The 45,298-nt window shown below is 63.4% G+C and carries 52 protein-coding genes and 1 pseudogene; 37 read left to right on the forward strand and 16 right to left on the reverse strand.

The annotated features are described in order from the left end of the window. The first annotated feature begins 166 nt into the window (after nucleotides 1-166). From JS541_RS12915 to JS541_RS12925, 3 genes are all read left to right on the forward strand, one after another. Nucleotides 167-862, forward strand: coding sequence for a hypothetical protein (locus JS541_RS12915; RefSeq protein WP_214374896.1), 696 nt, complete (start codon nucleotides 167-169; stop codon nucleotides 860-862). A gap of 93 nt (nucleotides 863-955) precedes the next feature. Further along, nucleotides 956-1,678 (forward strand): hypothetical protein, encoded by a 723-nt coding sequence (locus tag JS541_RS14920; RefSeq protein WP_240539368.1) that lies wholly within the window; start codon nucleotides 956-958, stop codon nucleotides 1,676-1,678. A gap of 115 nt (nucleotides 1,679-1,793) precedes the next feature. After that, nucleotides 1,794-3,059 carry a Fic family protein gene (locus JS541_RS12925; RefSeq protein ID WP_214374897.1) on the forward strand — a complete coding sequence of 422 codons (1,266 nt, stop codon included), beginning with the start codon at nucleotides 1,794-1,796 and terminating at the stop codon, nucleotides 3,057-3,059. Here JS541_RS12925 and JS541_RS12930 read toward each other — a convergent pair. Further along, a complete protein-coding gene (locus JS541_RS12930) occupies nucleotides 3,038-3,379 on the reverse strand; it encodes a hypothetical protein (protein ID WP_214374898.1) in 342 nt (113 codons plus the stop codon). The genes JS541_RS12925 and JS541_RS12930 overlap by 22 nt on opposite strands. Nucleotides 3,380-3,500: 121 nt before the next feature. Between JS541_RS12930 and JS541_RS12935 the strand changes: the two genes are divergently transcribed. Beyond that, nucleotides 3,501-4,652 carry a DUF4236 domain-containing protein gene (locus tag JS541_RS12935; RefSeq protein ID WP_214374899.1) on the forward strand — a complete coding sequence of 384 codons (1,152 nt, stop codon included), beginning with the start codon at nucleotides 3,501-3,503 and terminating at the stop codon, nucleotides 4,650-4,652. A 207-nt stretch (nucleotides 4,653-4,859) separates the two neighbouring features. On the opposite strand, the gene JS541_RS14925 is transcribed toward JS541_RS12935, so the two are convergent. Further along, entirely contained in the window at nucleotides 4,860-5,264 is a 405-nt protein-coding gene (locus JS541_RS14925) for an N-acetyltransferase (protein WP_338023646.1), read from the reverse strand. On the opposite strand from JS541_RS14925, the pseudogene JS541_RS14930 reads away from it, so the two are divergent. Then, nucleotides 5,224-5,405, forward strand: a pseudogene (locus JS541_RS14930) (tyrosine-type recombinase/integrase); the annotation flags it as partial. The gene JS541_RS14925 and the pseudogene JS541_RS14930 sit on opposite strands and share 41 nt — an antisense overlap. Nucleotides 5,406-5,581: 176 nt before the next feature. Here the strand turns inward: JS541_RS14930 and JS541_RS12945 are convergent. Beyond that, nucleotides 5,582-6,541, reverse strand: coding sequence for an aldo/keto reductase (locus JS541_RS12945; protein WP_214374901.1), 960 nt, complete (start codon nucleotides 6,539-6,541; stop codon nucleotides 5,582-5,584). Nucleotides 6,542-6,778: 237 nt separating this feature from the next. Between JS541_RS12945 and JS541_RS12950 the strand changes: the two genes are divergently transcribed. Next, nucleotides 6,779-7,078: a DUF2316 family protein gene (locus JS541_RS12950; protein WP_214374902.1), complete on the forward strand. Its 300-nt coding sequence runs from the start codon at nucleotides 6,779-6,781 to the stop codon at nucleotides 7,076-7,078. A gap of 63 nt (nucleotides 7,079-7,141) precedes the next feature. Further along, nucleotides 7,142-7,843: an SOS response-associated peptidase gene (locus JS541_RS12955; RefSeq protein ID WP_214374903.1), complete on the forward strand. Its 702-nt coding sequence runs from the start codon at nucleotides 7,142-7,144 to the stop codon at nucleotides 7,841-7,843. Between the two features lie 31 nt (nucleotides 7,844-7,874). Here JS541_RS12955 and JS541_RS12960 read toward each other — a convergent pair whose 3' ends face one another. Genes JS541_RS12960 through JS541_RS12970 form a run of 3 tightly spaced genes read right to left on the reverse strand, consistent with a single transcriptional unit; the run spans nucleotide 7,875 to nucleotide 10,941 of the window. After that, the gene (locus tag JS541_RS12960; RefSeq protein WP_214374904.1) at nucleotides 7,875-8,249 is read right to left on the reverse strand and encodes a hypothetical protein; all 375 of its coding nucleotides are present in this window, start codon (nucleotides 8,247-8,249) and stop codon (nucleotides 7,875-7,877) included. A 55-nt stretch (nucleotides 8,250-8,304) separates the two neighbouring features. After that, on the reverse strand, nucleotides 8,305-8,958 hold the full coding sequence (locus tag JS541_RS12965; protein WP_214374905.1) for an ATP-binding cassette domain-containing protein: 654 nt from the start codon (nucleotides 8,956-8,958) through the stop codon (nucleotides 8,305-8,307). Between the two features lie 21 nt (nucleotides 8,959-8,979). Next, entirely contained in the window at nucleotides 8,980-10,941 is a 1,962-nt protein-coding gene (locus JS541_RS12970) for a hypothetical protein (RefSeq protein WP_214374906.1), read from the reverse strand. Between the two features lie 129 nt (nucleotides 10,942-11,070). Between JS541_RS12970 and JS541_RS12975 the strand changes: the two genes are divergently transcribed. After that, nucleotides 11,071-11,838, forward strand: a complete 768-nt coding sequence (locus tag JS541_RS12975; RefSeq protein WP_214374907.1) for a response regulator transcription factor — start codon at nucleotides 11,071-11,073, stop codon at nucleotides 11,836-11,838. Next, nucleotides 11,835-13,100 carry a hypothetical protein gene (locus tag JS541_RS12980; RefSeq protein ID WP_214374908.1) on the forward strand — a complete coding sequence of 422 codons (1,266 nt, stop codon included), beginning with the start codon at nucleotides 11,835-11,837 and terminating at the stop codon, nucleotides 13,098-13,100. The genes JS541_RS12975 and JS541_RS12980 overlap by 4 nt, the downstream gene beginning before the upstream one ends. Before the next feature lie 9 nt (nucleotides 13,101-13,109). Here JS541_RS12980 and JS541_RS12985 read toward each other — a convergent pair whose 3' ends face one another. The 4 genes from JS541_RS12985 to JS541_RS12995 all read right to left on the reverse strand — a co-directional run bounded on the left by JS541_RS12985 (nucleotide 13,110) and on the right by JS541_RS12995 (nucleotide 15,403). Continuing rightward, on the reverse strand, nucleotides 13,110-13,934 hold the full coding sequence (locus JS541_RS12985; protein WP_236036951.1) for a HipA domain-containing protein: 825 nt from the start codon (nucleotides 13,932-13,934) through the stop codon (nucleotides 13,110-13,112). Continuing rightward, nucleotides 13,931-14,332 carry a HipA N-terminal domain-containing protein gene (locus tag JS541_RS14935; protein ID WP_236036952.1) on the reverse strand — a complete coding sequence of 134 codons (402 nt, stop codon included), beginning with the start codon at nucleotides 14,330-14,332 and terminating at the stop codon, nucleotides 13,931-13,933. Before JS541_RS14935 ends, JS541_RS12985 begins: the two co-directional genes overlap by 4 nt. A gap of 6 nt (nucleotides 14,333-14,338) precedes the next feature. Continuing rightward, nucleotides 14,339-14,635: a helix-turn-helix transcriptional regulator gene (locus tag JS541_RS12990; RefSeq protein WP_236036953.1), complete on the reverse strand. Its 297-nt coding sequence runs from the start codon at nucleotides 14,633-14,635 to the stop codon at nucleotides 14,339-14,341. Between the two features lie 153 nt (nucleotides 14,636-14,788). Beyond that, complete coding sequence (locus tag JS541_RS12995) at nucleotides 14,789-15,403, reverse strand: isochorismatase family protein (protein ID WP_214374910.1); 615 nt, start codon at nucleotides 15,401-15,403, stop codon at nucleotides 14,789-14,791. Between the two features lie 238 nt (nucleotides 15,404-15,641). On the opposite strand from JS541_RS12995, the gene JS541_RS13000 reads away from it, so the two are divergent. The 7 genes from JS541_RS13000 (at nucleotide 15,642) to JS541_RS13030 (ending at nucleotide 21,966) form a co-directional block, all read left to right on the forward strand. Further along, on the forward strand, nucleotides 15,642-16,730 hold the full coding sequence (locus JS541_RS13000; RefSeq protein WP_214374912.1) for an ABC transporter ATP-binding protein: 1,089 nt from the start codon (nucleotides 15,642-15,644) through the stop codon (nucleotides 16,728-16,730). Further along, entirely contained in the window at nucleotides 16,727-17,566 is an 840-nt protein-coding gene (locus JS541_RS13005) for an ABC transporter permease (protein WP_214374914.1), read from the forward strand. The genes JS541_RS13000 and JS541_RS13005 overlap by 4 nt, the downstream gene beginning before the upstream one ends. Next, nucleotides 17,563-18,375 (forward strand): ABC transporter permease, encoded by an 813-nt coding sequence (locus tag JS541_RS13010; protein ID WP_236036954.1) that lies wholly within the window; start codon nucleotides 17,563-17,565, stop codon nucleotides 18,373-18,375. The genes JS541_RS13005 and JS541_RS13010 overlap by 4 nt, the downstream gene beginning before the upstream one ends. 120 nt (nucleotides 18,376-18,495) lie before the next feature. Further along, entirely contained in the window at nucleotides 18,496-19,848 is a 1,353-nt protein-coding gene (locus JS541_RS13015) for a histidine kinase (protein ID WP_214374916.1), read from the forward strand. Then, entirely contained in the window at nucleotides 19,845-20,528 is a 684-nt protein-coding gene (locus JS541_RS13020) for a response regulator transcription factor (protein ID WP_214374917.1), read from the forward strand. The genes JS541_RS13015 and JS541_RS13020 overlap by 4 nt, the downstream gene beginning before the upstream one ends. A 59-nt stretch (nucleotides 20,529-20,587) precedes the next feature. Then, the gene (locus JS541_RS13025) at nucleotides 20,588-21,088 is read left to right on the forward strand and encodes a VOC family protein (RefSeq protein ID WP_214374919.1); all 501 of its coding nucleotides are present in this window, start codon (nucleotides 20,588-20,590) and stop codon (nucleotides 21,086-21,088) included. Beyond that, nucleotides 21,085-21,966 carry a deoxyribonuclease IV gene (locus JS541_RS13030; RefSeq protein WP_214374920.1) on the forward strand — a complete coding sequence of 294 codons (882 nt, stop codon included), beginning with the start codon at nucleotides 21,085-21,087 and terminating at the stop codon, nucleotides 21,964-21,966. The genes JS541_RS13025 and JS541_RS13030 overlap by 4 nt, the downstream gene beginning before the upstream one ends. A gap of 22 nt (nucleotides 21,967-21,988) precedes the next feature. Here JS541_RS13030 and JS541_RS13035 read toward each other — a convergent pair whose 3' ends face one another. Beyond that, nucleotides 21,989-22,168, reverse strand: coding sequence for a hypothetical protein (locus JS541_RS13035; protein ID WP_214374921.1), 180 nt, complete (start codon nucleotides 22,166-22,168; stop codon nucleotides 21,989-21,991). A gap of 178 nt (nucleotides 22,169-22,346) precedes the next feature. Between JS541_RS13035 and JS541_RS13040 the strand changes: the two genes are divergently transcribed. From JS541_RS13040 to JS541_RS13110, 15 genes are all read left to right on the forward strand, one after another. Next, a complete protein-coding gene (locus JS541_RS13040) occupies nucleotides 22,347-23,111 on the forward strand; it encodes an SDR family oxidoreductase (protein WP_214374922.1) in 765 nt (254 codons plus the stop codon). A 129-nt stretch (nucleotides 23,112-23,240) separates the two neighbouring features. Then, a complete protein-coding gene (locus tag JS541_RS13045) occupies nucleotides 23,241-25,328 on the forward strand; it encodes a bifunctional indole-3-glycerol phosphate synthase/tryptophan synthase subunit beta (RefSeq protein ID WP_214374923.1) in 2,088 nt (695 codons plus the stop codon). A 21-nt stretch (nucleotides 25,329-25,349) separates the two neighbouring features. Continuing rightward, nucleotides 25,350-26,219: a tryptophan synthase subunit alpha gene (trpA, locus tag JS541_RS13050; protein ID WP_214374924.1), complete on the forward strand. Its 870-nt coding sequence runs from the start codon at nucleotides 25,350-25,352 to the stop codon at nucleotides 26,217-26,219. A gap of 113 nt (nucleotides 26,220-26,332) precedes the next feature. Beyond that, entirely contained in the window at nucleotides 26,333-27,262 is a 930-nt protein-coding gene (lgt, locus tag JS541_RS13055; protein ID WP_214374925.1) for a prolipoprotein diacylglyceryl transferase, read from the forward strand. A gap of 64 nt (nucleotides 27,263-27,326) precedes the next feature. Further along, nucleotides 27,327-27,995, forward strand: coding sequence for a ribulose-phosphate 3-epimerase (gene rpe, locus JS541_RS13060; protein ID WP_214374926.1), 669 nt, complete (start codon nucleotides 27,327-27,329; stop codon nucleotides 27,993-27,995). A 45-nt stretch (nucleotides 27,996-28,040) separates the two neighbouring features. Further along, nucleotides 28,041-28,304: a phosphoribosyl-ATP diphosphatase gene (locus tag JS541_RS13065; RefSeq protein WP_214374928.1), complete on the forward strand. Its 264-nt coding sequence runs from the start codon at nucleotides 28,041-28,043 to the stop codon at nucleotides 28,302-28,304. A gap of 72 nt (nucleotides 28,305-28,376) precedes the next feature. Further along, nucleotides 28,377-29,228, forward strand: a complete 852-nt coding sequence (hisG, locus tag JS541_RS13070) for an ATP phosphoribosyltransferase (RefSeq protein ID WP_214374929.1) — start codon at nucleotides 28,377-28,379, stop codon at nucleotides 29,226-29,228. A gap of 12 nt (nucleotides 29,229-29,240) precedes the next feature. Beyond that, nucleotides 29,241-29,885: a CDP-alcohol phosphatidyltransferase family protein gene (locus JS541_RS13075; RefSeq protein ID WP_214374931.1), complete on the forward strand. Its 645-nt coding sequence runs from the start codon at nucleotides 29,241-29,243 to the stop codon at nucleotides 29,883-29,885. A gap of 114 nt (nucleotides 29,886-29,999) precedes the next feature. Continuing rightward, entirely contained in the window at nucleotides 30,000-30,926 is a 927-nt protein-coding gene (locus tag JS541_RS13080; protein WP_236036872.1) for a DUF881 domain-containing protein, read from the forward strand. A 2-nt stretch (nucleotides 30,927-30,928) separates the two neighbouring features. After that, complete coding sequence (locus JS541_RS13085; protein WP_152357535.1) at nucleotides 30,929-31,261, forward strand: small basic family protein; 333 nt, start codon at nucleotides 30,929-30,931, stop codon at nucleotides 31,259-31,261. Between the two features lie 3 nt (nucleotides 31,262-31,264). Continuing rightward, the gene (locus JS541_RS13090; protein ID WP_214374932.1) at nucleotides 31,265-32,098 is read left to right on the forward strand and encodes a DUF881 domain-containing protein; all 834 of its coding nucleotides are present in this window, start codon (nucleotides 31,265-31,267) and stop codon (nucleotides 32,096-32,098) included. Nucleotides 32,099-32,113: 15 nt separating this feature from the next. Beyond that, nucleotides 32,114-32,551: an FHA domain-containing protein gene (locus JS541_RS13095; protein ID WP_214374933.1), complete on the forward strand. Its 438-nt coding sequence runs from the start codon at nucleotides 32,114-32,116 to the stop codon at nucleotides 32,549-32,551. 66 nt (nucleotides 32,552-32,617) lie between these two features. Next, nucleotides 32,618-33,205 carry a MerR family transcriptional regulator gene (locus JS541_RS13100; RefSeq protein WP_214374935.1) on the forward strand — a complete coding sequence of 196 codons (588 nt, stop codon included), beginning with the start codon at nucleotides 32,618-32,620 and terminating at the stop codon, nucleotides 33,203-33,205. A gap of 81 nt (nucleotides 33,206-33,286) precedes the next feature. Further along, entirely contained in the window at nucleotides 33,287-33,649 is a 363-nt protein-coding gene (locus JS541_RS13105) for a C4-dicarboxylate ABC transporter (protein ID WP_214374936.1), read from the forward strand. Between the two features lie 314 nt (nucleotides 33,650-33,963). Then, nucleotides 33,964-35,340: an SNF2-related protein gene (locus JS541_RS13110; RefSeq protein WP_214374937.1), complete on the forward strand. Its 1,377-nt coding sequence runs from the start codon at nucleotides 33,964-33,966 to the stop codon at nucleotides 35,338-35,340. Here JS541_RS13110 and JS541_RS13115 read toward each other — a convergent pair. Then, complete coding sequence (locus tag JS541_RS13115; RefSeq protein ID WP_214374938.1) at nucleotides 35,337-36,548, reverse strand: hypothetical protein; 1,212 nt, start codon at nucleotides 36,546-36,548, stop codon at nucleotides 35,337-35,339. The two genes, JS541_RS13110 and JS541_RS13115, sit on opposite strands and share 4 nt — an antisense overlap. Before the next feature lie 109 nt (nucleotides 36,549-36,657). On the opposite strand from JS541_RS13115, the gene JS541_RS13120 reads away from it, so the two are divergent. The 5 genes from JS541_RS13120 to JS541_RS13140 are packed head-to-tail and all read left to right on the forward strand — an operon-like array spanning nucleotide 36,658 to nucleotide 39,002. Further along, complete coding sequence (locus tag JS541_RS13120) at nucleotides 36,658-37,656, forward strand: hypothetical protein (RefSeq protein ID WP_214374939.1); 999 nt, start codon at nucleotides 36,658-36,660, stop codon at nucleotides 37,654-37,656. Between the two features lie 39 nt (nucleotides 37,657-37,695). After that, nucleotides 37,696-37,968, forward strand: coding sequence for a hypothetical protein (locus JS541_RS13125; protein ID WP_240539369.1), 273 nt, complete (start codon nucleotides 37,696-37,698; stop codon nucleotides 37,966-37,968). After that, nucleotides 37,965-38,372 (forward strand): DUF2336 domain-containing protein, encoded by a 408-nt coding sequence (locus JS541_RS13130; RefSeq protein WP_214374941.1) that lies wholly within the window; start codon nucleotides 37,965-37,967, stop codon nucleotides 38,370-38,372. The genes JS541_RS13125 and JS541_RS13130 overlap by 4 nt, the downstream gene beginning before the upstream one ends. After that, on the forward strand, nucleotides 38,366-38,647 hold the full coding sequence (locus JS541_RS13135; protein ID WP_346428316.1) for a VRR-NUC domain-containing protein: 282 nt from the start codon (nucleotides 38,366-38,368) through the stop codon (nucleotides 38,645-38,647). The genes JS541_RS13130 and JS541_RS13135 overlap by 7 nt, the downstream gene beginning before the upstream one ends. Nucleotides 38,648-38,684: 37 nt before the next feature. Then, nucleotides 38,685-39,002, forward strand: coding sequence for a hypothetical protein (locus tag JS541_RS13140; RefSeq protein WP_214374942.1), 318 nt, complete (start codon nucleotides 38,685-38,687; stop codon nucleotides 39,000-39,002). On the opposite strand, the gene JS541_RS13145 is transcribed toward JS541_RS13140, so the two are convergent. Next, nucleotides 38,999-39,358 (reverse strand): hypothetical protein, encoded by a 360-nt coding sequence (locus tag JS541_RS13145; RefSeq protein ID WP_214374943.1) that lies wholly within the window; start codon nucleotides 39,356-39,358, stop codon nucleotides 38,999-39,001. The genes JS541_RS13140 and JS541_RS13145 overlap by 4 nt on opposite strands. Before the next feature lie 104 nt (nucleotides 39,359-39,462). Here JS541_RS13145 and JS541_RS13150 point away from each other — a divergent pair, with 104 nt between their 5' ends. Then, nucleotides 39,463-40,047, forward strand: coding sequence for a hypothetical protein (locus tag JS541_RS13150; RefSeq protein WP_214374944.1), 585 nt, complete (start codon nucleotides 39,463-39,465; stop codon nucleotides 40,045-40,047). Nucleotides 40,048-40,080: 33 nt separating this feature from the next. Here JS541_RS13150 and JS541_RS13155 read toward each other — a convergent pair whose 3' ends face one another. From JS541_RS13155 to JS541_RS13165, 3 genes are all read right to left on the reverse strand, one after another. Next, nucleotides 40,081-40,953, reverse strand: a complete 873-nt coding sequence (locus tag JS541_RS13155) for a hypothetical protein (protein ID WP_214374945.1) — start codon at nucleotides 40,951-40,953, stop codon at nucleotides 40,081-40,083. 147 nt (nucleotides 40,954-41,100) lie between these two features. Then, nucleotides 41,101-43,620, reverse strand: coding sequence for a hypothetical protein (locus tag JS541_RS13160; RefSeq protein WP_214374946.1), 2,520 nt, complete (start codon nucleotides 43,618-43,620; stop codon nucleotides 41,101-41,103). A gap of 40 nt (nucleotides 43,621-43,660) precedes the next feature. Then, nucleotides 43,661-45,211, reverse strand: a complete 1,551-nt coding sequence (locus JS541_RS13165) for an InlB B-repeat-containing protein (protein ID WP_214374948.1) — start codon at nucleotides 45,209-45,211, stop codon at nucleotides 43,661-43,663. Nucleotides 45,212-45,298: the final 87 nt, after the last annotated feature.

The raw sequence follows: 45,298 nt of genomic DNA on the forward strand, positions 1-45,298 counted from the left end.
CGTGGACGAGATCAACAACCGTCCCATGCGGGTACTCGGCTACCGCACGCCGGCCGAGGCATTCACCGACGAACTGCTAGAATTAGCCGACAAACAAGGGCGTTGCACTTCTAAATAGACAACGGGCGCTCATCGCGTGCCTCCGCCGTGCTGTATGGTGTGGTTCATGGCTTGGCTTCTTTCGTTTCTTGCCGGCATGTGGAACGTCGTCGCCGGGATCGGCGTGGTCGCGGGCATCCTCGCATTCGGATTCCAAGTGCAGTCGTGGATCGTGGACCGGCGGCGTATGTCCTCGGGACGGCTTGACCTCGTGTTCGCGCCGGGAGGCATGATCGAACATGACGGCGAACGCAAACCGTTCGCGGTCCTGCGGGTTATGAACGTCGGTGCAAGCCCGATCCGCATTCTCCGGATCGGGATCTCCGGTTTCACGGTTCCCGCGGAGCAGTCGAACGACCCGTTCGGCGGGAACGAACTATTGTCGCCCGGCGACGTATACCGCGTCGGCTGCATGGATTGCGGGCCGGACGCGTGCATGTACGTCGAATACGTCGACCACGCCGACCGACGGTTCATGTTCGTCCAGTACATCGAGGTCACCTCCTCCGCATATGCGTTCACCGGGGTTAGCTGGCGAAAAATACGGAAAGCGTACAAGCCGTTGACAGTGCGCCCAGGATCCGCGGAAGACGTTCCCCTGGGTCCTGCTCATCCGGGAATGCTGCGAATACGATTAGGAAGACGGCGTTCGAGAGAATGGCTGCGAGTCGTAGAGGAGGCGTTGGCCCGAGCGTCAACGCGAGGATGTTTAGACATGTCCCCGCGCCTGCCGCAAGGAGTCCGATCCAATCGGTCTCGCTAGTCATCGTGTGCTTCTGTCAGCGAGCGCCGGAGACATAGACTTGACCGAAGACTCAGTCCTCGCGATGATCTTGGAAAGCGGCATTTTGACTACGTGGGCGATTCTGGTCAACTCGTCGAAGCTGAATACGCCGCCATTGATCTTGCGGTTGAGGGAATTGCGGGGGATGCCGCAGTATGTGCCGATATCATCCTGAGTCATTCCCATCTCGGACAGAATCTCTTTCAACGCGGCACCAAACTGTGCGGATGTGGGCTCAATGTGTCCCGTATGGCACATATTGCGTCCGAGGCGCGCGAGAAGCAACTTCGGATTGTCCCATTTGGGACATATCGTGTGTTGTTTGGTTGTAATATGTCCCATATGGCAACTGGAAAGAAAAAGCCGACGGTTGAATCGAAGGCACTCTCGATTGCGATTCGCCGTGCGATGGCTACACGAGAAATGAAGACACCGGGCTTGGCCGAAGCGTCATCCATCCCGTATGGCACCATGCGCAAAATTCTTGAATTGAATACGGTTGCCGACTACGAACAGCTGAGACGTATTGCCATCGCTCTGAATATTCCTTTGAGTGAGATCGTCGCAGATGCAGAACGTCTTGCGGGAGATCCGGAGATTCGCGAAGATTATGACCGTTCTGATCCTGTTTCGTCTGTCCGGGACGACACCGACAACGAGCGCCCGCCGGAATCCGATGAGGAGGTTGCGAGGCGTGCGTTGTCGATCATCATGTACTTGGCCGCGAAGCACGATGACACCGAGGCCGAGCAGGAGGCGTACGAGGACTGCCCTAATGTTCCCAAGGAACAATAGGGCATGTTTCATCCCCGTCGAAAGCATCTCTAATGTTCCAAAACGGCGATTCGGAACATTAGCCATATGATCTCATCGCCGTGAACCCGTCCTAATGCGCCTAAGGAACAATACGATGGACTACAAAGGCATACGGCAGACGATCCACATGAGCCGGTCGAGCGAACCGGCGGAGACGGTCGCCGATAGGGAATACGAGCAGCGGCTCCACGGGTGGAGCACGTTCCGCTCCGGCATCACCCTGCGCGGGCATGAACTGTTCGTCGTCAACTTCCGCGAGCTCGCCACCGTCATGGACGGCATCCGCGAACGGGAGACGCGGGTCGCGGCATTATGGGACGCGCTGCCGCCGATCGCCAGACGCGCGTACCTGTACGATCTCATCGGCGAGGAGATGCAAAGCACCAACAGCATCGAAGGCGTGCGATCCACCCGACAGGAGATCAGCCTCGCATTGGAAGCCGCCACGGAACGCGGAGGACACGCGCGGTTCAGCGAGTTCGCCCGCCTGTTCCTCGCGCTCAGCGACGACGACCCCGCACGCTACGCGCTGCCGGAAACGCTCGAGGACATCCGTGGCATCTACGACAAGGTCGTCGCCGGGGAACTCGACGACAACGACAAACCGGACGGCGACCTGTTCCGCAACGGCCCCGTGTACATCGACGAGCCGGCCACCGGGCGACGCATTCACACCGGCATCACACCGGAATCCGAGATCAAGGTCGCGCTCACGCAATGGCTCGCGCTCACCCGCAGCCGGGACGTGCCGCCATTGATCCGTGCCGCCATGTGTCATTTCGCGTTCGAGTACATCCATCCGTTCTACGATGGCAACGGTCGTACCGGACGGTTCCTGTTCGCCCTCCAGCTTCGACAGCATCTGAGCGTGCCGACATCCATCAGTCTCAGCCCGGTCATCTCCGACGGCAAGAACCGGTACTACAAGGCGTTCGAGGACGCGCAGCACCCGTTGAACCGTCTCGACGCCAGCCTGTTCTCATATCGGATGATGCAGTTCGTCACGGATGCGCAGAACCGTATCATCGACGACCTGAACGAGAAGCGCGCGCGTCTCGCCCTGGCGTTCGCCCGTCTGGAATCGATGCGCGAGGACAAGGGCTGGGATGATGCGACGGCGAACGCGATCGCCATACTCGTGCAGGAGGAACTGTTCGGCGTGCCTCCCCACACGGTCACGAGGACGCAGCTCATGGAAGGACTCTCTCTCGGCCGCAAGAAGGTCGCCCAGATCCTCGATCTGCTGGAAGCCGACGGTGTCATGGCCCACGAGGGCATCCGCCCCGCCCGCTACTTTCTTAATCCGGACACCAAGGACGGACTGCTGCGCGGCGGCGATCATCCGGAGGCGCCGCGGTGATCGACATCAATACGGCGGCCGAACGCATGTGCCGTGTAATCATCATCGACGTCCTGTCCGCCGGCTGACAGGACGTGTACGACGCCGGACAGAACGTCATACTCATGGCCGACAACCTGACACCGATTCAATGCGCGTGCGTCCTCGCCCACGAAATGAGCCGTGCCCGGCACGGCGACAAAGGATACAAATGCGACACATGGACCGAACGGCGCGCCGACATCGAGGCCGCCCGCATGCTCATCGTCCCCGACGAGTACGCGGGCGGCCGAACAAGTCTGCGACAACGAGGTCTGGCTCGCCCATGAACTCGAGGTCATGGGCGAGCCATCCGCGCATACCGTGAATGGCTCCACGACAAGGGCCTATAGGATTTTTGCCGCACGAACGGCGTGCGGCCGGAAAAGAGAAGAGACAACATGAAGAAAACGAAGGCATGGCATGGGTTTCAGATTTCGTAAAAGCATATCGATCGGCAAAAGCGTGCGCGTCAATCTCGGCAAGAAAGGCGTGACCAGCGTAACGTTCGGCAAGCGGGGGACGCCTCACGTCACCGTCGGAAAGAACGGCACCCGAGCGGGCGCGTCCATCCCCGGTACGGGGATCAGCTACGAGACAAGACTCGACAATACAAGGAAAGCCAACAAGCCGGCAGAGAATCCGGCCAGACAAAGGAGAACCGCCATGAGCAACGAAGACTCCGACATTGCATCCGAGCCGTCGACGCGGATCATCGACACCACGGTCTCGCCACAGGCCACGTTGCCAGCGCCAACGGGACTGCCGGTCACGATGCCCCCTCCCGGCGACGGAGACGACGGGAAAGGCGGCAAGGGGTCCGATCCCCGCAACGTCAAAAAGAAAAACGGATGGAGGAAGATCCTCCGAATCATCGCATGGGTGGTCGCGTTCCTGTTCACGTTCCTTCTCGGCATAGGAGCGGGAGGAGCATCGACGGCGAATACGGCCGGCGATCCGACAACCACCACCCAATACAAGGATCTCCAACAGCAGCTCGTCAACCAGCAGGAGAAGGCTGACGACGTCCAACGCCAGCTTGAAGACCTCAACAAGAAAGTCGGGGACCTTGACGCACTCCAGAAGCGCCTCGACAAGCAGAAAACCAAGCAGGAGCAGACCAAACAGGAACTCGACAAGCAGAAAACCGAACAGGAGCAAACCCAAAAACAGCTCGACGAGCAGAAGGCGAAGCAGGAGCAGACCCAGCAGCAGCTCGACGAAAAACAGCAGGAGCAGGATCAGAAGCAATCCGAACTCGACGAGAGGGAAAAGAACATAGCCCAGCGCGAGGCCGAAAAGAGACAAAAGGAGCAGGAAACCATACAGGCCGCCCAGCAGCAAGCGCAGGAGGAACAGGCCAAAGCGCAGGAACAGGCCCAAGCCGAGCAGCAGACCACTGTCGCGCCTCAACCGACCCAGCAGGAGACAACGCCGGCTCAGCCTGACGGCAGCGGAGTGCTGGTAGCCGTCTGCAAGGACGGCACGCAGTCCACATCCTCGCCCGGCGCACGCGACTACAGGGGTATGTGCTCCCATCACGGTGGCATCGCCCAGAAACTGGGCCGACAGTAAAGAAGAAAGATCGGTAACAGACAAAAATCCCCTTCCGCACGCCAATGCGGAAGGGGAACAAACGCCGGAAGGATGCGCCAACATCCGAACCCGGCAACCAAAGCAAACCCGAGAGAAAGAAGAAAGGAGGCCTCTTCGCCTCACCATCATACCGCGCACGCGGCGATGGCAAGGACGAAGCATGCCCGTTATGTGGTTATTCGTCTTCTATTTGGATAGGAGCGTACAGGTACAGGCGATCCGTTGCCATTGGCGTGAACGTCTTCGACCGGATGTGGTACTCCGGATCGTCCCCGTCTGACCCTCGTCCTCGAACCCAAGGTCGGAGAACAGGCGGATGCTGGCGGTATTCCGCGGATCGATCTGCGTCAGCACATACGGTTCGCGGTTGTTGCGAGCGGCATCGTTGGCCATCCATCGCAGCACGCAGTCCAGCAGGACCGCGCCGAGATGACGGCCACGTTCGCTCAGCGCGGTGGCGATGAACGAGATGGCGTAGTCGCTGGCCTGCGGGGATGCAGGGTCATAACCGAATTCGCAAAACCCGAGGATGGGGGCGGGCGTGCCGCGCATGATGGTCCGCGACCTGTGGCATACGGCCGCGAGCCTCATGGTCCGGGCGGTGCGAACGTGAAGGTAGTGCAGCACCGGCTCGGCCACGCGTCGGCCGCGATGACCCTGGATGTGTACGCCGACTTGTTCGCGGACGATCTGGATGACCTGTCCCGTCGCATGGGCGATCTGCTCGTCAGGGAGAATGTGGGCAAACGAGATGTCGGAAGCCGCGTAATCCAAGCGGCAGTAGTGGTTTCGGGCGCAAACGCCGCGGGTTCGAGTCCCGCTGGTCCGACCAGAAAGCCCGGAATTATTGGAATTCCGGGCTTTCTCATGTTTTGCGATATATCGTATTGCAGGGAACCGTCACTATGTCACTTGGCGAACGGCGCGGAGGCGTCGTCGAGTGCGGCTATCTCGTCGGCCGTCAGGTCGAGCGTCACCGAGCCGATAAGCGCCGGCAGCTGTTCGGGCGTACGGGCGGACGCGATCGGGCCAGCGACCTGCGGACGGTGCCGCAGCCATGCGAGCGCGACCGTCGCGATCGTCGTGTCATGCGCCTTCGCCACCGCGTCAAGCGCGTCGATCAGCGCGAACCCGTCGGCGGTCAGATAGTCGGCGACCATGCTCTGACGCGCCTTGCCTTCCGCGTCGGCGGCGGAACGGTACTTGCCGGTCAGGAATCCGGCGGCCAGCGAGAAGTACGGAAACACGGCGAGGTTCTCTCGTGCGGCCACCGGCGCGAGCGTGCGCTCGTAGTTGCCGCGGGCCACGAGATTGTAATGCGGTTCCAACGCGACCGGCAGCGCATAGCCGTGCTCGCGGGCGATACGGAACCATTCCTCGATACGGTCGGCCGTGTAGTTGGAAAGCCCGATCGCGCGGATCTTGCCGGCCTTGACCAGTTCGTCGAACGCGGCCGCGGTCTCCTCGAGCGGCGTGTTCTTGTCGTCGAAGTGCGCATAGTACAGGTCGATCACGTCGGTGCCGAGACGTAGCAGCGACTCGTTCGCCGCAGCGATCACGTTGTCGTGCGACAGGCCCTTGTACTGCGGGTGCTCGCTCACCTTCGTGGCGACGACCACCTTGTCGCGGTTGCCGTGCACGGCCAGCCAACGGCCGAGGATGATCTCGGATTCGCCGCCCGCATTGCCTGGCGCCCACGCCGAATACACGTCGGCGGTGTCGATGAAGTTGCCGCCGGCCTCGACGTATTCGTCGAGCACCGTGCGGCTGGTCGCCTCGTCGCTCGTCCAACCGAACGTGTTGCCGCCCAACACGAGCGGGAACACCTCCAAATCGCTGTTGCCCACCTTCACGCGCTGATCGGTCATGTTGCCGTCCTTTCCCGCGTCCCACACGTATGGAATCATTGCGAGCGCCGCGAATCGGCCGTCCATCTCGTATCGGCGGTGGACATTGGTTTCGCAAAACGCATCCCCATCATTCTCCCGCGATCCGGCCTCCATATGCGAGGTCGTTCCGCTGCCGGCTGAGAACAACGATGGCGAAACCCCGGCTATCGTTGACGTAAGGAATTTCGGTATGAGACGAGACAGGGGGAGTGCGACATGTCGTTGACGAGCGAGCAGCGTGCGGCGACCATCCGCGAGTTTCGCGAGAACATGGCATTGCTGGGACTGGCAGCAGAGCGGATCGGCGCGGATTTCGGAGTGTCCGGCGCAACTGTCGAACGCATCGTCGAACTGAGGTCCGGCGTGCTGGAATACCCGTGGATCGTGCGCCGGTATTTGTTGGATAAGGCCGCCGCCGCTGGTGTGGAGCCGGTGCCGTTCAGTGCGCTGCGCGGTGACCCGCACGACTACTGGTTCTTGGACGATCGGGTCATCGACGCGAACCGGCTCGACTGAATCGTGCTGATTCCCGCGACCAGACTGTTACGGCGGTGATTCGCCAAGTGATACGCTGACGCCATGTGCAGATGTTTTGCGGCCGATCTGGACTGGGACGCGATCGCGGCCCGGTTCGACGTGGATGAAGGCGACGTGAATCCCGCCGCGCTTCCGGCTCCGTCGTACAACCTCCAACCCAAGCGGACCGTCGGCATCGTGGCGGAAGGGAGGGACGGCAAGCGTCATCTGACCGGCGCGTACTGGTCGCTGATCCCGGCGTGGAGCCCGGTCAGGGAACCGGCGTATCCCACGTACAACGCACGCGTCGAGTCGGCGTGCGCCAAGCCCACGTTCGCCGATTCGGCCAAATCCATGCGCGCGGTCATCCCCGCATCCGGATACTACGAATTCCATGGTCGCCGGCCGTACTATTTCCACGCGCCGGACGACATGCCGCTGTTCCTGGCCGGACTGTTCTCGTGGTGGCGCGCTCCGCAAGACCCGTTTCCGTGGCTGCTGACCGCGACGATCCTCACCTGCCGGGCCGTGGACGGTCCGGCAACGGTGCACGACCGCATGCCGCTGCTCGTGCCGCATGACATGACCGACGCGTGGCTCGATCGCGCGGTTGCCGGTGCGTCATTGATGACGGACATGCAGAACGGCGGCACTGAGTTGTCACGTAAACTCGCCTTCCATGAGGTCGCCGCGTTCGGCCCGACGGACGATGGCCATGAACTGATTCGACCGTTGCCGCAGGTCGATGCGTCCAGCTTGTTTTGACATGGATGTCTGAGACCGGAGGAATTATCGATCACCGCTTGCCGAGGGTGACGTAGACGCCGAGACCGTCGCCGCCGAGGATCTGCCGGATCATGTCGCGTTCGTCATTGTTGGCGTAGGTGATACGCAGATAGCCGAGCCGTTCGTTTGACGCGGGACAGTCGGCCGCTACCGGTTCCACGCTCACGTCGCTGCCGACGTTGCGGATGCGTGCGATGATGTCGGCCTTGTCGTTGACCGCGGTCTTCACCTGTTCGTAGGGCGTGAGGCTGTTGCAGGGGACGCTGTTGGCGCGACGGAACGTGACTGTGCCGGTGACGGCCAGTGTCGTGGCAATGAGTACGCCCACGAGGAACGCGGACAAGACGGCGATGACGATGGTGCGGGGGCGGGATATGATGGTCATGATCGGCTCCTTGTGATTGGTGATGGTTGTGTTTGCGGCTGTGGTAGGTATGCGGCTATTCGTCGGGGTGGGAGTTGACGTGATAGACGTGGTCGCAGGCGTCGACGAGTACGGGATCGTGGGTGGCGAGGATGATGGACGCGCCTTGTGCGGCGCGTTCGCGCAGGAGCCGGATGATGTTGGCGCGGTTGCCGGCGTCGAGCGATGCGGTGGGTTCGTCGGCGAGGATGATGGACGCGTTCTTGTAGATGGCACGGGCGATGCCGAGACGTTGCTTTTCGCCGCCGCTCAAATGCGATGCGATTTCATCGCTCCGACCGGCCAATCCGGTCAGGCGTAGGGCGTTGCGGATGCGTCGCCGGTCGCCGCCGACCGCCAGTCCGATATGGTTGAGCCGCATGCTGACGTTGAAGCCGACGGTCTCCTCGTCCATGATGCCGTAGTCCTGCAGGATGAACGCGGCCTTGTCCCGCCAGAACCGTCGGCGTTGACGCTGGTTCCAGCCGGTCGTGTCGATGCCGTCGATGGCTAGCGTGCCGGCCGTCGGGGTCTGCAAGAGGCCGATGGTGTGCAGGAGCGTGGTCTTGCCGCAGTCGCTCGGTCCAGTCAGCGCGGTCATCGTGCCGGGCGTGATGTCGAGGTTGATGTCGCCGGTGATGACGTGTCCGTTGATGCCGGTTGAGAGATTCCGGCAGGTGATGATGATCATGGTGATGCTCCTTGAAGGTTTTTATAGGGTGCGGTCGTTGATCGCGCGGAACCGGCTGGCGATGGCCGTGCGATGGCAAATGGCGGAGAACAGTGCGGTGATGATCGCGGCGAGCAGTGTGATCGGAATGCCGGCCGACCGCTGTGTGGCGATCACGACGCAGACGATGCCGGCCGCGGCCAGTGCGAACAGGGTTTCCTTGAGGATCGTCGGTGCGGCGAGCCGGACGGGCGCGTATCCGGCCAGCAGCAGGGGATAATCGTGACCGGCGCGCAGGGTGGCGCGCACGTCGGCGCCGACGAGGGCGACCATCGCGAACGCGGCCAGCAACAGGATGATCGCGGCGGCCTGCATCCACGCGAAATACGCGGAGAACTGGGCTCGCAGGATCTGCGCTTCGGCGATGTACCGCACCGACACCGCCGTGCCCAATCCGGCATGTGCGACCTGCCGACGCGTGTCGTCGAGTCCGGTCAGGACGATGTTGCGCGAGGAGAGCGCGGGCGTGAGGAATCCGGAATCGGAGAACCCATCGAGATCAGGCACGACGATGAGCGTTGCGTGACGGGAGAACAGCATGTCGTCGGACCCGCCTTTGAGCAGCGGCACGGTCACGCCGTCCTCCACGTAATATCGCGACTCGGCACGCAATCGGTCGGCTTGCGTGCCGTTCTTGGCCCACGTGGCAAACTGGTCGACGATCTGTTGGGTCTGCTCGTCCAGCCGACCGGCATCCACTGGCGTGATGCCGGTCGTGGCGTCGGGGTCGATGCCGACCAGATCGAGCCAGGACCGGGTCACCAGACCGGTCACCGGCGTATCCACCATGGTTCTGCTCTCCGGCCCGTCCGTGAACGTGTACGATAATGCCGCCTTACCCTGCTGCTCCATCGCACGGACCAAAGCTGCGGCCCTCACATCCATATCACTCTGGCCGGGATCGAACGTGACGGATACGGACACCTGATCGCGCAGCCGCTGCCATACGGACTGCTCGCGCGCCGCGTCGGACGCCTCACGAAACGAAAGCATCGACGGGGCGATCACGGCCAGCGCGGCGACGAACACCACCGCTTTGACCAGCACGCTCGCCCGCAACAATCCCCGCGGCATGGGCCGCCGATCGGCGATCATGCGCGCGGACGGCCAACAAGCGGCCGACAACACCAACGTGAATGTCAACAGACAGGCGAAAACCATGGTCTCCACCACCAGCATCACACGCAGCAGATACGGCACGAACACCCTGCCACGCGACACGAGCACGCCCAGTGCGGCCACCACGTCCACGACCACGGCGACCGCCAGCATCGGCAGCATCAGACCGACCGCGTCATCATACTGAATCTTCCACGCCGGCACCCCGGCCAGCACGCGCAAAGCGCGTGATCGCGCCTTGAACGACAGCCAGAACAACACCAGCACGGCCGTCAACGCCACCGCGGCACCCACGGCGACGCGAAAACTCGACTGTTCCAACAGCATGTGCAGATCACCAGCCAGATCGTCGTCTCCGTATTCCAGCTGCACGCCCGTACTCGTCGCCCAATCGTCCAAAGCGTTGCGAGCAGAATCATCCCATCGTCCGCATACCAGATACTGGCCGCTCGCCGACGCACTGTCCAGGCGATCCGATCCGGCGACCTTGCCGTCGGGCAGACTGCCGAACCGACGGATCGACGCACCCGGTTCCAAACCCGGCAGCGCGGTACCGGCCCGCGGCACAAACACCTGCGCGTCGGTGCCATGCTCCATATCCGGCACGATCTTCACCAACTCCAAGCCGAGTGCGTCGTTCCGCTCGACCAACTGCCGCAACGCATCGGCATCATCCATCCCGTCGGGCAGCGTCACGGTGACCACGGCGGACGGATGCAACTCCTGCGGTAGGGAACGATCATGCAGATCGCACAGCACCCACGCCACGAACACGGCCAGCGCGCACATCAGCGCGGACGATACCATCAACAGTTTGCGATGCATGACGCCCCCCCTTTTTCGTACGAAACGATTTGAGCGACTTCCCGACGTTCTGATACGCCGTCGGGAATCGGCTTCACCGTACGTGCGACGAACCTCGGGTTCCAGCGATGTCCCCCGGTGAGGGACATCATGTGCGCACGCAATGCGGCGGCGGATAATGGGAGCATGCAGACGAAGAAAACCATTTCGCCGGTCGCGGTGGGCGTGACCGACAACGACGTGCTCACCCTCGGCGCATTGCGCTCGCTGCTGACCCGTATGAGCGGCATCAATGTGGCCTGGACGACCGGCGACGGCAATCATGCCATCGACCTGTGTCGCAATCCGCATACCCGACCGGACGTCTTACTGGTCGACATGTCGATGGAACCCCTACCCGGCATCGAAGTCTGCCAACGCATTCGCGCCGCCGGACTGACCATCGGACTGGTGTGCATCACGTCGTTCACGCTGCGTACCTACGCGGCACAGGCCGCTCGCGCCGGCGCACAGGCCATCGTGTCGAAAACTGACCTGCCCGGCATGTGCAACGCCATCCTGCAAGCTGCGCGCGGCAAGGCCAGTTCCTCGCCGGTCGACGGTGTCATCTTTCACGACACGGATACGTCCGACAGCGGAGCAGTCGCCGGCGAGACGGACAACGGCACGGCGACAGCGCAGGCCGGCGCAACGTTACCGGTCGCGTCGGTCGCCGATCCCGTGACGACCATGCCGTCGATGCGCGAACTGCAGATCATTCGCATGCTCGCCGACGGCATGGAAACCGAAGCCATCTCCCGATCGCTCTCACTGAGCCGCTACACCATCGCCACGTATCTCAAACGCGCCTGCGACAAACTCGGCGCACTCAACCGCGTCAATCTCATCGCCATCTGCGAGCGCAGGGGACTGCTATGAACGGCCGTACCGCACAGTCGAACGCTGCGGCCGACATCAATGTCAATGCCAATGATCCGCAGGATGACTGCACGACGGACGGCAGCGTCCGCAATACCGTCATGAATCGCCTCGCGACGATAATCATCGCAGCCTCGGCCGGGCTGACCATACCGTTCGCGGCGGCGGTGCTCGCAAACGGGGCCGTTACGATACCGTCGGCGATGATGATCGCCGTCGCCTGCGTGCTGTCGGTCGTCGCGTATTGTCATCCGCTGTTTGCGGGCTATGCCGTCACATTGGTGTGGGCGTGCGCGTGTCTGTCGCCGACGTTGGCCGGGGGAGTGTTGCTGATGACGATGCCGGTCGCGGTCGGCGGCATGCTGGCGACGCGTTGTAATACGCGGCACGGGGTCGTTGTCACAGGTGCACAACTATTGACGCTGACAGCAGGGACGATGATGGGCGTTGTGCGGGCCGCCGATGATCCCGCTGCGATGACGGCATTACTGCTGATTCCCGTCGCTCCGCTTGTGGGATTGCTCATGGCGTGGAAACAGCGGCTCGACCATGCGCGGGAAGCCGAACGGGAGCTGGAGCAGCGGCGTCGCGCCATGCTCGAGCAGGAGCGGCGTGCGGCGGCGGCCACGCGCATCCACGATCAGGTCACCAACCGGCTCGCCTATCTCATCCTGCGCATCGCCAACGATCAGGCCGAATGGGATGCCGATGCGCCGGACGCGGCGCGATTGCGCGCGGAACTGGCCGACCTGTCCGGCATCGCACAGGGTGTGCTCGACGAAACCCGCGACGTCATCGGCATTCTCGACGGCAGCCGACCGCCGGTCGTGGAGACCGCCACTGACGCCGATCCGGCCGGAGAAACCGCCATGCTGTGCGATCATCTCAACGCAGTCGCCGGGCGTCTCGAAGCGCTCGGCTTCACCGTGAACGCCGCGGTATCCGGTTCGCTGCCGCAACGCTACAGCGTCGACGCGGTCAGCGAACTGCACGATCTCATTGACGAAACCGGCAACAACATCGCCAAACACGCGCAGCCGCACACCGACTGCGCCATCCATGTCACGCTCGACGACCGGCAGGCGACGCTGACCTCCCGCAACCGCATGCAGACTGGTCCCGACCCCTCCGGCGACGCCCTGAAATCCGGAACCGGGCTACGTGCCAAAGCCGCGCGCATCCGTCGTCTCGGAGGCACGCTCGACCACACCGTGCGCGGCAGCGACTGGACCCTGTCCGCGCGTCTGCCGTTGCACGGGTAATAAGTTGCATCATTGCAATGATGCAACCGCGATAGCGAACCGTTCGCTCATCAGGTTGATGGAATGCGTATCGATGCGGCGCATGGCGGCACGCGGCATCGCTTGCGACAGCACCGAATGCAGTGTCGCAGACCATTGCTCGGCATGTCTGCGACTTACCCCGAACAGACCGAGACAATCGTCTGAGCGCAGCTTATCCACAGTGACTTCCGCATCACCGAATAATGCAGTTTGATGCAGGTCCGTCGCTTTCGCGTCGTATGGTTCGGGATTCAGATCGAACGCCGGAGCCAGCTCCCAGGCATTGCCACGGCGTAAATAACCATGATTGCGCAGATGGTCGTCCAGATTGCCGATCGCCGCACCGAACATGGCCCGATGCCATAATTCCACGGTATCGCCTCCAGAACGCCGAGTGAATTCCGCCAGATCAAGCCAGTCGCCACCATCCCCATCCGTCGCTTCCAATGCGGTCATCGCGGACATATACGGTATCCTCGCCATATTTCCCACCGATGGTGCGGGTTCGCGGTCGAATCGTTTGGTCAGCAGCACGGTCCTGGCCCGTCCTTCGATGTCGTTCACCGTGAGGGTGCGATGTTCCGGCACCTGTATGCCAGCCATACGGGCAAGTTCCAGCGTGACCGCCTCCCAGTCGATGACGTCCCAGTCGTCGCCGTTCGGCTTGGGGAATTTTGCCAGCCATAGCGATTGCCGATCTGCCACCGAGGCTTTTGGCCTGGCGCCGCCCAACGAGCCGGTCGCACGATACAGTCTGCGCAGCGATACGTCGCTCACCTCTCGGTTCTGTTCCACCGCGTCGGCGGTGTTCAACAGTTCCGGCAGATTGGCCAGTACGGGGACTCCTTCGTTTCCCGCAACCGGCTTGCCGTCAACGATGAAACGCGGATCGCTCCCTGACGGGTGAGGTCATTGACGCCGAACAGGTATTCCGATTCGCTGACCCGTGTACGTTTCAGACTGCGGGCGAAGATCTTCCGCCCCCAACGATCGGGGGCGCAATCCGAGAACGGCCCCAGACCGGCAAAGAAGAACGGGGCCAGCGAGCGCGGCAGTGACGGAAACATGTCGAAGGCATGCGGTGCGACGACGTAATCCGCGTCATACCGGAACGATAGATCATCGCCGGTGGCGTACAGCGTGCCGGCCGTGACTTCCGTCCCGGTCGCCAAAGTAATCAGAACCTTGGCTTCAATGGTTTGTGCCGGCATGACGCATCACCTTCTTACGCGTTTGGGCAGTTGTTCGTTTGCCCTGAGACGACCGAGATCCGTGGCATACGGGTCGCAGGATGAGACCAGCGCATCCGCCATGTGCAAGACGCGGGCAATGCTCAGCAACGAGTCGGTGCGCACGGCTTTTCCCTGTTCGAGATTCGATACCGTGGTCGGACTGACACCGGCGCGCTGAGCCACATCGGCGACGGTCAGCGCCAGTAGCCGACGTTGTTGGGAGAGGCGTTCTCCCAGAGTACGCAAGTCGCGTCGTACAGCAGTAGGGGTGTATTTCATCATAAGCTCTTTTATATATAGTATATTGGTCTCTAACTTTGATAATCAACAATATACTGCATATTATATGTACCTCGCTAGCCCGTATGGAAGCTTTCCTGAATCAAAAACCAGACGATTTCCCACTCAGGATTTCGGAATTGGACCATGCGCCGATCAGGAGCGGCGCAGGGCGATGCCGGCGGCGGCCATGTCCTTGCGGGCGGCGACGCCGAGCTTCTCGCTGACGGGCACGGTGAGATCCTCGAACACGGTCACCGTGTAGCCGAGTTTGCACGCGTCGAGCGCGGTCTCCTTGACGCAGTGCGATTCGGCGATGCCGACCACGTCCACCTGCGTGACGCCAGCCGCCTTGAGCGCGTTCGCCAACGTCCGGCCGGCCGACTGGGCCGCCTCCACCTCGTCGCGCGACTGGATGCGGTCCGTGTTGTCCTCGATGCCCTCGAACCCGGAGTAGGCGGCCGAATACTGGCCCTTCTTGAAGTGATGCGCGACGTTCAGGGCGCGGATCGCCGGATGCAGTTCGGCGTTCGGCGTGCCTGCCCTGCCGTGCACCGGCCACGTGTCCACGTAGTCGGGATGCTCCGACCAATGCGAGCCCGGCTCGATATGCCAGTCCTGCGTCGTCGCGATGTACGCGTATTCGCCGCGGTGCGCGTTCACGTATGCGGCGATCCGCTCGGCGACCGCATTGCCGCCGTCCACGCCGAGTTCGCCGCCTTCGCAGAACGTCGGCTGCACGTCCACGATGATCAATGCCTTCCCTGCCATGATTGCCTCCCCAAGTGGATGCCGATATGCCGGCATCCACTCTAGCGTCTCGATGCCGGAACCGTTCGGCTTCGTCTGCGACGCGTTCTTCTCGCGCGGCGATGTCCGCGTAGGGGGACATGGTGCGGGAATGCTGTCACCCTGGGGTGACAGATGGGCGGCCGCCGGTTGCCTGCGATCATGACGCGGTGTTTCCTTGAACCGTCAACGACAATGTGGGATTCGAGGAGGACATGACATGAGTGTTCTGCAACATGCGGCGCAGACGACCGATCCGTCCGCCGCCGCGGTGCTGACGCGAGGTCTGGTGAAGCGATATGGTGATTTCCGTGCGGTGGACGGGCTGGACCTGAATGTGCCGGCGCATGGCGTGTACGGCCTGTTGGGGCCGAACGGGGCGGGCAAGTCCACGACGATGAAGCTGCTGTTGGGCTTGACCTCGGCGACGAGCGGCGACATGTGGATGCTGGGCGAGAAGATGGATGGCCGGCATCGGTTGCAGCCGGGCCGTGTGGGGTCGATGATCGAGGGGCCGAGTTTCTACCCGGGGCTGAGCGGCCTCGACAACTGCCGCATGGTGGCCGATTATCTGGATTTGCCGCGCGGCTCCGCTTCAGCGATTGTGAAGCAGGTCGGACTGGCCGGGCATGAGCACAAGCGGGCGAGGGACTATTCGCTGGGTATGAAGCAGCGGCTCGGCATCGCGATGGCGTTGATTTCCCGGCCTGAATTGCTGCTGCTGGATGAGCCGACGAACGGGTTGGACGCTCAGGCCGTGGTCGAGGTACGTGAGATGATCATGGCGTTGAGCCGCGAGCAGGGTATCACGGTGATCATCAGCTCGCATATTCTTTCCGAGATCGAGAAGATGGCTCCGATCGTGGGCGTCATCGCCTCCGGTCGCCTGCGCTATCAGGGTTCTCTCGACGCATTACGGGAGGAGGGACATATCGACTTGCGTGTCTCGGACGCAAAGCTCGCGGCGACGATGCTGGACGAGAACCGGATCGACTGCCAATGGCTGCCGGACAAGAATGGCGGCGTGCTTCGCCTGCCGGAACTATCCGACCGCCGGATCGGCGTACTGGTCGCGCAGCTGGTTGAACAGGGCATTGCGGTCTACCGGGTCTCTTCGGAACGCAAGACGTTGGAACAGGCGTTCCTCGAACTGATCGAGAACCAGCAGCATCATGAATCCACGCCGCAGTCGGCACGGAGCGGGACGGTTGCCGGACCCGTGCCACGGCCTGCGCGCGCGGCCTCGCTCCGATCGTTGCCGACCGTGGGGAGGGCTGTGTCCGCTTCGATGAACGGAGACGAACGATGAGCGGCATGATTGCGTATGATGCGGGACCGCGCCGCACGTCCAGCCACCGTGCGAAGCGCGGCGGGCCTCTCACTCTGGCGCGATTGGAGTTGCTGAAGGTGCGTGGCTCGTCGTTCTGGTGGATGTGGCTGGGCATGGCCTTGCTGGTGTCGGCCTGGTCGGGCATGGCGTTCATGCAACGCGCCGGTACCCCGAATCCCGCCCTGCGGTCGGTCGCATTGGCCGACGGCGAGATCTACCAGATCGTAAGCCTGCTGGCTCCCATCCTGGCCGCCCTCCTGACCAGCCGCATCGCCGTGCTGGAAACCGCGGAGCGCATGAATCTCAAATGGCTGTCGTTCGGACAGTCCGACGCGGCCCGGTTCATCGGCAAGCTCATCGTCTCCGGCGTTGCCAGCGGCATGTGCTTCCTGATGCCGCTGGTGTGGGCGCCGTTGGCGGCCAAGAACCTCGGCTTCACGGTGACCGGTTCGTTCGCCGAACTGGTGTGGGTGCCGGCATTGGTCGGTGTTCTGTCCTCGATGGCCACGAGTGCGGTCCAGTTGATGCTGTCGATGGTGATCGACCGTCAGGCCGTCGGCTTGTCAATCGGCATCATGGCCGGCGTGCTGGGTTCCGGCCTGAACGCCATGAACCGGCCCGCATTGGGTTGGCTGTTCCCGGCCGGTCTGAGTTCGGCCGCCAGCCCGTTCGTCAGGTCCGTGGACGCGGACGGCGTCGCCACGATGCTGCTTGCCGCGCATCCGTGGATGCTCGTCATCGCCGCGGCCGTGGCGTTCCTCGGTTGGACGCTGATATCGGTGGCGGCGGTCAAGGTGAAGGAGTCGAGACGATGACATACGCAAACGCAGCCGATGCGCATCGCATGAATCCCCGCACCAATGCGGTGACGCGCCGCAGCCCGTCCGTGTGGGCGGCGTTTCGCTGGGAGTCGCGCAAGGCCGGCAACCTGTGGTATTGGATCGTGACCGGTCTGTTCGATGCGATCGGCATGTTCAACGGATGGAGCCAATACGTCGACTATCAGGCGGAGTTCGCCCGGCAAGGCGTGACATGGGCGGCGATCTGGGGTCAGGCGATCCTCCTGCCGAGCATGGTGTTCATGCCGATACTGGTGTCCGCGTTCACCGCGCAGATCGAAGCCAACGAGCATCATGGACGCAACTGGCAGCGCATGAACGCCACCGGTGTCATGAACGTGGCACTCGCCGGCAAGATGCTGCACGGTCTCATGACCTCGTTCCTCACCGTCCTCGTGTTCGAAACCGAGTTCATGCTCGTCGGCAGGTTCGCCGTCGGTTTCGATCTGGCGCAGCTTGGCCCGTTCCTCATGCGCGGCATCCCGCTGACGTTGTCCGTGTGGGCGATCATGACGCTCACGCAGGCGGTGAGCGTGCGGGCGGAATCGTTCGCGGGCACGATGGGCGTGATGATGGTCCTGACCATCGGCGGCTGCGCGTTGAGCCTCGCCGCGCCGGCCGTCGCCCGACCCTACCCGCTCGCTTTGATCACCAGCGCTTCGGCAGTCCGCGATCTTGCCGGGATCGCCGATCCGTGCTCCATGCTCGCATCGACGACCATCGCCGTCATATGGGTCGTCGTCGGCGGTCTGGTCTTCCGCCGGTTCGTCAGACGAGCCATCTGAGATTGGTTGCGCCGCTTCACGGACAGGCGACTGGGGGAGCCACCAATCCGACGTTCATTGCCGCTCGTCCGCCTGATACGCTGTGGCAGGGGATACGGGCATCGAGGAAAGGAGCTGATCATGAACGGGAAACCGGTTCCGGCATTGACGGCGATAACGAATGTTCCGCGCCGTCTCGCTTTGTGCTGGCGATCCGATCCGGCCGCGCGCGTGGTCGTGCCCGCGGTGTGCCTGTGCTATGACGTGATGATGGTCACCCGGGTCGTGTTCGCCGGCCCGGATGCCGGCCCGCATGCCGGCATGCTCCTGCGCCAGTCGTGGGGGCTGCCTGTATTGATCGCACTGTGCGCCATATCGATAGGGGCGTTGCTGGCTCGTCTGCGTCACCCGTTCATTGCCGTCTGCGTCACGTGCGTAACGTATCTGTGCGCCGCGCTGTTCCAGGTGCAGGCCTATATGGCGTTGCCGGTCCTGTTCGCCCTGTACTCGTGCGTGGTCTTCTGCTGCATGCCGTATCTGATCGGAGGTGTCTGCGTGAACGCGGCCGTGCTCGCCTTGGGCTGGCTGTTGCCGTTCCGGGCTCCATCGGACGCATGGGCGATGTTCCTGCTGCCGATGGCGTTCCTTGAATCGGTGGCCATCGCGCTCGGATTGTGTTCGCGCGGCATCCGGGAACGGCGCGGGGCGATCGAGGAAATCGAACGTCAGCGGCGGCATGCGCTCGAACTTGAACGCCAGCGCGATATGGAACGCCGCCGCACCGATATCGCAGCCGAACTGCACGACAGTGTGGGCCATGATCTGACCGCGATCATCGCGCTCACCGAAGGACTGGAAGGCGTCAGCGGCGACCCGCAGATCGAAGAGGCCATCGCCATGGTCAACGAGCTTGCCCGCAGCGGACTCGCCGACACCCGCCAAGCCGTGCGGGCCCTGCAATCCTGTGGCGAGGAAACGGCGGAAGACGCCGGTTACGGTCGAATGCGCACATGGAACGACGTCACGCCGATCCTGCAGCATGCGCGACGGTCGGGCTTCATCGTCGCGCATACGGAAACCGGACGCAGACCCGATGACGAGGCCCAGGCGGATCTGTGCTTCGCCGTGACCCGCGAAGCCGTCACCAACGCCATCCGACACGGCCACGACCTGCATCGCATCGTCGTCTCGTGGGATCATGCGAATGGCGGAACGCTGACCGTAACCGTCAGGAACGACGGCTCGACGCGCGACGATTCGACGGCGGGGGACGGCAGCGAGCATGCGGATGACGGCACCGGTATGGGACTGCACAGGCTGAACCATCTGATCACGGCCGCCGGCGGTTCGCTCGAAGCCGGACCGGACGACGCGGGCTATACGCTCAAAGCGGTGATCCCATCCATGAAACCGGCCAACGGGACCGATAACGGTCGCGACAAGTCCGCCGACGGCATTAAGAGCGCCACCAAGACCAAGGAGCAGCAGTCATGATCAACGTGATGATCGTGGACGATCAACGGCCCACGCGCATGGGCTTCACGCTCATGCTATGCAAGGACCCCACGCTGGCCATGATCGCCCAGGCGGCCAACGGCCGTGAAGCCGTCGACATGCTCTCCCTGCTCGAAGCGCAGGGCAGATCGCTGCCCGACGTGATCCTCATGGACGTGCGCATGCCCGTCATGGACGGCATCGACGCGACCGGCGAGATCACCAAACGCTGGCCGCATGTCAGAATCGTGATCCTGACCACCTACGATCAGGACTCCTACGCCTTCGCCGCCCTCAGCGCCGGCGCATCCGGATTCCTCCTCAAGGACGTGCATGCCGCCGACCTGTGCAGGGCGATCCACGCGGTCGCCAAAGGCGACGCGATCCTCACGCCCCGCATCACCGGCGAGGTTATCCGCCGCGCCATCCCAGCCGGCACCTACCCCGACGACCGGCAACGCGCGGATCTGAAAGCAAAATTCGGCACTTTGGGTCCACGCGAACTGGAAATCGCCGCACTGGTCGCCGAAGGATTGGACAACACGGAAATCGCCGGCCGGCTCTGCATCCAACCCGATTCCGTAAAGAAAACCGTCACCCGCATCCTCGCCAAACTCAATGCACGCAGCCGCGTCAACATCGCCGTCCTGTGGTACAAGGCCGGAATGGACGGCATGTAACACCGTCAGCACTCACATCCAATCGAACGCATGTGCGAGATCCGCGCTACAGTGACAGTATGCTTGACCATCTGACGCTTACGGTGCGCGACATCGACCGCAGCATCGCGTTCTACACGAAGGCGCTCGCGCCGCTCGGATACTTCGCCAAAGCCCACCACGAACCCACCATCGGATTCGGACTCGACGACGGCACGCCCCACTCCGACTTCTACGTGTCGCCCATGGACGAGCCGACCGCCGCAACTCGACCGGACGACGCCACGGCCGCCGATCAAATCGCAACAGACGCGACGCCAGCCTGTCCGGTCACCCACATCGCGTTCCTCGCCGACAGTCCCGCCGCCGTCCGCGCATTCCATACGGCCGCGCTCGCCGCCGGAGGACAAGACAACGGCGCACCCGGGCCGCGCGCCTACCATCCCGGATACTATGCGGCATTCGTCCTCGACCCGGACGGCAACAACATCGAGGCCGTCACCGACTGGAGCGGCTGGCCCAGCGCAACGAACGACAAGCACAACCAGAAACACGAAAACCAGGAAACGAGACGATCATGACGCAACTCCTCATCGGATCGCATCTGTCCACCAGCGGCGGCTGGAACAAACTCATCGAACGATCCCACAATGAAGGCGGCACCACGTTCGCGTTCTTCCCACGCTCGCCATACGGCAAAAAATCCACATCCCTCACCACCGACGGCGCGACCGACTTCGCACGCCGACTCGTAGCCGAACACTACGGGCCGCTCGTCGCACACGCCCCATACGTCTACAACCTCGCCGCCAAAGACCAAGCCAAACGCGAATTCGCCATCCACGCGCTCGCCGAAGACCTCGAACTGCTCGCGCCCATCCGCCACGCTGGACAGGAGATCTACCTCAACATCCACCCCGGCTCACACGTCGGACAAGGAGCCGCGGAAGGATGCCGGCTCATCGCCGACGGGCTGAACCACGTATACGACCTGCTCTCCGAAGACGGCGACACGGACGACAGCGTGCCGATCCTGCTTGAAACGATGGCCGGCAAAGGCACCGAATGCGGACGCGACTTCGACCAGCTCGCGACAATCATCGGCCACGTCGACCCCGACCATACGGCTCACCTCGGCGTCACGCTCGACACCTGCCACGTCTACGACGCCGGATACGACCTCCTCAACGATTTCGACGGAGTCCTGCGCCGACTCGACGACGCCATCGGGCTGAACCGCGTCAAAGCCATCCACGCCAACGACTCGCAATACGGCCTCGACTCGCACAAGGACCGCCACGCCAACATCGGCGATGGACAACTCGGCACCACGTTCTTCACGCAACTCGTCAACGACCCACGCATGGCCAGCCTGCCCATGATCCTCGAAACCAAGGAACAGACGGCCACCACGCACCGCGACGAAATCGCACTGCTACGCGGACTGCGCAACGCCTGACCGAACCGATCAGACCGACCGTTTACTCGGCCCGATCGGGCGATCCCTCACGATGGAACACCAGAATCCCCTTGGCCGAATTCGTCACCGAAAACGACACCAGCCGCCAACCCTGCGACTCCATCTCATTCGACTTCGCCTCCACCTGCTGCGCCATACTCGCGGCACGCGGCGCATAACCAACGACGACAGACTTATACATGGCAACCTCCCCGAACCTACAAACAGCCCCCACCATAGTCGGCATATCTTGCCAGCCAGTGACCCTCACATGAACAATCACACACGGCTGCACCACCACGACGCGACTATCATGGACCAGGGAGACCGTGAACGATAACACCCGCACGGTCGCAACCCTTGAACCAAGGAGGTTCACAATGAACACCACCAGCAAACGCGCCGTCGTCACCGGCGCATCCAGCGGCATCGGCGCCGCAAGCGTACGCGCACTCGTCAACGATGGCTGGACCGTCGTCGCCCTCGCACGACGCGAGGCAAAACTCAAGGCGCTCGCCGACGAACTCGGCGACAAGGTCAGCTACGAGGTGTGCGACATCACCGACGAGGCGAGCACGCAGGCGGCCGTGGACAAGGTGCTGGCCGGCGGGCCGGTCAAGGCGCTCGTCAACTGCGCGGGTGCGGCGTTCGGCAAGGATCCGGTAGCCACCGCGAACCTCGACGACTGGCGTAACATGTACGAGCTGAACGTGATCGGCACGCTGCGCATCACGCAAAAGCTTCTGCCGGCGCTCAAACAGGCGCCCGGCGGCGGCACCGTGCTCGTCATCTCCTCGACGGCCGGCATCGAACCGTACGAGGGCGGCGCCGGATACTGCGCCTCGAAGTTCGCGGAAAAGGTGATGGCACGCGTGCTGCGCCTTGAGCAGATCGGCGAGCCGGTGCGCGTGATCGACATCGCCCCGGGCATGGTGCACACCGACGAGTTCTCGCTCAAGCGCTTCGGCGGCGACGAGGCGAAGGCCGCGGCCGTGTACGCCGGCGTGCCAGATCCGCTCACGGCCGAGGACATCGCCGAATGCGTGCGCTGGGCGCTCGGCCAGCCCGACACGGTCGACATCGACTCCATCGTCGTGCGTCCGCGCGCCGAAGGCTCCTACACCAAGGTGTACCGCGAACGGTGACGCATGCGGCATGACGGGTACACCGGACGACGGGGACGGCCGATCGCCCAGAATGTAGGACGACGGAGGCGCCCGCCGCGTCCGGTGCCCTAGAGTGACGCATGATCGACCACAGACAAAGGGAGGATCATGTCGGTATTGGACGAATTGGTGGCGGGCGCGCTGGAGGACCAGCAGACCCGCGAGCGCACCGTGTCGCTTGAAGATGTGAGGAAGGCCGCCTTGGCGGCCCCGGCGCCGATCGATGCGAAGCGATGGCTCAAGCGCGCCGACGGCATCCCGGTGATCGCCGAAATCAAGCGCGCCTCCCCGTCCAAGGGCCATCTGAGCGACATCCCGGATCCGGCCACGCTGGCCCGCGAATACGAGGCTGGCGGCGCGAGCGCGATCTCCGTGCTCACCGAAGGCCGCCGGTTCCTCGGCTCGCTCGACGATCTCGACAAGGTACGCGCCGCCGTGCACATCCCGGTGCTGCGCAAGGACTTCATCGTCACCGACTACCAGATCTATGAGGCGCGCGCCCACGGCGCCGATCTCGTGCTGCTCATCGTCGCCGCGCTCGACGACGCGACACTGAAGCACCTGCTCGGCCTGGCACACGAGCTGGACATGACCGCACTCGTCGAGACACACACCCGCGAGGAGATCGAACGCGCGATCGCGGCCGGCGCGAAGGTGATCGGCATCAACGCGCGCAACCTCAAGGATCTCAAGGTCGACGTGAACAAATACAACGAGCTGGCGGCGAACCTGCCCGACGACGTGATCCGGGTCGCCGAATCCGGCGTGTTCGGCGCGGTGGAGGTCGAGGACTACGGCCGGGCCGGCGCGGACGCCGTGCTGGTGGGCGAGGGCGTGGCCACGGCCGCCGATCATGAACTTGCAGTGGAACGACTAGTAAAGGCAGGAGCAAGAGTGAAAGCATCCGAAACCACCCCGTTAAGCGAGCACCAGGGACCGTACTGGGGCCAGTTCGGCGGCCGGTACGTGCCCGAGGCGCTCATCACCGCGCTGGACGAGCTCGAACGCGTCTACGATGAGGCCAAGGCCGACCCCGAATTCCACAAGGAATTCATGACGCTGCAGCAGCGCTACGTCGGCCGTCCGTCGCCGCTCACGGAGGCGCCGCGCTTCGCCGAATTGGTCAAGTCCAAGACCGGCCTTGATGCACGCATCTTCCTCAAGCGCGAGGACCTCAACCACACCGGCGCGCACAAGATCAACAACGCGCTCGGCCAGGCGCTGCTCGTCAAGCGCATGGGCAAGACGCGCGTGATCGCCGAGACCGGAGCCGGCCAGCACGGCGTGGCCACCGCGACCGTGTGCGCAATGCTCGGCCTCAAGTGCCGCATCTACATGGGCCAGATCGACGCCCGACGCCAGGCGCTCAACGTCGCCCGCATGCGCATGCTCGGCGCCGAGGTCGTGGAGGTCACGCTCGGCGACCGCATTTTGAAGGACGCGATCAACGAGGCGCTGCGCGACTGGGTCACCAACGTCAAGGACACGCACTACCTGCTCGGCACGGTCGCCGGCCCGCACCCGTTCCCGGCGATGGTGCGCGACTTCCAGAAGATCATCGGCGAGGAGGCCAAGGAACAGCTCAAGGACTGGTACGGCATCGACCACCCGGACGCGATCTGCGCGTGCGTCGGCGGCGGCTCGAACGCGATCGGCATCATGAACGCGTTCCTCGACGACGAACGTATCAACCTCTACGGCTACGAGGCGGGGGGCAACGGCCCCGAATCCGGACGTCACGCGATCCGCTTCGCTCCCGGCACCGGCCAGCTCGGCATGTTCCAGGGCGCCAAGAGCTACCTGCTGGAAACCGACGAGGGCCAGACGCTCGACACGTATTCGATCTCGGCCGGCCTCGACTACGCGTCCGTCGGCCCGGAACACGCGTGGCTCAAGGACATCGGCCGCGTGAACTACAGCTGGGCGACCGACGACGAGGCGATGAACGCGTTCCGCGACCTGAGCCAGACCGAGGGCATCATCCCTGCCATCGAAAGCTCGCATGCGGTCGCCGGCGCATACAAGGCCGCCGCCGATCTCAAAGCGAAGGGATACGACAAGGCCGTGATGATCATCAACATCTCCGGTCGTGGAGACAAGGACATGGCGACGGCCGGCAAGTGGTTCGGTTATCTGACCGACGAGCAGGCGGCCGCGCTCGACGTGACCGGCGCGCACGGCGACACCGTGGCCTGAGGAACGAGGGGAGAATCGATTATGACGAACACAGCAACCACGCCGTCGGGCCAGCCCCTCGGCATCAGCCACAAGCCCAGCCGCACCGAGGCGATGTTCGACGCGTTCAAGGCGGAGAACAAGCCCGCGTTCATCGGCTACCTGCCGTACGGCTTTCCGAACCCGGACGTCTCGCTCGACGCGCTGCGCACGATGGTCGAGCACGGCGTCGACGCGGTCGAGATCGGCCTGCCGTACTCCGACCCGGTGATGGACGGCCCGGTCATCCAGGCCGCCAGCCAGATCGCCCTGAACAACGGCGAAAGCATCCATGGCGTGTTCAAGGCCGTCGAAACCGTGGCGAACGCGGGCGGTGTGCCGCTCATCATGAGCTACTGGAACCTCATCTACCACTACGGCGTCGAACGCTTCGCCCGTGACTTCGAGAACGCCGGCGGCGCCGGATTGATCACCCCGGACCTCATCCCGGACGAGGCGGGGGAGTGGATCGAGGCGTCCGACCGTCACGGCCTCGACCGCATCTTCCTCGTGTCGCCTGATTCGGCCGACGAACGACTCGCCGTCGTGTCGAAGAACGCACGAGGCTTCGTGTATGCGGCCGCCCGCATGGGCGTGACCGGCGAACGCGCTTCCATCGACGCGTCCCCGGAGACGCTGGTCGAGCGCACCCGCAAGGCCGGCGCGAAGAACGTGTGCGTCGGCATCGGCGTGTCCACACCCGAGCAGGGAGCGAAGGTCGGCGCGTACGCCGACGGCGTGATCGTCGGATCCGCGCTCGTGCACACGCTGCTGAACGACGACGACCGGACCGCGAAGGACCCGGCCGAAGGGCTCAAGGATCTCGCAGCCAAGACCGAATCGCTCGCCGACGGCATCCACAACGCGCGCTAGGGCGCGACGGGTCCGTGGTCTCGGCTGGAACCGGTCCCCAAAGCCACCGGTTCCGGCCGAACTGCGGTAGGCTGGCAGAGGCAATCCAAAAGTAGAGAGGCGAGCATTCCACGATGAACCTGGCTTATATTCCATCACCGACGTTCTCATACTTCCAGATCGGACCGGTGACCATCCGCATGTACGCGATCTGCATCCTGATCGGCATCTGCGCGGCCGTCGCGATCCTGACGACACGTTGGAAGCGCGTCGGTGGCACCTTCGACCAGGTACTCGACACCACACTCGTCGCCGTGCCGAGCGGACTCGTCGGCGCGCGCCTCTACCACTGCATCACCACGCCCGACCAGTACTTTCCGCCCACCGGCAGCCTCGTCAACATCCTCAAGGTGTGGGAGGGCGGCATGGCGATCTTCGGCGGCATCTCCGTCGGCGCGCTGGCCGCATTCCTGTGGTGCCGCCACAAGCGCTACCCGTTCGCACTGCTCGCCGACGCACTCGCCCCGGGGCTCATGGTCGCGCAAGCCATCGGACGCCTCGGCAACTGGTTCAACCAGGAGCTGTACGGCAAACCGACCACCCTGCCGTGGGGGCTCAAGCTCAACGACGCCGACGCGATCGGCAAAACCGAGATCTGCTACGACGGCCAGGCATGCCCGACCGGCACGCTGTTCCACCCGACGTTCCTGTACGAGATGATCTGGAACCTCATCGGCGCGGCCATCATCGTATGGCTCGGACACAAGTTATGGGGAGTGCTCAAGGCCGGACAGCAGTTCGCCATGTACCTCATGTGGTACGGACTCGGACGCACCTGGATCGAAATGATCCGCATCAACTACTCGACGATCATCCTCGGCCTGCGCATCAACGTGTGGACCGCGATCCTGTGCTTCATCCTCGGATGTGTCCTGTTCGTCCTGCTCTGGCGCTTCGGCGGCGACAGCGAAGCGCTGTCCCGCAGGCTTACCTCGGTCACGGCCGACGAGCTCGAACGCCAGTCGATCGCCGACGGCGGCAAGCCGAAGACGAACAATCAATGAACAACCGCGACGAACGGCGCCGTACAGGGTCGTTCGTCGCTCAGACTCCATAGAATAGGCAACCATGACTACGATTCAAATCGCTCCCAGCATCCTGTCCGCTGATTTCTGCAACCTCGAGCGCGATCTCAAGGCCATTTCCAATGCCGATCTCGTTCACGTCGATGTGATGGACCACCACTTCGTGCCGAACCTCACCCTTGGCGAGCCGATCGTCGGCCGCATCTGCCAGGTCACCGACCTGCCGGTCGACGTGCACCTCATGATCGAGGACCCGGACCGCTGGGCCCCCGAATATGCCAAGCTCGGCGCCGCGTCCGTCTCCTTCCACATGGGCGCCACCCATGCGCCGGTGCGTCTGGCCCGCCAGCTGCGTGACATGGGCTGCAAGGCCTGCTTCGCCGTGCGCCCGGCCGAGCCGGTCGAACCAATCTTCGACATCCTCGACGAGTTCGACATGGTGCTCGTCATGACCGTCGAGCCCGGCTTCGGCGGCCAGAAGTTCCTCGACAACCAGATGGCCAAGGTGCGTCGCCTTCGTGACGAGATCACTCGTCGCGGCCTCGCCACCAAGATCCAGGTCGACGGCGGCGTGAGCCCGAAGACCGCGCACATCGTGGCCGAGGCCGGCGCCGACGTGCTCGTGGCCGGCTCCGCCGTATACGGCGCCGAGAACCCGGCCCAGGCCATCGACGACATCCGCGCCAAGGCCCAGGCCGCGTTCCGCGCCTGAGTCCACGCACATCAGCCGTATACCCGCATACCAAGGAGACAAGGCATGAAGACCTTCGAATCGTTGTTCGCCGAGCTGAGCGACAAGGCTGCCACCAAGCCGGCCGGATCCCTCACCGTGGACGAGCTGAACAAGGGCACCCACTTCATCGGCAAGAAGATCGTCGAGGAGGCGGGGGAGACGTGGATCGCCGCCGAATACGAGGGCGCCGACCGCACCGCCGAGGAGATGAGCCAGCTCATCTACCATCTGCAGGTGATGATGATCGACCGCGGCATCACGCTCGAAGACGTATACAAGTACCTGTGAAATCGAACCGGGCCGGTTGCCCCGCATCGCCGCACGAGAGCGGATAGCCACCGGCCCAAGGGGAGGAAAATCATGTTGCGAATCGCCGTACCCAACAAGGGCATGCTGTCGGAACCCGCATGGAACATGCTGTCCGAAGCCGGATACCGTCTGCGGTCGAACCCGCGTCAGCTCGTCGTGGAGGATCCGGACAACGACGTCGAACTGTTCTACCTGCGCCCGCTCGACATCGCCGTGTACGTCGGTCGCGGCACGATCGACGTCGGCATCACCGGCCATGACCTGCTGCTGAATTCGGGAACCGAGGCGAAGGAACATATGGAGCTCGGCTTCGGCGCGTCCACGTTCCGTTTCGCCGCCCCGAACGATTCCCCGATCAGCACACTCGAGGACATTCAAGGCAAGCGCGTGGCCACATCCTTCGACAAGCTCGTGCACGACTACCTGGCCGCGCACGGCATCGACGCGGAGACCATCCACCTCGACGGCGCGGTCGAATCGTCCGTGCAACTCGGCGTCGCCGATCTCATCGCCGACGTCGTGTCCACCGGTACGACGCTGCGCAACGCCGGCCTGCGCATCTTCGCCGATCCGATCCTGCACTCCCAGGCGGTACTGATTCGTTCGCCGCGTCTCGATGAGCACGACGAACGTCTGGTCAAGTTGTCCCGTCGTCTGCAAGGCGTGCTCACCGCGCAGCGGTACGTGCTCATGGACTACGACATCCCAGTGTCCAAGGTCGCCGCCGCGGTGGACGTCACCCCCGGTTTCGAAAGCCCGACCATCTCGCCGCTGCACGACAAGCAGTGGGCGGCCGTGCGCGTCATGGTACCCAAGGCGAAGGTCAACCACCTGATGGATCAGCTGTACGAGGTCGGTGCGCGCGGCATCATCGTGACCGCACTGCAGGCTTCGAGAATCTGACGCATCCGCCGCATGTTCGATTTCAAACGCAAGTTCAGCAAGAAATACAGTCCGGAACCCCGTGACATCTACGTCACGGTCCCGAACATGATCAGTCTGCTGCGCATCATCTCGATCCCGATCATCGCGGCGCTGGTCGCGCAGCATCACATGATCGAAGGGCTGGCCGTGCTCGCCGTCTCCGCCATTTCCGACAGTGTGGACGGCATCCTTGCACGAGTGCTCGACCAGGTGAGCAAGGTGGGCCAGATCCTCGACCCGATCGCCGACCGTCTGCTGATCCTGTGCAGTGTGCTCGCGCTCGGCATCGCGGGCATCATCCCTTGGTGGATGATCATCATCGTCGGACTGCGCGACCTGCTCATGGGTGTGCTGGTGCTGGTGCTCGCCCAGCACGACTATGGCCCGCTGCCGGTCAATTTTGTCGGCAAAACCGGTACTGCGATGCTCATGATCTCCATCACCGCGCTCATTTTCTGCGACATCTGGACCAACCCGATGGTCGATCTGCTGCATCTGGCCGCGTTGGCCGCCGGCATCTGGGGTGTCGGACTGTACTGGCTTGCAGGATACATTTACCTGCGTCAGGGCATCCGTCTGATACGCGTCGCGGACACCGCCGGCACCGCAGTCCGCGTGCGCGACGAGGTCGACTGACCCATGACCGACGTGATGCAGCAGGAGCCGGAAACGTTCGATTCCGCAGAGACGGAACGCTCCGAACCAGAAGAGCGCCCCGTCTCGTTTCCCGTACCGGTCGACGCCGCCTCGATGCATCGCAGGGCGGTGTTCTCCAGCTCGGTGTCCGCGATCGCGTCGCATCACGCCTCGCTGCCCCTTGATGTCGGACAGGCGTCCCGTCGGCACCGCCGCAAGGCGCACGACGGCTCATTGCAGTTATTGGATGATTTGACGAACCGTCCGATGGATCCTCTGTTCTCGGACTCCCGTCTTGCCTCACGCCGCAAGACGCCCACGTGGGAGGTCTGGCTCACCCGCGTCGTGGTGTTCCTCATCTGCATCGTGGTCGGGTTCTACAGCTGTTTGTTCGTGCAGCAGCTGCACACCGATCCGCGTAAGGAAGTGCGGCAGAACTGGGCCAACGAACTGGAAGGACTGAACACGCGCGTCGACGCGCTCAACGGCGAGGTCGCCAACCTGCAGAGCGAGGTGACCAAGCAGTCGAAACAGCTGGGCGATGTATCGCAAAACGACACGCTCACCCAGGACGAAATGGTCAACGGACTGTCCAAGGTCAGCGGCGAAGGCATCGTGCTCACGATCGCCAACCCCCTGGCGACCGACGACACTTCGGCGAATGGCACCTATCATCGCGACAGCACGGCGTCGCAGATCCGTGTGGTCTCTGACGCCGACCTGCAGCTGCTGGTGTCGCTGCTGTGGCAGTCGGGAGCCGAGGCCATCTCCATCAACGGGTTCCGCATCGGCGTGCAGACCTCGATCCGCACGGCCGGTCAGACGATCATGGTGGGGGTCAACCCGGTGCAAAGCCCGTACCGGATCGAGGCCATCGGTGACAGGAATGCCCTCGCCGAGGCGCTTGGCTCGTCCCAGCAGCCGAAACTCTACGAATCATTCGCCAAAGCGGGCATCTATCCGCAGGTTTCGAAGTCCAGATCGCTTACACTGGAAGCGGCATCTTTAGGCAATCTTTCCTATATGAGAAAGGACGAATGACGATGGCAGCGGTGTTGGGATTGATCATTGGCGTGGTCGTCGGCCTGTTCGTCAAACCCGATATTCCGGTCGTACTGCAGCCGTATCTGCCGATCATGGTGGTCGCCGCGCTGGATGCGCTGCTTGGCGCGGCCCGCGCATATTTCGAACGGAGCTTCTCCGACAAAGTGTTCGTGATCTCGTTCATCTCCAATGTGGTCACGGCGACGTTGCTCGTGTTCCTCGGCAACCAGCTTGGCGTCGGCTCGCAGCTGCAGACCGCCGTCATCGTCGTGCTCGGCATCCGCATCTTCTCCAACGTATCGGCGATCCGCCGGTTCATCTTCAAGGGCTGAGCCATGGCACGACGCAAACGTCATCCGCAGGACATGCTGACCAGGTTGCACCTCCAGCATGCGCAGGACAAGGCAAACGACCATACCGAAACCGGCTCGTTCCCGGTCGTGCGCAAACGCAGAGGAGGGAAGCGTTCGCTCAACGCGAACGCGACACGCATGCGGCTGGTTACCAGCCTGCTCATAGCGGTCATGTGCGCGTTGCTGTCGTTCGCCTACATGATCCAGATCAACAACACGAAATCCACGTACGAGACGATGAGCGAGGACGAACTGGTGCGTCTGATCAACGAGACCAGCAATCAGGTGCAGAGCCTCGAACAGCGCAAAAGCGAACTGACCAGCCAGCTCAATTCGCTCAAGGCCACGGCCGACAAGCAGGCCGCCGCCCAAAAGATCGCCAAGCAGAACGAGGAGACGAACGGTATCCTTTCCGGCCGACTCGCCGCGAAGGGCGAAGGCGTGATCATCCACATCACCAAGGGATCCAAGGCCAATGTGGACGCGTCAACGATGTTCACGCTCCTCGAGGAGCTGCGCAACGCCGGAGCCGAGGTGATCGCCATCAACACGGTGCGCGTGGTCACGTCCACCTACATTAGCGAAACGACTGACGGCACGTTGATCTGCGACGGCGAAACGCTGGACACGCCGTATGTGGTCAAGGCGATCGGCGATCCTCAGGCGCTGGCGAATGCCGTGAACATCGCCGGCGGCGTCGGCTCCCGACTCAAGGTGAAGTACGGTGCGGACGTGTCCGTATCCACCGAAGACGAGGTAAAAATCGACGAAACGCGACAGGCGCGGCAATATCAGTACGCAACGCCGATCGAATAGGTACAATGGAGCATTATGACGAATCCGATTCCTACCGCAGGCGAAACGACCATCATCGGCCTGCCTGCCATCACCATCCCGATCACGACCACCGGCGATCGTCCGCTGACCCAGGAGGATCTCGACACGATCGCGCGTCTGTCCGAGGGCACGGCGTTGCTCGTGTCCACCCGCGGCGCGGTGTCCGGTTCCAGATACCTGCTGGACGAGGATGAAATCACGGTCGGCCGTGACCCTCGCGCGGATATCCTGCTCGACGATTCGACCGTGTCACGCTCGCATGCGGTGTTCCGCCGCACCGGGAACACGTTCGAGGTCGTCGACGCGGGCAGCCTGAACGGCACGTACGTGAACCGCCAACGGGTGGATCGTGCGACGCTGCGCAACGGCGACGAGATCATGATCGGCAAGTTCCGTCTGGTGTTCTTCACCAAGTCCGCCGTGATCGCCTGATTCACGGTGACGAGCATCCCCGTGTCCTGACGGTGACGGAGGAGTCCTGCAGAAGGGAGCTGTGCCATGAGCGTGCGGCAGGCCATCCAAGGTGAGCTGTTCACCGCGGGGGAGGAGCAGGACGCCAAGCGTGGCTACAGGGGCACTGTCGCGTCGAAGGTCGCCGGCATCACGTATCGGCAGTTGGATTACTGGGCGCGCAAGCAGATCGTCGAGCCCTCGATCACTCCGTCGCACGGTTCCGGTTCGAGACGCCTGTACTCCTTCAAGGACGTGTTGATCCTTGCCGTCTCCAAGCGTCTGCTGGATGCCGGAGTGAACCTGCAGAACGTGACGGCCGCGATCGGGTTCCTCGCCCAGCGGACCGCCGGACAGCTCGAGCACATCACGATCATGTGCGACGGGCAGCACGTTCATGAATGCACGACCAGCGAGCAGATGCTCGACCTGCTGCAAAGCGGCAAGGCCGTCTTTGCCGTATCGGTCAGCTCATTGTGGTACCAGATCGAAAAGGCGCTGGAAAACGAGGATTACGTCGATCTGGACAAGACTCCGATGACCATCGTGACGGGACGTCCGATCGACGAGCTCACCGCGATGCGCATGCGTAAGAAAATCGCCGAGAACAAAGCCCGACGTCAGGAAGCCGCATAACTGCCCGCATGTGGCATCATCGTGCAATTGCTGCGACTGTGCTGAAACGACGAACTGAACAGGGGCGGGGAGAAGGACTGTATGATCGATCTGCTGCCGTTGCTGCTGTGGCTGTTTTCGCTGTGCTGGTCCGCGGCGGTATGCGTGATATGCGTGGTGCGAGGCCATCTGTTCGCCGGCGGTCATCCTGAGGTCGAGCCGGTCAGCTGGACCGTGATCTACGCACAGGTATGTTCCGTGGTGCTGTGCGCCGTGCCATTTCTAGCGCTGATGCTGCTGCAGCACGACATCGACGCCGTTATGCTGGCTTGGTACGACCGCTATCAGATCGTCGGTGCGATAGTCGCCATCATCCCGGTGATCGCCGAATGGGTGCTGATGTTCATGCAATCCAAACGCGCCGAGCGCACGCAGATCGACCGCATACTACATGCCAAGCGATGATCGCACATTCCTGTATGAGAATTTTTCCATATGCGGCGTCGTCTCCGGCAAACCCACCAAGGTAAGCCAGCGAAGCGAAGCTTGCCAAAGACGAGCGGTTATGTCAGCAAGACGCAACGCCCAGTGACGTCTCGCGACATAACCGTGAGACGTTATGTCCGATTGCTGCGCAATCTGACATAACGTACATTCGGTCAGGGCGACCCGGTTTCGGTTGGAATTCCGGACTTCCGGGCAGGAGCGTACAACGATTCCGTGCCTAAGCGTGCCTATCATCCCGGCTTTCGGACGATCGGCGACGCATGCGACGGGATATGACCAGTCCCTTGCATGAATACCAGAAGCAGGCCGTACGCTTCGCCTTGGATGCGTTCCGCACGCCCGTGAAGGGCTGTGGCCTGTTCCTTGAACCGGGACTCGGCAAGACGCTCACCAGCATCGCGATCATGGACATTCTCCACGAGGAGAACCCGGACGGCAGGTTCCTTGTCGTAGCGCCCGCGCTCGTCGCCCGCAACAGCTGGCCCGACGAACTCGCCCGATGGCACGATCTCCACGATCTCGACTGGGCGGCCGCGGTCGGCACGCCCAGACAGCGGCTGAAGGCCATCGAACGGAACGCGACGGTGACGATCATCGGCCGCGACAGCCTCGACTGGCTCGACAGAACCCTGAAACACTGGCCGTACAGCGGGATCATCGTCGACGAGCTTTCCGGTTTCAAGACGCCCGGAAGCACGCGAAGCCGCATCCTCCGCCGCCACGCCCGCCACGCCGACTGGGTGCTGGGACTCACCGGCACGCCCGCCACGAAAAGCCTCCTCGACCTGTGGGGCGAAATCAGCATCATCGACCGAAGCGGCATCCTGGACACGAGCATCACCCGCTACCGGACGAAATGGTTCACCCCCGACCGGTACGTGAATGCGGGCGGCATGCCACGGCCCGTCTCATGGAAGCCGAAACCCGGCGCACAGGAGCGTATCCTCGACCTGATCCGACCGTTCTGCCTGTCCATGACCGCCCATGACATGCTCCCCGGCCTGCCCGCCATGATCACCGTCGACCACTGGCTCGACATGCCCCACGACACGAGGACCGAATACGAGCATCTGCGGCACGACATGGTCGCCGAACTGCCCGACGGTATCACCGTCACCGCCGCCAACGCGGGAGTGCTCACCGGCAAGCTCAGCCAGCTCACCTGCGGCTGCCTCTACCCCGACCCCGACGACGAGGACAGGCGCATCGGCCGGTTCGACGACGTGAAGCTCGACGAACTCGACCGGATCATCCACGACACGGCCACGCCCATCCTCGTGTTCTACCAGTACACGGACGAACTCGACCGGATGCGCGACCGCATCCCCGGACTACGCGAAATCCACGAACCGAACATCATCGACCAGTGGAACAAGGGGGAGATCCATGTGCTCGCCGCGCACCCGCAGGCCGCGAAATACGGGCTCAACATGCAATCCGGCGGACACGACATCGTATGGACCAGCCTCCCATGGTCATTCGACGACTACCGGCAGGCCTGCGACCGTCTCCACCGGCAGGGGCAGAGGCATCCCGTACGCGTCCACCGATTACTGGAATCCGGCACCGTCGACGCGAGAAAAAGAAAGGTGCTCGACGGCCGCATCGCACTCCACGAGGCGGTCATGAGCACCCTCAAGGACGATTAGACATGCATCAGGCTACCGTCCGGGACCTGCAGCGAACGACGCGCATCCAGCCGGACGCGACACCATTCCGCCGCATCCGTGGCCTGACGGCAGTATTCACGGTAATCCTCCACCGTCTCCCGCATGCCGCGCACGCCCAACGTCCGGCAGGCGACGTGCCATGATCGCATCACATCCCACTCCGGATGCTCGCGGGACAGTTTCTCGAACAGGAGACCCGTCTCCGCGCAGCGGCGGAGCATGCCGATCCGATTGAGCATCATCCGGGTCCGCATCCGGGGATTCGCCTTCCTCAATGCGGATGCGAGCATGGGATCGCCCAGCAGTCCGGTCAGATTCTGGAGCGCCTCCGTACGCTTCGCACCCCGGGGTAGAGGCAGGCTCATCGGATCGACGCCAAGCATCCTGCAGTCCTCCACGGTGAGTCTCGCCAGCATGTCGACCGTCACATGATGCTCCTCCAGCCATATCGCATCCGGGATGAACTCCGGCTCATCCCGGTAGGCGAGGGCCGGATCCGAATCCGCGCGATGATCATCCCCCTCAAGGAAATGACGCTCCCTGGATTCGAACAGCGCATCCCATTCGCGCAATCCGCCCATCGACGAGACGACGGTCGCCCCGGGGCGGGAGGAGCGGCCGTCATGGTAGGGAAGCCATACGATCTCGCCCGGCTTCCTCTTCTCATCCTTCCTCTCATCCCCCTCCGCTTCGGCCTTCTTCCGCCGCTCCGCCTCGCGTTTGGCGATGGCCTTCCTCTGTCGTTCGATGTCCGCATCCACGGCCTCATCCCACAGACGCTCCCGGATGCTTCGGGACGGGCAGCGGCCGGAATGGTCGGCCATGTAGGCGGCGAGACGTTTCTCATACCGGGAGCCGGCGCGGATCAGACGAACGCTCGCCCCCGTATGCTGGTGGATGAGCGTCTCCAGGCTTGTTCGACGGCAGATGTTCGTCAGCAGAGCGCCGGTCATCACATTGCCGCGCTCCATGGCCTTCACGGCCTGATCCTCGATCCAGTTCGCGACCATTTCCGAAGCGAGACGATCGTCACGCAGAAAGCATGCGAGCTTCCAGGCCGGCGTGTTCGGTATGCGAGGATTCGAATACCGGTACAGGACCCGCTCCCATTCGCTTGGGGCGATCCTCATCAGATTCGCGAACCTGTCCTCCACCATCGGCTTTACGGGGCCGTGTCCCGATGTCATAACACTCACTCCGTGTGCATGCGTCCGGACGCATGCACACGGTTTCGACTATGGGCGCGAACCACCGGCGACGATGGGCGACACGCCGACAGACGCATAGGTGCCCGTCATGGCATTCGACCCGTTCGACGAACAATGGTGGCAGGGCAGCGAGGAGCTCAACTGGTGGCATTCCGCGCTCGCCTCCCCGCCGCAATGGCTGCCCGACCCGGATGAGGCGCTCGCATTCCTCAACCGGAACCGGATCCAGATGCTTCACGCGCTCACCCTCATCCGCAGCATGCGCACCGTGGAAAGCAGCCAGCTGCATGATCTCGACCGGATGCTCCCCGCACGCCCGCAAAGCGCACTCTACCTGAGCATGGCCGCCATGCGCCTCATCGACATGGGTTTCCCCGCCAGGGTCGACGGGAGGGCGACCAGCAACCCGTATACGAGCGGGTTCACCGCATTCCGCCTTCCCAGATACCGGCCGGTCGACAGGAAACGGCTCGCCGTGGAATTCGGCTGGAATCCGATGGAGATCGCCGGACTGGGTTCGGGCCCATTGTCCGCGGCGCGGCAGGCGGACAGGCATAATCTGATCACCGCGACCATCGCCGTCCGGGCACGTGACGCGGGCTGGCTGACGGCGGGGGAGGCGTGGTGCCGGTTCGACCGGATCACCTTGGATCCGCTCATGGGAGGCGGCGGCCCCGATCTCGCCATGATCGGCGGAGACCGGATCGTGTTCATAGAGCTGACCGCGAGCACGAACCGTACGCTGGAGGCGAAGTTCCGCCGGTGGGATCGCGTGCTGGATCATCCCGGATGCGAACGGATGCACGTCGTCTGGCTGGAGGCGGGACGCGGGGACAACACGGGCACGATCCGCAACCGTCTTCGCGGATTCTGCGAGGATCGGCCCCGTCAGCATGCGGGGGTAGCCCGCGACTGGCGGACGGACGATTTCGCCTGTCTGGACGGGTTCGCCCCCCGGTCGAACCATCCGGTCGAACCATCCGGCTGGGTGAGGGATGATCTCAAACAAATCGGCCGGATGATAGGCTTCCCGAATGCGGGATCATGGCGTCTGCCGGAACGGTTCGAGGATCGGTGGATCGGTTAGACGGGTTGACGCATATACGAATGCATGAACGACATGGACATGATGCTTGAACCCGCGGCCGAGGCGCTGAACCGTGAGGGGTCGGAACGGATGATGAGCGCGTACGCGATCCTGGAGAAGGATTCGCTCATGTTCGCGGAGGCGAACCGGATTCTCCGCGGGCTTCCCGCACGCGATCGGCGCACATTGGATGAGGCGTATCGTCGTCTGGGCCGTTTCGCTCCCGGACTCTCCTACGGTCAGGCGGAGGCGCTGTGCCGACTGGGCATGCGCGCCACCCGGAATGCGGCCGGATTGGAGCCGGTCGCATGAACTGGAGACGACAGGCGGGAATGCTGGCGGAGGGGTCGCTGCCGACGACGGATGCGGCGTATGATCCGAACCCCGTGATCCGCATGCTCGCCGCCCGCCGGGATCTGCCGTCGCGCATCATCCGACGTCTGGCCCGTGATCCGAGTCCGGCCGTCAGGGCGACGATCGCCATGCGCCCGGACCTGGATCAGCGGACCGTGGAGGATCTCGCCTGGGATTCGAATGCGGATGTGCGACTGGCGGTCGCCCGACGGAATGATCTGAATGATCATGTGCGCGGCCGCCTTTCGGAGGATCATGATCCGCGCGTCCTTGACGCGCTGGGCGACCATGATGCGGCCGGACTGTTGCGCTCCGCGCCCGCCCCATTGGATGAGCCGCAACGAAGGGGGTTCCCGTGGTGAGGGAGCGGACCGTGGAGCGGCGACTGTGCGAACTGGCGCGACGGCATGGGGGCGTCGCGTTCAAATGGGTGTCGCCCGGCCGGATAGGCGTGCCCGACAGGCTGCTGTTCCTGCCCGACGGGCGGCTGTATCTGGTCGAACTGAAAAGGCCGGGCGGCCGGCCGCGACCCTCCCAGACCGTGATGCATGACCGGCTGGCCGCATTGGGCTGGCCGGTGCATGTCGTCGACGACGCGGACCGGTTCTTCCGGGAGACGGTCGAAGCGGACGCATGAGCCGTCCAACGGAACCATCGAAAAAGGACGGGGCATCATGATCGTCGACACGTATCAAGGCGAAGTGGACATGCGGAAGCCTATCCCCGCGATCATGACCCCATGGCTGGGCGCCGAACTGGAGGATGAACTGGGGCGCGACGAGACGTTCCGGATCATGGATCGGCTCATGGAGGCGAACGGGATCGGCGAACATGACGAGGCGATCCGCGTCGCCGAAACCGAGGCTGACATGTTCGGCGACTGGACGGTCCTCGCCTACGATCCCGACTGGGAGATCCGTGAAATCCGCGGCAACCGGTACGGGGTGTGCGATAACCGGCCGTACACGGGAATTCTTGAACCCGTCCGTTAGGCTTTGATCCGATCCAGTGCGTTTCGGCCGGCTTCGGCCAGTCGTGGGATATGCTGGCGGGCCGCCCATTCGGCCAGCCGCCGATCCGGATGATCCGCCAATTGGCCGGCGATCTCCCGGATCATCCGTTCGCGTCTCTGGGTGAAGATCCGATCGAATTCACGCCCGTACGCCTCCGTGATCCGTCGGGCGTCATCCGGGGCCGGCTCCTCGCCCCATTCGTCAAGATAGCAGAATCGGCTTCCGTAGTCGGAGACGAGCCGGGAGACCGCGAAGTCGTTGCGCGCATCCGCATGCCATTCCGATTTCGGATCAGCCCATTGGGGGGCGGAGATCCCTGTCCCCGCCGGTCGCATACGGGTCGACGGCCCATTCGCCGGAGTCGGATCGGCGCAGTCCGGTGGTGTGATCCATCTGCCGGTCGAATATCGTTGTCGAATATCGTTTCAAGATCGGGATCATGGGAGGCGATGTCCGTCTCATCCTGGTATCGGAGCCTGTTCGCCAGTCCGGTGAGCAGGCGGATCGGATCTCGATCGTTCGACGTGTCATCGTACTCGTCGGGGTTCATGGGGAGGTGATCGTATTGGAGGATCGTGTTCCCGCCGGCCCGCCAGCGGCTGTCGTAGGCGCCCATGATCGCCGCGCGGATATGCTCCGGCCTGTCTACGCCAAGATCGGTGACGGTGAGCGTCACCCGTTCCGGATCAGTGTCGCCGGTCCGCCATCGTGCGATGGATTCGACGAACCGGTGCGGATCCTGTCTTTCGATGGTCGCGTCGATGAGCATGAGACGGCCGGTGCTCCGACTGCCGATCAGGAGCCGCCCGTCGGCCGGATTGTCGGTGACGAACAGATTCGGATCATGCAGATCGTCGAAAATGCCGCCGATCGTTTCCTTCAACCGATCCAATCCGTTCCGGCGGGCGAGGCCCGCATCCAGACGGCCGAGCGTGTCCGGGTCGGGCGGGATCAGGTCGGAAGTCGCCGTTCACGCCGGTTTTTCCGTCGTAGTTGCCGGCAACCCTGGCTGGCAGTCCTTTAGGCCTGTGGCTCATGCCGTTCACGTCGACGACCATCAGATGCCCCTCCTGCGATTGAGCGCCGTGTCGAGCCGCAGGTCGATCAGCTCCTCCAGGCCGGGTTCGCCCGTATCCGGATAATCCAAATGACGTTCCCCGTCCGGGCCGGTGGTTTCGATCCATGGGACCGGCAGGGGGGAGTCGGGGCCGACGATGCCGACGCGCATCAGCTCCCGCCCCTGACGGTCGCCCACGTAGACGACCGGATCACCCGTATTGCCCGGCCAGACGGTCACGTCACGCCGGTTCATCGTCGCGTTCGCCAGAGCGTCGCGAAGCTCCGGCTCCCGGTCGAGCCGATCCTCCCATTGGGGCGGCGTGTCCCTTTCCGCGCAGTAGACGACATGATCGGACGCGTCCGTGTAGAACATGTCGTCCGGATCATCCGGATCTGTGATCACGCCGGCGGGCTGGATCGTCCAGATGCGCACCGAATCGATTCTCCCCTCCCGCCAGTCTTTGACCGGCTGGAGATCCATCCATGCGGGAGGCTCCATGACGGTGGCGATCCGGTACGCCTCCGGCGCGCCGTCGGGGAAGGAGATGCCGCCCGAAAGCGCGCCCGCGGGATCGTATTCGATCTCGCACCCCCCGTTTCCGTCGAAACCGTGGGCGGTCAGACCGTACCCGTCGCCGCGACGGCTGAGACTGATCGCCCCCTCGTACGGTTCCAGCAGGCCGGCGTTTCTGAGCGCCGTCATCCTGTCCGGCCATGTCGCATCCAGTCGCGCCTTGTTGTCCTCATCCAAGGGGAGCGTCGGGTCGGTGATGTCCGAATCGCCGCCATGCCCGTCGTTCCTCGACTCGTATCGGCCGCCATCCGGTCTGCCTTTCGCCGTATGGCTCATCCCGTTCCTGTCAACCGTCATGATCCCCGTCTCCTTACGGTCACGCCTTCGGGCTGCTTCGTTGGGAGGCTCCTATGCCATGACCGGAGAAGAATACAGGGGCCGGCCTCCCATCCGCGGGAAGACCGACCCCCTGTCATGACGCCCGTCGGCGATCGGGACCGGAGGCTACTCCTCCGTTCCCTCATTCGACGGCGTGTCGGCCACCGTCGCATCATCGTCGGCTTTGCGACGGCGGAAGTGGGCTGCGAGGGCGACGGCCGCGCCGGCGAGCGTGAGGATGATCACGCCGACCAGGGCGACGCGGATCGTCGACCCGGTTTCGGCCAGCGTTTCCGCGGCCGCATCCAACACGGTCCTCTTCGCCTTCACCGTGTACGTGCGGGAATGGAGGCCGTCGGCGCTGGTCGCCGTCAGAGTGGTGACCGTCCCATCCGCATGCTTGGTGACGCTCATGCCCGTCGGCTTGTCCCATTGGGCGGTCGTCACATACCGGTTCGGATCATTCACCGACACCTCATATTCGAGCGTATCCGGTTTGAACCCTTTGACGGGTTTCCCGTCGACGCTGATGCCGGTCAGTTCGGCCTTCGACGTGGCCGCGGTCACATACGTGACCTCATACTCGTGGGATGCGTACGAGTGATGGTCGGGGGCGAGCACGCCGAGCGTGTACCGCCAGGTCATGCCCTTCACCCTGCCCGACTGGACTCGTACCGTCTGCCCCTTCCACGTCTCATACGCGAACGAGCCGCCTTCGGGGATCGTATACGAATCCTTATCCGCCCTGTGATAGTCGCCGTCGAGCAGCCAGCCGACGCTTTTCACCCCGGTCTCCGACTCGGACGGCGCGTCAGCGGTGCCGCCCGTGTCTGTCGCATCCTTTGGCGTGAACGCCTCATCCGCGGTGGGGGTCTTATGGTCGCGGACGAGCGTCACCGTATACGTGCGGCTCGAACCATCGGATGCGGTGACCGTCCAATGCTGCACGGTCGTGTAGGCGGTCTGGGTCGCGTCGGATGCCTTCACGGTCTGTCCGTCGCGGGCCACCGGCCCGACCGTCACCCTGTCGTGTTCGCCTGCGCTGATCGTGTAGTCGAGAATGTCGGGATCCCATCCTTGGATGGTCTTCCCGTTCACGTTGATCGACTCCAATGCCGCATTCGGGTTCTCGGTCTTGCGGATCGCCTTGTCGAACGGCTGGCGGATGGTGATCGTCCGGGTCATGGTCTTCCCGTCCTCGCCGGTCACGGTCGCCTTGACGGTGAACACTCGCTCCCCGTTGTCGCCGAGCCCGTTCGTCACGTCGGCGGTCACGTCCACGCCGGTCACGGTCTTCGCCGTGTACTGGTCGCCGATCGCCTCATAGGGGAGCATGGGCGCGGTGATCGTCGCGTCCTTCACGTCGGTGAGATCCTTGAACACGCCGTCGGGGAGAGTGATCTCACGTGATTCGCCCTTCGAGTCGCGGCGTTCCAGTGCGACGGTGAGGGTCGGATCATAGGCTCGGGCGGCGCTCATCGTCACGGTGACGGGCTGTCCGGCGACCGTCGCATCCCGCGTCGTGGCCTCCGCCAGCCAGAATCGGGCGGAAGCCTCACTGCGGGCGACGTGCGGCGCATCCCATTGCAGGGTGAGTTTCGACCCGTCGGACAGGGTGACGGTCTTCAGCGCGTCGGGGATCGTGTTGTCCCTGTTGAGCGTGTCCTGGGGGAGGGTGGCCTTGAAACCGGTGCCGTCCTTGACGAAGCGGATCGGATCCTTGTCCTTGACGGGGATCGTGATCTCCGTGCCGGTCCGGTAGGAGACGGGGATGGTGAGCGTGGCCCCGTCGGGAGTCGTGGCCGTGTATGATGCGGCATGTTCGGTGATGCCGAGCACGTTCATCACGGTCGTGTCCTTGCCGACGGTGGGGTTGAGGGTGCGTTCGTGGCCCTTCAGCCCGCCGGTGATCGTGAGATCCTTCGCGGAGGGTTCGCCGTCCGGTTTCCATTCGCCGCCCGACCATGCTCCCTTCGCGTCGAAGTCTTTGCCCTGGAACGTCCAGTTGGTGACGGTGAGCGCGTCGATGGCGCGGGTGAGCGTGCCGGTCCATGTTTCGAGGAGGGTTTTCGTCGCATGCTTCGCGTCGATGGCGGCGGCCCTGTCGTATTGGTTTTTCAGCGTGTCCAGGCCGGGTTTCGCATACGCGTCCGCGCCGTGGTCGAGGATGTCCTTCGCGTCCGTGAGTGTTTTCGAGAACGCTTCCGTGACGGTGCGGTCGGCCGCGGCGCGGCGGATCGTGAGCCTCCACGACTGGGGGATGCCCTTGTCGGGGGTGGAGATGATGATCGTCCACTCGTCTTCGTTGTTTTCCCCGACCGTGGATGTCCATCCGTCCGGGAGTCCGGTGACGTCGAACCGGAGGGTGGCGTTGGGGGTTTCGCCCTCATCGTCCGTTGACGGGTCGATGTCGAGGATGGTTCCCCTGCCGGTCCCGTCGTCGTCCGTGTGGGCGACGATCCGGGTGTCCTTCAGTTGGGAGCGTTCGTATGTGGTCTGCGCGTCTCCGGTGTCCTTGTGTTCGCCGCTGTCGCCCGTCGGGTTCCGCATGGTCGTGTCGTCGGCCATGGCGGTGGCGGTCATGCCGCCCATGAGCGTGATCGCCGTCATCGTGGCGGCGATGGGGCGTTTCAGCCTTTCATCCATACTTGTGTTCTCCTTGCGTTCGTCGTACGACATGGCTTTTCTATGCGCCCAGCCACCAGGGGCGTCCTCCTGTGGCGGGGAGGCTTCCCGTCGTGCTTCGTTTCCATTGCGCGTAGAGGGTGAGTCCGGTTTTGACGAACGTGGAGGAGGCTCCGGGGTTGACGGCGGTTCCGGTCCCGTCCGGTTTCGTGTTCCATCCCGTGAACGTGTAGCCGGGGTGGGTGAACCCGTTGTCGCGGATCGTGGCCTTGTCGCCTTCCGGACCGCTTTGGGACGGGGTGTCTCCTCCGGTCGCCCCGTTGCCGTCGTAGGCGATCCATCCGAGCGGATGGCCGGAAGCGTCGTTGCTGGTGAGACTGTTCGACAGGGTGAGCGTGCCGCTGCCGCCGGGACTGCTCTGCCAGTCGATCTTCGCCCTCTGTCTGACCCCGTTGACGGTGAAGAAGACGCTGGGGCCGTCGAATCTGACCTGCGTGGTGAGTCCGAGCTTTCGCGCCTTGTCGTAGGCGCTTTGCGTGATCCGGTCGCTCATGTCGTATTCGGGGAGGCTGTCGTCTTTCAATGGGCCGAGGTTGACGGCGTACCACCATGAGCCGTCCTTGTCCTTGAACATGGCGCGCTGGCCGCTTTTCAGCGTCTTCGCCGCGTTTGCGGGGCTGCTGATCGCATTCGCGGAGGCGACGGTGATCGTGGTTCCCGTCCAGCCTCGGACATCCCTCCAGTCGAGCACGCCGAGCGTGTTCGCATCGTAGCCGAGCCTCCACTGGTCATGGAATCCGTCGGTCGTGATTCTGCTGATCGGCCCGTCCAGTGGGGTGATGCGGGCGGTGAGGATCCGATCCTGGGTCTGGGGGATGGCGGGGGTTTGTCCGGCGAGGATCCTGTTGATGTCGTCGCCGGAGCGGCTGCTCCAGTACATGGAGAAACCGTTCGCGAAGGAGTTGCGGGAGGTGACGTTCAGGGCGCGGTCGAAGGTCTTCCTGTTGGTCAGCGCGGTGTTGGGGAAGGCGAGCGTGCGCCCTGCTATCGTCCATGTGCTCGTGGTGCCGAGCAGCGCGCCTCGGGTGGTGGCGTCGTTCCACAGGGTGAATTCGGGGCGTAGCGTGAATGTGCTTGAGGAGAGGCCGGCCGTGTACTGGGTGGCGGTGAGGATGATCCGGTTCCCGTTCGTACGGTCGATTTTCGCGTCGAACAGCCGGTTGCCCGCCGAATCGTTGACCGTCGGGTTGAGGTTGATGACGGTGTTCTTCCGGTCGTTGCGGAAATGGGATTCGCCTGTCGTGCCCAGTGGGATGATGATCGTGTCGCCTTGGCTGAGTCGCCTGCTGACGGTGCCGTGGATTTCGAGGCGGATGACGGTTTTGTTGCCTATAGGGGTGATCCCGTTGACGGTGGTTTTCCCGTCGATCGTGTGTTTGACGACGGCGCCGGTCTGGTCGGTGAGGTTGAGGGCGGTGGAGCCGATGTCCTGCATCCGGTATGAGGAGGCGGCGTGCGCGGGGGTTATGGCGGTCAGGGCGAGGAGGAGTATGGCGGTCAGGCAGGCGAGCCTACGCCCCCCCCCGCGGGTTTTCAGCATGTTCTTGTTCATGCCGGTTCGGCTATGCCGGTCGGAGGCTGTCTCTTTTACCCATCTGACGTTCCCGTCGAACTCACGGGTGTAGTTCTAGGGTGTCTC

The sequence above is a fragment of the Bifidobacterium sp. SO1 genome (assembly GCF_018555335.1).
Classification (GTDB): Bacteria; Actinomycetota; Actinomycetes; order Actinomycetales; family Bifidobacteriaceae; genus Bifidobacterium; species Bifidobacterium simiiventris.

What these genes read in the sequence shown, in the direction of transcription:
- JS541_RS12915 (WP_214374896.1), top strand. Translation starts at nt 167, where the DNA reads ATGGCTTGGCTTCTTTCGTTTCTTGCCGGCATGTGGAACGTCGTCGCC.
- JS541_RS12925 (WP_214374897.1), top strand. Translation starts at nt 1,794, where the DNA reads ATGGACTACAAAGGCATACGGCAGACGATCCACATGAGCCGGTCGAGC.
- JS541_RS12930 (WP_214374898.1), bottom strand. Translation starts at nt 3,379, where the DNA reads ATGACCTCGAGTTCATGGGCGAGCCAGACCTCGTTGTCGCAGACTTGT.
- JS541_RS12935 (WP_214374899.1), top strand. Translation starts at nt 3,501, where the DNA reads ATGGGTTTCAGATTTCGTAAAAGCATATCGATCGGCAAAAGCGTGCGC.
- JS541_RS14925 (WP_338023646.1), bottom strand. Translation starts at nt 5,264, where the DNA reads ATGAGGCTCGCGGCCGTATGCCACAGGTCGCGGACCATCATGCGCGGC.
- JS541_RS12945 (WP_214374901.1), bottom strand. Translation starts at nt 6,541, where the DNA reads ATGACCGATCAGCGCGTGAAGGTGGGCAACAGCGATTTGGAGGTGTTC.
- JS541_RS12950 (WP_214374902.1), top strand. Translation starts at nt 6,779, where the DNA reads ATGTCGTTGACGAGCGAGCAGCGTGCGGCGACCATCCGCGAGTTTCGC.
- JS541_RS12955 (WP_214374903.1), top strand. Translation starts at nt 7,142, where the DNA reads ATGTGCAGATGTTTTGCGGCCGATCTGGACTGGGACGCGATCGCGGCC.
- JS541_RS12960 (WP_214374904.1), bottom strand. Translation starts at nt 8,249, where the DNA reads ATGACCATCATATCCCGCCCCCGCACCATCGTCATCGCCGTCTTGTCC.
- JS541_RS12965 (WP_214374905.1), bottom strand. Translation starts at nt 8,958, where the DNA reads ATGATCATCATCACCTGCCGGAATCTCTCAACCGGCATCAACGGACAC.
- JS541_RS12970 (WP_214374906.1), bottom strand. Translation starts at nt 10,941, where the DNA reads ATGCATCGCAAACTGTTGATGGTATCGTCCGCGCTGATGTGCGCGCTG.
- JS541_RS12975 (WP_214374907.1), top strand. Translation starts at nt 11,071, where the DNA reads ATGTGCGCACGCAATGCGGCGGCGGATAATGGGAGCATGCAGACGAAG.
- JS541_RS12980 (WP_214374908.1), top strand. Translation starts at nt 11,835, where the DNA reads ATGAACGGCCGTACCGCACAGTCGAACGCTGCGGCCGACATCAATGTC.
- JS541_RS14935 (WP_236036952.1), bottom strand. Translation starts at nt 14,332, where the DNA reads ATGCCGGCACAAACCATTGAAGCCAAGGTTCTGATTACTTTGGCGACC.
- JS541_RS12990 (WP_236036953.1), bottom strand. Translation starts at nt 14,635, where the DNA reads ATGATGAAATACACCCCTACTGCTGTACGACGCGACTTGCGTACTCTG.
- JS541_RS12995 (WP_214374910.1), bottom strand. Translation starts at nt 15,403, where the DNA reads ATGGCAGGGAAGGCATTGATCATCGTGGACGTGCAGCCGACGTTCTGC.
- JS541_RS13000 (WP_214374912.1), top strand. Translation starts at nt 15,642, where the DNA reads ATGAGTGTTCTGCAACATGCGGCGCAGACGACCGATCCGTCCGCCGCC.
- JS541_RS13005 (WP_214374914.1), top strand. Translation starts at nt 16,727, where the DNA reads ATGAGCGGCATGATTGCGTATGATGCGGGACCGCGCCGCACGTCCAGC.
- JS541_RS13010 (WP_236036954.1), top strand. Translation starts at nt 17,563, where the DNA reads ATGACATACGCAAACGCAGCCGATGCGCATCGCATGAATCCCCGCACC.
- JS541_RS13015 (WP_214374916.1), top strand. Translation starts at nt 18,496, where the DNA reads ATGAACGGGAAACCGGTTCCGGCATTGACGGCGATAACGAATGTTCCG.
- JS541_RS13020 (WP_214374917.1), top strand. Translation starts at nt 19,845, where the DNA reads ATGATCAACGTGATGATCGTGGACGATCAACGGCCCACGCGCATGGGC.
- JS541_RS13025 (WP_214374919.1), top strand. Translation starts at nt 20,588, where the DNA reads ATGCTTGACCATCTGACGCTTACGGTGCGCGACATCGACCGCAGCATC.
- JS541_RS13030 (WP_214374920.1), top strand. Translation starts at nt 21,085, where the DNA reads ATGACGCAACTCCTCATCGGATCGCATCTGTCCACCAGCGGCGGCTGG.
- JS541_RS13035 (WP_214374921.1), bottom strand. Translation starts at nt 22,168, where the DNA reads ATGTATAAGTCTGTCGTCGTTGGTTATGCGCCGCGTGCCGCGAGTATG.
- JS541_RS13040 (WP_214374922.1), top strand. Translation starts at nt 22,347, where the DNA reads ATGAACACCACCAGCAAACGCGCCGTCGTCACCGGCGCATCCAGCGGC.
- JS541_RS13045 (WP_214374923.1), top strand. Translation starts at nt 23,241, where the DNA reads ATGTCGGTATTGGACGAATTGGTGGCGGGCGCGCTGGAGGACCAGCAG.
- trpA (WP_214374924.1), top strand. Translation starts at nt 25,350, where the DNA reads ATGACGAACACAGCAACCACGCCGTCGGGCCAGCCCCTCGGCATCAGC.
- lgt (WP_214374925.1), top strand. Translation starts at nt 26,333, where the DNA reads ATGAACCTGGCTTATATTCCATCACCGACGTTCTCATACTTCCAGATC.
- rpe (WP_214374926.1), top strand. Translation starts at nt 27,327, where the DNA reads ATGACTACGATTCAAATCGCTCCCAGCATCCTGTCCGCTGATTTCTGC.
- JS541_RS13065 (WP_214374928.1), top strand. Translation starts at nt 28,041, where the DNA reads ATGAAGACCTTCGAATCGTTGTTCGCCGAGCTGAGCGACAAGGCTGCC.
- hisG (WP_214374929.1), top strand. Translation starts at nt 28,377, where the DNA reads ATGTTGCGAATCGCCGTACCCAACAAGGGCATGCTGTCGGAACCCGCA.
- JS541_RS13075 (WP_214374931.1), top strand. Translation starts at nt 29,241, where the DNA reads ATGTTCGATTTCAAACGCAAGTTCAGCAAGAAATACAGTCCGGAACCC.
- JS541_RS13080 (WP_236036872.1), top strand. Translation starts at nt 30,000, where the DNA reads ATGCATCGCAGGGCGGTGTTCTCCAGCTCGGTGTCCGCGATCGCGTCG.
- JS541_RS13085 (WP_152357535.1), top strand. Translation starts at nt 30,929, where the DNA reads ATGGCAGCGGTGTTGGGATTGATCATTGGCGTGGTCGTCGGCCTGTTC.
- JS541_RS13090 (WP_214374932.1), top strand. Translation starts at nt 31,265, where the DNA reads ATGGCACGACGCAAACGTCATCCGCAGGACATGCTGACCAGGTTGCAC.
- JS541_RS13095 (WP_214374933.1), top strand. Translation starts at nt 32,114, where the DNA reads ATGACGAATCCGATTCCTACCGCAGGCGAAACGACCATCATCGGCCTG.
- JS541_RS13100 (WP_214374935.1), top strand. Translation starts at nt 32,618, where the DNA reads ATGAGCGTGCGGCAGGCCATCCAAGGTGAGCTGTTCACCGCGGGGGAG.
- JS541_RS13105 (WP_214374936.1), top strand. Translation starts at nt 33,287, where the DNA reads ATGATCGATCTGCTGCCGTTGCTGCTGTGGCTGTTTTCGCTGTGCTGG.
- JS541_RS13110 (WP_214374937.1), top strand. Translation starts at nt 33,964, where the DNA reads ATGACCAGTCCCTTGCATGAATACCAGAAGCAGGCCGTACGCTTCGCC.
- JS541_RS13115 (WP_214374938.1), bottom strand. Translation starts at nt 36,548, where the DNA reads ATGACATCGGGACACGGCCCCGTAAAGCCGATGGTGGAGGACAGGTTC.
- JS541_RS13120 (WP_214374939.1), top strand. Translation starts at nt 36,658, where the DNA reads ATGGCATTCGACCCGTTCGACGAACAATGGTGGCAGGGCAGCGAGGAG.
- JS541_RS13125 (WP_240539369.1), top strand. Translation starts at nt 37,696, where the DNA reads ATGATGCTTGAACCCGCGGCCGAGGCGCTGAACCGTGAGGGGTCGGAA.
- JS541_RS13130 (WP_214374941.1), top strand. Translation starts at nt 37,965, where the DNA reads ATGAACTGGAGACGACAGGCGGGAATGCTGGCGGAGGGGTCGCTGCCG.
- JS541_RS13140 (WP_214374942.1), top strand. Translation starts at nt 38,685, where the DNA reads ATGATCGTCGACACGTATCAAGGCGAAGTGGACATGCGGAAGCCTATC.
- JS541_RS13145 (WP_214374943.1), bottom strand. Translation starts at nt 39,358, where the DNA reads ATGCGACCGGCGGGGACAGGGATCTCCGCCCCCCAATGGGCTGATCCG.
- JS541_RS13150 (WP_214374944.1), top strand. Translation starts at nt 39,463, where the DNA reads ATGGGAGGCGATGTCCGTCTCATCCTGGTATCGGAGCCTGTTCGCCAG.
- JS541_RS13155 (WP_214374945.1), bottom strand. Translation starts at nt 40,953, where the DNA reads ATGACGGTTGACAGGAACGGGATGAGCCATACGGCGAAAGGCAGACCG.
- JS541_RS13160 (WP_214374946.1), bottom strand. Translation starts at nt 43,620, where the DNA reads ATGGATGAAAGGCTGAAACGCCCCATCGCCGCCACGATGACGGCGATC.
- JS541_RS13165 (WP_214374948.1), bottom strand. Translation starts at nt 45,211, where the DNA reads ATGAACAAGAACATGCTGAAAACCCGCGGGGGGGGGCGTAGGCTCGCC.